Genomic DNA, 55,644 nt, shown 5'->3' with positions numbered 1-55,644 from the left:
CGGAGTAACTGGGTTTTAAACAGAAAAAGAGCGGCCTTCGGGCCGCTTTTTTGTTTTTCCGTCGGTTATTGTTTGACATTGGCAAGTTTCGGCACATGATTTTTTTGCCGGAGTCGCGCTATTCCGGTTTAAAACTCAGATGGGGTGACGATTATGGAAGCTCTACTACCTCTCATTCTTCAGCTGGTCGCTGGCGCGGTTGGCGGCAACATCGCAGGCGCAGTCAAGAATATCAGTCTGGGAACCACGGGTAACACGGTGGCGGGCGGCATCGGTGGTGTCATCCTCGGTCAGCTGCTTCCGATGCTATCCGGCGGCGGTCTCGATTCCGTTCTCAACGGCGTTGTCGGTCAGCTGGCTGGCGGCGGTGTCGGCGGTATCGTACTCACGGCCATTGTCGGCCTGATCAAGAACGCGATGGCCGCCAAGGCCTGATGCACCGCAGAACGTAAGGTTGTGGGGACAACCGGCAAGACGAACTGTCGGGGCGCGTCCCGAAAACCGTGAAGCGGCTTTCGGGGAAGCGTCCCGGTCAAATCCTGGAGAGGGAAAACGGGCGGCGACCAGCCGCCCGTATCTGTTTGGAGCGGTTCCGGTCGAGACGTTCTGTTTGAAGCACAATCTTATCGATCCCCGGGGCGAATTATGTTCTATAGCTTCACCGGACAGGCGGGGCTCTAAGTATTTGTTTTGTCGCATTATCCTACGCATCGAAGGGGGTTAAGAAATCAGTCCAGTGAACTGATTTCCCCGCGTAGACGCTTCGCACTTTTGCTGGAAATGTTCTAGTGTGGGACAGAAAGCGTTTTCCAGACCGTCATTTATGCGGGACGCGCCATAAAGTGGAGTAAGACCAATGGGGCAATTGCAGGCCATCATCGTTCCCGTCACGCCGTTCCAGCAGAACTGCACCATACTGTTCGACAGCGAGACCAAGAAGGGTGTGGTGATCGATCCGGGTGGCGACCTAGACCGCATCCTGGATGCGATTGGATCCCAGGGGGTCGAGGTCGAGGCCATCTGGATCACGCATGGCCATATCGATCACGCCGGGGCTGCGCTCGATCTCAAGGAAGCGCTGGATGTGGACATTATCGGCCCGCACAAGGATGACAAATTCCTGCTCGACAATCTGGCGACGACCGGCCTGAAATACGGCCTTACCGAAGGCGTGCGCAACGTGACGCCGGACCGCTGGCTGAACGAGGGCGACAAGGTTTCCGTTGCCGGACACGAGTTCGAGGTCTTCCACACGCCGGGCCACGCACCGGGGCATGTCGTGTTCTTCAACCCGGAGGCGCGATTCGCCATTGTGGGCGACGTGCTTTTCAACGGCTCGGTCGGGCGCACCGATTTGCCGGGCGGCGATCATGGGGCGCTGATTCGCTCCATCAAGGAAAAGCTGCTGCCGCTTGGCGACGATATCGGCTTCATCTGCGGGCATGGTCCGGGCGGGCGGTTCGGCGAGGAGCGGCGCTCCAATCCGTTCCTGAACGACATCGGCTACGCATAACAGAAAAACCGCAAACAAGAACGGCTACCCTGAGATCAGGGTAGCCGTTCTTCTTATTTTTAGTGGCATTATCTGCGCATCGAAGCGGGACAGGAGACCAGTCCGGTGGACTGGCCAGCTTCAATTCGCGGAGCAGAAGTGATCGCGCCCGTCGTAACCGCGATAGGTGCCGGTGTTCGGATTGAACGACCGGTAACGGTCGGAGCAATACTGATACCAGCCGCGGCTCCATGGCTCATAGCCCGCGCGGTAATAGGTTACCTGGCGCGCCGGGGCTGCCGGATAATAGGCAGGCGGCGGCGGAGGCGGCGCATAGACCGGGGCCGGCTGCACATAGGTCGGCTGCGGCTGGCTCAGCGCGCTGCCGATGAGGGCGCCGGCTGCAAGGCCGATCACGCCTGCGGCAACCGCGTCGCCATGGCCGCGATGCCGGTCGCGGTAGTAGGGACGATCCCAGCCACCACGATTCCAACCATGGTGACCCCAGGAATCTGCCGATGCCGTTGCAAGCGGCGCGGCAACTGCCGCGAGGGATGCCGCTGCCAGAATGGCTGTTTTCGCAAATCGGTTCATTGTTCGCTCCTTCAGAAGCTCGACTGCAATGTCTGCGATACGTTGGCCGAAGGGGCACGTATCGTTTGTGAATAAGTGATTAACTCTTTCGACATGAATGGAGGCTGAACAATGGTGAAGGGCTGCGGAAAACGCCCGTTTTCCGGTAAATTACGCGCAGTATCTGTAATATTTCGCGCTTGAACGAATACCTCTAAGAAACCAGACGGGGCGCCGCGCAGGCAATAAAAAACCCCGGCAGAAGCCGGGGCAAGTGGTAGGTTCTTTAATGAACGATCAACCGGTAACGGTGATGTTCACGGCCTTCGGGCCCTTGCCGCGACGATCCGGTTCCGTCTCGTAGGAAACCTTCTGATTGTCTGCGAGGCCTGTGAGGCCAGAAGCCTGTACCGCGGAGATGTGTACGAAGATATCTGCGCCACCGTCGTCCGGCTTGATGAAACCGAAACCTTTTTCGGTATTGAAGAATTTGACCTGTCCGGTCTGTGCCATGGGATCCGTTCCTTTTCCTTGGCGCCACCGCTCCTGTGGAGACGGTGGTATTACTATTTCTGCCAAGCGCACCACACACCCGGCAGAGGGTTATGCAGGCAGTTCTCGACATTGGGAAGGAACCGATCATTGCCGAAGGGGAGCCTTCGACCCGGAACTTATAGCGGCCCCGGCACGCCGTTCTTCCAGTCTTCCATTTGTTCGCTAAATGCCCGAACAGATGGAGACTGATCTATGAAGCGGTATTTGGCAAGCAAATTCTTTGGGGTCGACATGATTGGTTATCTTCGAACCGGTATCGTTTGATTTTTTTACGATTGTTTCAAGAAAATCCTCGGTTGAATCCCAAAACAGAACAGGGTTTCCCTAATATATCGCTGATTTAGCAGGTACTGACCGTGTTTTTCTCATCGGTTGCGTAAAACTATGCATGCGCCGCCGGCGGCGCGAAGTTTTGTGCAAATGCCATCGGCTTCCCCGCGGCTGTCGGCGCCGATGCGCACTGCATAGATGCCGCGACGTCCCATTGGCGTGCGTATGCGGCTGACGACCGGCTCGTGGCCTGAAAGCACGGCGCTGAACTGCCTGCGCAGGCGGGTCCATTGATTGACGGCGGCGCTGCGGCGGAAATTGCCCGCAACCTGTATGCCCCAGGGTTTTGGCTTGACGCGCGACATCGGAATGGTGGCGCTGCGGACGATCGGCAGGCGCTTGCAGGCGTCGTGAAAGGCGAGCTTGGGATCGAGCGGCCGGTTCATGATCTCCTTGCCGGCGGCGAAGTCGTCGGCAGGGGCGCCGGTAATGTCCAGCACGTAATTTTCGGTCTCGAGCGGCAGAAAGCCGCCGGACCGCATCCAGCTGGAAACGCGCCCCGCGCCTGCATTATAGGCGGCGGCTGCAAGGCCCCAATTGCCGAACGCGCCTTTCAGGTCGCGCAGGAAGCTCGCCGAGGCGGGAATGGCCTGCTCGATATCGAATGGATCGGCGAGCCCCCGCTCCCTGGCGGTATAGGGCATGAATTGCGCAATGCCTTCGGCGCCGACCGGGCTCACCGCTTTGTGGTCGAACCGGCTTTCCTTCCAGATCAGCCGCGCGAAGAAGTCACGCGGGATTCCGTGGGCGTCTGCATTGGCGCCGATGAGCTGGCAGATGCGGCCCACGGTCGGCGTCTTCTTCTCCGGGGGCAGGGGCGGCGCATAGACCGGCGGGGTCGGCTCACTGGCTGCATGGGAGGAAATGACGCCGAGAGGCAGGCTGAAAAGCTGCGAAACGAGGATAACCGCTATGCTGTGCCTGTAACGATTCATGCTGCCTGTTCCGCCCCTCAACTTCGGCCAAGGTAACCTATATGGGCGGGTTGTCGATATGGTCCGCAAGGTTTTGCACTTTCGCGAAAGGACTTGCCCTTATTGAAGGCTGCGCCATCTTAGGGGGCGGGACAAAGGGAGAGGAAAATGCAATTTCATCGTTTCAGAAAACTGTCCGTGCTCGCGGGCCTGCTGCTTCTTGCCGGTTGCGTTGCGGAAGGCGGGGTGGATCATCGTCCGCCGCTGCGCCCCGGACCGTCACAGCCGCCGCGAATCTGCCCGATGAACTATGCGCCGGTCTGCGCGCAGCGCGGATCGTCGCGTCAAACCTTCAGCAATTCGTGCCAGGCGCGTGCAGAGGGCTATCGCGTCATTTCGAACGGTCGCTGCTCATCGAGGCCGGGGCCGGGCTGGGGCGGCGCAGGCGGAATGCATCCGCCGCACCAGGGCAACAGGCCGGGCAGGCCGGGAGCAGGCGCATGCACGCGGGAGTTCATGCCGGTTTGCGCGCAACGCGGCAATGACAGGCGAACCTTCCCGAACCGTTGCGAAGCCGACCGCGCAGGCTATCGCATCATGAGCAGCGGGCAGTGTAGGTAACGACTGGCTCAATGGAAGGGGCGGCAGGTGCCGCCCTTTTTACGCCGCTTCCTGAACAGAGGACGCTGATTCCTTCACCGGCTTGCCAAACCGGTCGATATTGGCGTCGCCCCATTTCTTCAATGCGAGCAGGATCGGCTCGATGCTGCGGCCGAGCGGAGAAAGGCTGTATTCCACCTTCGGCGGCACCTGCGCATAGACCTTGCGCTCGATAAGCCCGTCTTCTTCCAGTTCGCGCAGCTGGTTGGTCAACATGCGCTGGGTGACGCTCGGTATCTGTCGCCTCAACTCGTTGAACCGAAGCGTGCCGCCCATGAGATGAAAGAGCACGACGCTCTTCCATTTTCCGTCGATCAGGCTGATGGCGGCTTCCACCGCACAGCCGGGACTGCAGTCGAAGCGGGAATGCCGGGCTTTGGCCATTCCGGTATCCTTTTTATACCAAGTGTAAATATCGACACTATAGGCGATATTTGTGCGTATTTCTAAATTGGGAACGTAGTCTAATATTTGGTCCATAGCAAATGGAGCAAAGACGATGAAAGCTGTTGCCTATCAGAACGCCGGTGAACTGGATCGCACCGATTCGCTTGTCGACGTGACATTGGACAAGCCGGTTGCCGCCGGGCGCGATCTGCTGGTTCAGGTGGAGGCGATTTCCGTGAACCCGGTCGATTACAAGATCCGTAGCGGCGTTTCACCGGACGCCGGCCAATGGAAGGTGCTTGGCTGGGATGCTGTCGGCACCGTCGTCGAAACCGGCGATCAGGTTCGGGATTTCAAGCCCGGCGACAGGGTATGGTATGCAGGCTCCCTGACCCGTCCGGGGGCCAATAGCGAATTCCATCTGGTCGATGAACGCATCGCCGGGCGCAAACCGGCATCGCTGTCCAACGGCGAAGCCGCCGCCCTGCCGCTGACCTCCATTACCGCATGGGAAATGCTGTTCGACAGGCTGGACGTGCGCAGGCCGGTCGCCGGTGCGGCGAATGCAATCCTCATCATCGGCGGCGCGGGCGGCGTGGGCTCGATCGCGATCCAGCTGGCGCGCGCACTGACTGACCTGACGGTGATAGCGACCGCATCGCGGCCCGAAACGCAAGACTGGGTCAGGCAGCTTGGCGCGCATCACGTCATCGACCACCGCAAGCCGCTGGCCGAACAGGTTGAAGCTCTGGGGATTGGCGCACCGGCCTTCGTCTTTTCGACGACGCAGACGCTGGATCATCTTTCCGAAATCGTCAGGCTCATAGCTCCGCAGGGCCGTTTCGGGCTGATCGACGATCCGGACAAGCTCGACATCATGCCCTTCAAGCGCAAGTCCGTGTCGGTGCACTGGGAACTGATGTTCACGCGCCCGATCTATCAGACCGCAGATATGGCGGAGCAGGGCAGACTGCTGAACGAAGTCGCGAAACTGGTCGATGAAGGCAAGATCAGGACAACGCTGACGGAAGTCCTTTCCCCGATCAGTGCCGCCAATCTCAAGGCGGCGCATGGGGTGCTGGAAAGCGGCAAGGCAAAGGGCAAGATCGTGCTGGAAGGCTGGTGAGCCTTCCGGCACATTATCGATCCTCGTTCACTCGGGTCGGATTATGCTCTAACGCCCCGGTCGGCCTGTCTTGCCGGGGCGGCGCTTCTTGCGCGCTGTTTCTGCCGGGTCTTCGTAAGACCCGATGCCCGCGCGCTCACGGCGGATCGCCGCATCGTTGCCGCCAGATGGCACTTCCGTCCGCTTCACGGTCATCTCGTCGAGCGTGTTCTTGCGGAATAGCGGTTTTGCCATGTCCGTGCCCGGTCCCATATCGTCAAGCGACGGCTTCTGGAACAGGGACGGCTTGCCAAGCGGGCGCGTCGTATCGGCGCCCATTTCATCGAGCGTCGGCTTGCGGAAGCGCGAATTGCCGGTGGGCTTGCCCTTGTTGCGGCTCGCCCCCGCGTCGCCCGCCTCGAACTCGCGTGCCAGCGGATCGTCGGCGATGGCCAGTTCCGTCTCGCGCAGGCGCTTGATCTCGTCGCGCAGGCGCGCGGCCTTTTCGAAGTCGAGATCGGCGGCGGCGTCGCGCATCTGCTTTTCCAGATGCTCCAGATGGGCGGCAAGGTTGTTGCCCATCATCGCGCCTTCTTCCGCAAAGCCCGAAATATCCGCGCGGACATGATCGCGCTCGTAAACCGAGCCGAGGATATCCGAGATATTCTTCTTCACCGAAGCAGGCGTGATGCCGTGCTCTTCATTATAGGCGACCTGCTTTTCGCGGCGGCGGCTGGTTTCATCCATCGCGCGCTGCATGGAGCCGGTAATATTGTCGGCATAGAGAATGACCTTGCCGTCAACGTTACGCGCCGCACGGCCGATGGTCTGGATGAGCGAGGTTTCCGAACGCAGGAAACCTTCCTTGTCGGCGTCGAGGATGGCGACGAAGCCGCATTCGGGAATGTCGAGACCTTCGCGCAGCAGGTTGATGCCGACCAGCACGTCGAAGGCGCCAAGCCGCAGGTCGCGGATGATCTCGATGCGCTCCAGCGTGTCGATGTCGGAGTGCATGTAGCGCACGCGCACGCCCTGTTCATGCAGATATTCGGTCAGGTCTTCCGCCATGCGCTTGGTCAGCACGGTGACCAGCGTGCGATAGCCCTTCTGCGCGGTTTCGCGGATTTCGCCCAGCACGTCGTCGACCTGCGTCTTGGCAGGACGGATTTCGACCGGCGGATCGATCAGCCCGGTCGGGCGGATGACCTGTTCTGCGAACACGCCGCCCGCTTCTTCCATTTCCCAGTTGCCCGGCGTTGCCGAAACGGCAATGGTCTGCGGGCGCATGGCGTCCCACTCCTCGAAGCGGAGCGGGCGGTTGTCCATGCAGGAGGGCAGGCGAAAGCCATATTCGGCAAGCGTCGCCTTGCGGCGGAAGTCGCCGCGATACATGCCGCCGATTTGCGGAACCGTGACGTGGCTTTCATCGATGAAAACCAGCGCATTGTCGGGAATATATTCAAACAGCGTCGGCGGCGGCTCGCCGGGATTACGGCCCGTGAGATAGCGCGAATAGTTTTCGATGCCCGCGCAGGAGCCGGTCGCTTCCAGCATTTCGAGGTCGAATGTCGTGCGCTGGTCGAGGCGCTGCGCTTCCAGCAGGCGACCGGCGCGGGTCAGTTCGTCAAGGCGGTGCTTCAGCTCCTCCTTGATCGACTTGATCGCCTGATTGAGCGTCGGGCGCGGCGTCACATAGTGCGAGTTCGCGTAGATCTTCACCGATTTCAGGTCGCCGGTCTTCTGGCCGGTCAGCGGGTCGAACTCGGTGATGGACTCGATCTCGTCGCCGAAAAGGGAAATGCGCCAGGCGCGATCTTCCAGGTGGGCCGGGAATAGTTCGATCGTGTCGCCGCGCACGCGGAACGAGCCGCGCACGAAATTGATGTCCTGCCGCTTGTATTGCTGGGCCACGAGATCGGCGAGCAGCTGGCGCTGGTCGAGCCGGTCACCGATCTTCATCTCGAAGGTCATGGCCGTATAGGTTTCGACCGAACCGATACCGTAGATGCACGACACGGAGGCGACGATGATCACGTCGTCACGCTCAAGCAGCGCACGGGTGGCCGAGTGGCGCATCCGGTCGATCTGCTCGTTGATGGAGGATTCCTTCTCGATATAGGTATCCGAGCGCGGCACATAGGCTTCCGGCTGGTAATAATCGTAGTAGGAAACGAAATATTCGACGGCGTTGTTCGGGAAGAAGCTCTTGAACTCGCCGTAAAGCTGCGCGGCCAGGGTCTTGTTGGGCGCGAGGATCAGGGCAGGGCGCTGTGTCCGCTGGATGACCTGCGCCATGGTGAAGGTCTTGCCCGAGCCGGTGACGCCGAGCAGAACCTGCGTGCGGTCGTTGTTTTCCAGCCCTTCCACCAGATCGCGGATTGCAGTCGGCTGGTCGCCGGACGGCTCGAAGCTGGTTTCCATCTCGATGGCGATGCCGCCTTCGGATTTTTCCGGGCGGGCGGGGCGGTGCGGGGTCCACAGCTCGCCATTCTTGAACAGCGGATTGCCGGAGGCGATCAGGTCCGACAGGGCCTGAACCGTGGCGGTCGCGCCGGATGGGTTCAGACCGGCTGCGTCTTCAAGGCTGATGTCGAGACCGGCAACAGGGTTGAGGCCCGCCGCCGCGCGTTCCTTCGCCGAAGCCGCGCCGCCCATCGACGTGCCGCGGCCTGTGCGCGACGCTTCCTTGCTGCGCTCGGGAATCTTCTTGGGTTGTTTTGGATTTTTTGCGCGCGGCTTGGCCGCCTCGTCGCCGATCTCCTTCGCCCAATCAGCAATTGAACCGGATAGGGGCGCGTCGGAAAACCCGGCCTGTGGCGCTTCACCGAAGCCGCCAGCCTTGTCTTGCGAATCCTGGGAATGTTTGTCTTTTGAGGAAGCCATGACCCTATATTGTTACCGCATGTCTTAAGCGGAAAACCGGTTTCCACTTTTCTGCGACATGCTTCCAATATGGAATTTCAGCGTCCAAATGAAAAGGGCGCCGAGGCGAAATCCTCGGCGCCCTCAACATATCCGGCCAAGGCTCCTGACAGAAGGCTGTCAGGAGGCGACCATTTTGCGGATGGCTTTACAGCCTGCCGCCCATGCGTATGCGCGGGCCGGGACCGAAGCCGCGACCGAAACCGGGATGATAGCCCGGATGGTCGTTCCAGCCCGGACGATCCGTCCAGTGCGGACGCGGCGGACCCCAGTTCGACTGGCAATTGCGACCGATGCAGCCATTATAGATGTTGCCGCCGCCGCCCCAGCCGCGATAGGGGCCAGGACCCCAATAGCGGTCGTTGTTGGCCGACAGTGCCGACCCGATGGCGATGCCTGCGATGAGCGGTATGCCCACGGCTGCGGCGGTCGATCCGAAATTGTCGTTGGTCGTGTAGCCGTTGCCCGTCTGGATGGCGATATAGCTTGATGCCGCCCAGCCGGTCATGCCGCCGTAACTCACCTGACACCAGCCATAGCCGCTGGTGCAGCCCCCGACGGTAACTCCAACGCCGTTCGGGATCGTCCCGATGGTTCCATACTGGGTGCCGGGACCGGTGCGCAGATTAACTGTCGAGGTGACGATGGCCGATGATGCATAAGCATTTGCTGAAACAAGGAATGCTAGTGTAAATATGGAAGCTTTCACCGATAGGTTCATTTATCGTTCCTCTAATATACTTTCCATCATTACTTATAGCATGACCGATACTATTCCGGATCATCACGGATAATCAATTTCAATTCATGATTAATTATTGCCAACCTTTTAGGTTCATCCTGATTCTAACGGTTTAGAGCGTATTGCGCGGTACTTTTCTTCCGGGCGGCCTTGTCTCATATTAGCGGCCGACTCTCTCAAGCACTCAAGGAACGACATTGATGAATACTGACAATGAGCCGAACGGCACGCTGACCATCCGCGTTTCCGCCATGCCGAAGGACGCCAATTCGGCCTATGATATTTTCGGCGGCTGGGTGATGGCGCAGATGGACATGGCTGCGGGCATCCGTTCCGCCGAGCGCGCCAAGGGCCGCACGGTCACTGCGGCGGTGCGCGAAATGGCGTTCGCCCGGCCGGTAAAGATCGGCGACACGCTCTGTGTATATACGGATATAACGCGGGTAGGCCGCACGTCCATCACGCTCAGGGTCGAGGCGTGGGCGAAGCGCTATCTCAGCGACAGGCGCGATCTCGTCACCCATGCCGAGTTCGTGATGGTTTCGCTGGACGAGAACGGCAAGCCGACGCCAGTTCCGCCGGAAGAATGAACCGATGATGAAAGGAAGCCCGGCGCAGGCCATGCCTGTAAGGCCGGGCTTTTTCTATTTGCAGGCGCGATAGCCGCTGCGGCGCTGCATCAGGTCGAAATGGAAGTGATCGGCATGTTCCGGGTTGTAGCCGGGGCCGAGAACCGTCGTGAAATAGCCGCAGGCATCGGAGCGGACGCTGTTGAGCAGGCCTTTTTCGCGGAAGGCGAAGAAGCCGGGCTTGCGCACCATGATGTTCTTGCCGTTGTTCAGCACGATCTTGGTGACGTCGATAGCGTTGCCGCGTGAATGTTCCGACATTTTCGCGCCGCGACGATGGTTCATCGTGCGGCAGGAATAGCCTCCGGCATTGTAGATCGTGCTCACGCCTGACAGGTATCGCAGGCGCGAGGCGGGTTGCAGGTCGCCCTTGATCCAGCGGGCGAAGGCCTCCGTCACCTGGCAGTTCAGCGTCGCCGCCGGCTTGAACGCGATGGAGCCGCTGTTGAAACCCGATACTTCGATGGGGTTTTCGATATGGCAGGAGCTGCTGCGATAGATGGTAGGCTTTTCCCTGAAGACGACGCCCAGCCTTTTCAGGCGTGTGCGGCAGGCGGCTTCCGCATTGGACATCGTATAGATGTTTTCGGCAGCCGTGACCGGGTTTTGAACGGGGGCCGTGAAGCCGTAGTCGCCGGAATATTGCGGCCGGTTCTGCGGCGCGGATTGCGCGACGTGGTTTTCCTCCTCTTCGGCAAGCCCGACGACGCGCTCTTCCTGCGGTTGCTGCATGACAGGCGCAGCCATGACCGGGGCGGCACTCGCCACCGGGGCTTCGGGCACCATTACGTCGGAATTGCCGACGCTGGCCTGCGGACGCGGCGCGCTTTCGCCGGAGCAGCCTGCGACAAGGGCCAGCAGCATGATCGATAAAGAGGGGGCCAGACCTCGCAACCGGGAGCGCTGGCGGCTGACTGGAGCGGTGGCGGACAACGCAGAACTCATGTCCATACCTTTTCTTCAGGAGACCAGACCGATGGCGTTCCCTGAATATTAGCCTGCAAGCGTAAAGGAAGAGTCAGCGCCCGCGTTAAGGGCTGTGGCGTAAACGGGGCAGGCGCAAACGGCAGGATTGGCAAAATGCCGCCGTTGTTTTATCACCGTGCGGCGGTTTCGGGCCATGCCGCAGACAACATCCTCCCGGTCCCTGAAGTCATTTCCATGTCAGCACTGATTTCGCCAAGCGTCCTGCCGATCCTGCTTCTCATCGGCTCCAACGTTTTCATGACATTCGCCTGGTACGGGCATCTGAAATTCACCAGCACGCCGCTCATCACCGTCATCTTCATCAGCTGGGGTATCGCGCTGATCGAATATTGCATGGCGGTCCCGGCCAACCGCATCGGGCATGAGGTCTATTCGGCGGCACAGCTCAAGACCATACAGGAGGTCATCACGCTGGTGATCTTCAGCCTGTTCTCGGTGTTCTACCTCAAGGAAGCCTTTACCTGGCACCATCTGCTGGGCTTTGCGCTCATCGCAGGCGGGGCGGCTCTGATTTTCAAGGCCTGATGGAAATCACTCGGCGGCAGCAAGCGCGGGCTTGCGCTTCCAGAACATGGGAATGAGTTCGACGGCCATCATGGCGGAGAAGATCAGTCCGCAGCCGATAAGGCCGATGAAGGTCACTCGTTCGCCGAGGAAGAGGGCGCCGAACAGGGCCGCGAAGAGCGCTTCCGAGGCGAGGAAGATCGCTGCCTGCGCCGAGGTGGTATAGCGCTGCCCGATGGCCTGCAAGGTGAAGGCGACGCCGGACGAGAAAACGCCGGTGAAGAGGATTTCCTTCCAGGTGAGCGCGATGGCGGTCCAGTTGAGGTCTTCAACCATGGAAGCGATGGCAAGCCCTGCAACGGCGCTGGTTGCGAACTGGACGCAGCTCAGCGTTATCGGCCGCGCGGCGCGGTTTGCCTTGCCGATTAAAACCACCTGCAATGCCCAGAACACGGCGCCGCCGATGACCAGCAGGTCACCCTGCTTGAGCGCCGTCAGCGTGCCGCCGGAAAGCAGGAAGATGCCTGCAAGGCAGGCCGCCGCACTGGGCCAGACGACGGGATGCGGCCATGTGCGAAACAGGATGACGCCAAGTACCGGCACCATCACGACATAAAGCCCGGTCAGAAAACCGGCATTGGTGACGGATGTGGTGATGAGCCCGATCTGCTGGAGGACGAGCCCGATGAACAGGCTCAGGCCGATGACCATGAAGAAGAGATAATCCGACCGGCGGAGGGCGATCTTCGCGCGGCGTCCTTCCGCCACGGCCCAGGGCAGGACGGTGAGCGAGGCGATTGCCGAGCGGATGCCGATGAACAGAAACGGTCCGATGCTGGCCATTGCCGTCGATTGCGCGACGAAACCCATGCCCCAGATGGCGCCCGCCAGAAGCAGCAGCATGTTGGCCTGTACGCGCGTCATTCTTACCTCGGTTCGATCTTTTTCAGCCGACATGCTATAGGCAATATTGTGGGCAGGCGGCAAGGGAACTTCCGATTCTGCGACATTCATGCATGATCTGATTCTGCTCAGTGCGCTTTCCATCGGCGGAGGTCTTATGCTTTCCTTCTATCGTGAATCCTCTGTTGGTACCGCTGTCGTGGCGTCGGCTGCCGCAACGATGCTGTTTGTGGCAGGCGGGGAATCGCAGGCGGCTTTCAAGACGGTTCGGGACACGCAGGTTCTGTGTGATTTCGCGCAGAACTGCACATTGAGCCTGACGCCGGTCGCAAGCGAGGGAGCGCCGGGGCTTGGCATCTTTCGCAGCAGCCAGCCGGGGTCGAAACCGGTCTTGCGGCTTTCCTATGTCGATCCGTCCCGGAAAGCCGGCAAGCTGGAGATTTCCGTCGACGGCCAGCCGCTGCTCGGCGTCGATGTCTCGGCCCTGAAGGCAGAGGACGAACAGCTTGATTATGCGGGCGATATTGCCAAAGCGCTTGAAGGAATGAAGAACGGCCAGAAGTTGCAGCTGAAACTGGCCGGAAAGACGTTCACCTATTCGCTTTCCGGGCTTGTCGGCGGGCTGATCTATGTGGATGAGCAGCAATCGCGCGATGGCACGGTAGAGGCATTGCAGGTCAAGGGCAGCAAGCCCGCGCCCGTGCCGCCGGTGCTCAAGCTGATTGAAACGGTTGGCCAGATACCGGCTGAAATCCGCAAGGATTTTTCCGATGAAGCCGCGGTTTGCGGTGGCGCAAGCCCGGAGACGTTCCGCAGCGCGGGCGGTTTCGAGACGAAGATTGCCGATGGGCTCGATCTGATCGGCCTGCCATGCGGATCGTCGGGCGCCTATAATCAGCCCTACGCCTTCTACAGCCGCCATGAAAACAGGATCGTGCCGATTTCCCTGCCAACCATTTCCGACGACGGCCCGACAGTGACCGATACGGCATGGAACATCGACTGGAACCAGAAATCATTGACGCTGACGGCTTTCTTCAAAGGCCGGGGACTTGGTGATTGCGGCATTTACGATGTCTGGAAAGCCACCGACAGCGGCGAGGGCCGGGTGCGTTTCGTGCTGGTGCAGGAGCGCTCAAAAGGCGATTGCGATGGTAATTATGCGGGAGGCCCGGAGAAATGGCCGGCGAGCTGGCCAGTCAAGCCGAAATAGCGCACGCGAGAAAGCGTCGCTTTTGCAGAGAGTTGACAGGGACATATTTTTCCGCGTGAAATGATTGATGGAAATGCTATAGTTCTGTGAATGGTTATTCGAACGGTTCCGAGGCGGATGTTTCGGTGACCGTTTTCTTTTTGTGTCTCGGAGGTTGGAAGCCTCCGAAAAGCGCCTCGCACTATCCAAGCATTGCGCGAGGTGAGGCGGGCAAATCAAACTGCCGGTGCGTGCAGGGCCTCGGGGAGAGGCGAAGCGCCGGATGAAGGAAAGGACTGGGTATGGAAAAGTTCCCTATGACCCCTGGCGGTTTCGAAAAGCTCAAGGAAGAGCTGCGCTGGCGCCAGCAATCGGAGCGCCCTCGGATTATTGAGGCAATTGCCGAAGCGCGTGCGCATGGCGACCTGTCCGAAAACGCCGAATATCATGCTGCGAAAGAAGCCCAGAGCCTGAATGAAGGCCGTATCAACGAGCTGGAAGATCTGGTTGCGCGCGCGGAAGTCATCGACGTTTCCAAGCTGTCGGGCGACCGCATCAAGTTCGGCGCGACCGTCACCATGATCGACGAAGATACGGAAGAAGAGAAAATCTACCAGATCGTCGGCGATCAGGAAGCCGATGTGAAGGAAGGTCGCATTTCCATTTCATCGCCGATTGCGCGCGCGCTGATCGGCAAGGGCGAAGGCGATACCATCGAAGTCAACGCACCCGGCGGTTCGCGCTCCTACGAAATCGTCGGCCTGAAGTTCGTCTGATTTTCATGAAAGTCCCGGTTCAGGATGTCGAGGTGGTGGCGCCCAATTTCAAGCGCCGCCTATCCGGGGTCACATCGACGATCGTTCAGCTCATCCCCTTGCAGCGTGCAAAGGGCCTGAACATCGCGACGATGGGGCCGGGCCTGCCCGACACGCTCCCGCATCTTGGCTGGGGCGCGTTGTTATCCTTCTGGTCGAAGCCGCGAACGAAGCCGTTTCGCATCTGGCACGCGCGGCGCAATATCGAAATGCTCGCCGGGATTTTCATGCGCGATGTGCTGCGCATGAAACTGCGGCTGATCTTCACCTCGGCCGCACAGCGGGACCACAAGCCTTTCACCAAATGGCTCATCCGCCGCATGAATGCGGTGATTGCAACGAGTGGCCGCTCGGGAAGCTTTCTCCAGGTGCCGCACGATGTCATCATGCACGGCGTGGATTTGCAGCGGTTTCATCCGCCGGTTGGCGATGACGATAGTTTCGCGGCGTCCGGCCTGCCCGGAAAATATGCCGTCGGCTGCTTCGGTCGCGTGCGTTCCTCCAAGGGAACAGACCTTTTTGTCGATGCGATGGTTGCGCTCCTGCCGAAATATCCGGACTGGACGGCGATCATTACCGGGCGAACGACCGCTGAGCACCAGTCTTTCGAAGACGCACTGAAGGCGAAGATCGCGGCTGCGGGTTTGCAGGACCGTATCCTCATCCTGGGCGAAGTGCCCGACATTCGGGTCTGGTATCGCCGGTTGACGCTTTATGTTGCGCCTTCGCGCAATGAGGGTTTCGGGCTGACGCCGCTCGAAGCCATGGCCTCGCAAACGGCAGTCGTTGCCAGCGATGCAGGAGCCTATGCGGAAATGATCGTGGAAGGCACTGGAACATCGGTTGCAGCCGGCGACGGGGAAGCCCTGCGCAAGGCTATCGAGCCGTATCTGGCCGATCCGGCATTGGCCGAACGCGACGGCGAAAATGCTCTCAGGCATGTTCGCGCCACGTTTCCGCTCGAAAAGGAAGCCGCTGCAATCAGCGGTGTTTACGAGCGCGTATTCGCCGGGAAATAATCTCGAGCCTGTTCCAGAAGTCGTCCTGTGTGGCTGCAAATGGCGCTTTTCTGCGTTCCGGTGCTTATGTACGTTCAGTACATTGCGCTCCGGTACTCGAAAATCACCATTTTCGCACACACATGCCGCTTTTTGTTTCAGGCTCTTAGAGAATCATCAGCGGTTCGTCCTTGACCGGACGAATGGTCAGCGCGGTACGCACGGAATCCACGTTGGGAGCCGCGGTCAGTTCCTCGATCACGAAGGTCTGGAACGTGTTGAGATCACGCGCGACGCAATGGAGCAGAAAGTCAGATTCGCCCGAAACCATCCAGGCGCGGCGTACCAGCGGCCATTGCTTGGTTTTTTCGGCAAATGCCTTGAGGTCGGCATCGGCCTGGCGATGAAGGCCGACCGAGCAGAACGCAACGAGGTCCTGTCCTAGCGAATTGCCGTTGAGAATGGCGCGATAACCCCGGATGACGCCGCTTTCTTCAAGCTTGCGCACGCGGCGAAGGCAGGGCGGGGCCGAAATGCCGACGCGTTCGGCCAGCTCGACATTGGTGATGCGCCCGTTGTTCTGGAGCTCCCGAAGGATTTTCCAATCGATTTCATCCAGATCGGCCTTGATCGGCATGCGTAACTCCGCGCGCAAGGAAATTTCATTCCGGGGTAATTATAGAACATTCGTCGCCATCGTGGCGCAATCTAATCCTGCTCATATCAAATGAAACAGGCGGATGTAAACCGCTTAACGCTCGGTCAACGCACCCAGAAAGCGCGTGTGAACAGGATATACACCGTCACCAGCTCCAGACGTCCGACCAGCATCAGGAATGAAAGCACCCACAGCGCCGGATCGTGAATGGTGGAAAAGTTGCCGACGGGACCGATCGTGTCGCCGAAACCGGGTCCGACATTGGAAAGCGCCGTCAGCGCCCCGGTGAAGGCCGAGACGAAATCGAGGCCCAACGAGGCGAGCAGCACCGCGCCGATGACGAGCGACGCACAATAGAGGAACAGGTAGAGCAGCACGTTCTGCGCGATATCGCCGGAAATCTCCGAGGTGCCGTAGCGGATCTTGATGACCGCATGCGGCATGATGAGCCGGGCGAGATTGGCCTGTGTCAGGCTCCACAGGATGATGAGGCGGTTCATCTTGATGCCGCCGGAGGTGGAACCGGCACAACCGCCGAGGAACGAAGCGAGAAAGAAAATTCCGATCGCAGGCGGTCCCCAGAGCGAATAATCTTCGGTGGCATAGCCTGTCGTGGTCATGACCGACACGAAGTGGAACGAAGCGGAAATCAGCGCATCGCCGAACGGCACATCGGAGCCGAGCCGCAGCACCACCGCAAGCGCAAAGCTGAAACCGATGGCGATTGCGAAGAACAGTTTTACCTGCGGATCGGCGAGCGATTCCATGCGGCGCGGCATGAAGGCCTTGATGTAAAGCACGAAGGGGAGGGCCGAGAGCGCCATGAAGATGGTGGAGACGACCAGCAGCAGCCGGTTTCCCTCATAGAAACCGATCGAGCTGTCATGCGTGGAAAAACCTGCTGTCGCCACGGTCGTCAGGCCATGATTGATGGCGTCGAAAACGGTCATGCCGACTGCGAAATAGGCGATGATGCAGGCCGCAGTCAGGCTGAGATAGGCGAGTATGATGCCGAGCGCTATCTGGTTCATGCGGGGGAGAATTTTTTCCGACTTGTCGGAATTCTCCATATGAAAGAGCGCAAGTCCGCCCGCCCGCAGCGAGGGCAGCAACAGAAGGGCGAGGCCGATAAAGCCGACGCCTCCGATCCAGCAGAGGATCGAGCGCCACAGGAGAATGCCGCGCTGCATGTTGTCGAGGCCGGTGAGCGCCGTCGCGCCCGTGGACGTGACGCCCGACATGGCCTCGAAGAAGGCGGTGGCGTAGCTGATCGGCAGGTGCGAAAAATAAAGGGGGATCGAGCCGAGGAAGCTTGCGGTGAGCCAGAGGCAGGCCGTCAGCAGAAAACCGAGGCGCGGCGTGAAGCGCATGGTCTGGTTCTGGGTGGCCAGCAGAAACAGCGCAGACAATGCGCCTGTAGCCGCAGCCGAGCGGACGAAGATCAGCCAGTCGTCGCTTCCGTCGCGCAGGTCGATCGCCGCAGGCAGAAGCATGGCCGCCGCCATGATGAGGCCGAAACGCGCGCAGATATTGGCGACTGTCTTGTAAATGGCGGCCGGCTCCGGGTTTGGGCGAATTATTCCTATATCAAGCTTGTTTAGCGTGAGATCGATCCACCCGCAACGTGCTGGCGTGAAAGGGTTTGCTCAAAAGGTCACAAGCTGTGGCTAAAGCTCGGCAAATCCCTGTGGAAGCTTGCAAACATCCGGGGGCAGACCTACCTTGGCCATAATATCGGGGCATTGGCCGGACAGGATTGCGGAAGCGATTCTGGTGGGCCGGAAACCCACCGCTTTAAATCGATTTTAAAGTGCGCCCAAAAATGTGGAACAGTTTGGGTGCGCGTGAAAACCAACATGAGGAGCGCCGGTCCCGCTTGAAGGCCGCAGCGCTCCGGGACCGGAGAGAACTTCATGTCACAGCGTCATGCGCCAGTCATTGTCATCGGCTCGGGTCCTGCTGGTTATACTGCGGCGATTTATGCCGCCCGCGCCATGCTGAAGCCAATCGTGATTGCCGGGCTGCAGCAGGGCGGTCAGCTGATGATCACCACCGACGTGGAAAACTATCCGGGCTATGCCGATCCGGTGCAGGGACCATGGATGATGGACCAGATGGCGACGCAGGCGCAGAATGTCGGCGCGGAGATCGTCCACGACATCATCACCGAGGTCGAAACGACGGTGCGTCCTTTCCGCCTGAAAGGTGATTCCGGCACGGTCTATACCTGCGACGCCCTGATTATTGCGACGGGCGCACAGGCCAAGTGGCTTGGCCTCGACAGCGAGCAGACCTTCATGGGCGGCGGTGTTTCGGCCTGCGCGACCTGCGACGGTTTCTTCTATCGCGGCAAGGATGTGGTCGTCGTCGGCGGCGGCAATACCGCGGTCGAGGAAGCGCTTTACCTTTCGCATATCGCCAAGAGCGTGACGGTCGTGCATCGCCGCGACGGGTTCCGGGCGGAGAAGATCATGCAGGACCGGCTGCTTTCGCGCCAGAACGTCTCGGTCGTCTGGAACAGCGTGATCGACGAAATCCTCGGCACGGAGGCAAAGCCGCCCATGGGCGCGACCGTGACCGGCGTGCGCCTCAAGAATGTCGTGACCGGCGAAACGCAGGAACTCGATACGCATGGCGTTTTTGTCGCCATCGGCCACGCACCGGCGGTTTCTTTGTTCGAGGGCAAACTCAAGCAGAAGCCGAACGGCTATCTATGGACCGCGCCCGATTCGACGGCTACCGACGTTCCGGGCATTTTCGCTGCGGGCGACGTCACCGACGATATCTATCGTCAGGCCGTGACAGCCGCCGGCATGGGTTGCATGGCAGCTCTTGAAGCCGAGCGCTGGCTCGCCGCACAGGAACCGCTGCACGAAGCGGCGGAATAGGGCTTTCCACGCCAAAAGCGGGAGGCGGTCTTGCCTAAGCTGAATGCGGTCAAAACAATGAGAGGGGATAATCGTGGTCGCTCCGCTCGACTGGGATAAACTGCGCATTTTTCATGCTGCGGCTGAAGCGGGGTCGTTCACCCACGCAGCCCAGACATTGCATCTGTCGCAATCGGCTATTTCGCGTCAGGTCAGCGCGCTTGAGCAGGATGTCGGCGTCCCGCTGTTTCATCGTCATGCGCGCGGTCTGATCCTGACCGAGCAGGGCGAAACGCTCTATCGCACGGCGCATGACGTGCTGATGAAGCTCGAAAACGTTCGCTCGAAGCTTGCCGAGAGCAAGGAAAAGCCGACAGGCCGCCTGCGCGTCACGACGACCGTTGGTCTTGGTTCCGGCTGGCTGATCGAGCGCATTCAGGAATTCGTCGAGCTTTACCCCGATATCCAGCTCCAGCTGATCCTCGACAATGAGGAACTGGACCTGACGATGCGTCATGCGGATTGCGCCATCCGGTTGCGGCAGCCGCAGCAGCCCGACCTGATCCAGCGTCGGCTGTTCACGGTGCATATGCATGTCTATGCGTCGGCGGGCTATGTCTCGAAATATGGCAAGCTCAACTCCATAGACGAGATCGACCAGCACCGCGTCGTGACCTTCGGTGAACCGGCGCCGAGCTATCTGACGGGCCTCAACTGGCTGGAGATCGCCGGACGCACTGACGGCAGCTCCCGCATCCCGGCATTGCAGGTCAACAATCTGCTGTCGATTCGCCGCGCCGTGCAGCGGGGCGTCGGCATCGCTGTCCTGCCCGACTATATGGCGGACAAGGAATCCGGCCTGGTGCAGCTTCTGCCCGAACTGGAAGAAATACCGTCCTTCGATACGTTCTTCTGCTATCCGGAAGCCTTGAAGAACTCCGCGAAACTGCACGCCTTCCGCGACTTCCTGTTCTCGAAGGCCCGCAACTGGACCTATTGATTGCAGCTTGTGATTCAAAAAAGGCCGCGCTGGCAATCAGCGCGGCCTTTTGTTTTTTGGTGATGGCCGATTACTTGCGCGGCAGCAGGCGCTGGACTTCCTTTGAGGCGTCGGCAAGGGCGTCTTCCGGGGGGGCGGACTGTTCGACGACGCGAGAAAGATTGTCCACGATGGTCTGCGTCACCTTCACGCCGTTGGAACCGGGGAATGCATACCACGGGATCATCAGCGACATCTGGCTCAGACCAGCCTTGAAGAGCGGATTTTCCTCATAGAACTTGCCGAGATATTCGTCGGACTTCGCGGCCAGCTCGTTGTTCGGCACGTAGCCGGTGCCGGGAACGACGACGGACGCGCCATAGGGCCCGGCGGCAAACTTGGCGAATTTCCACGCCGCATCCTGCTTGCCCTGATCTTCGGTCAGGATGACGACCGCATTGCCGCCGGTTGGCAGGCGACCCTTTTCGGCGTTGATGAGCGGGATCTTCGCCGTGCGAAGATCGAACTTGTCGCCGACATTCTTGATCGTGTTGCGCAGCGCGCCGGTGGTCTGGAACGAGAAGCCGACCTTGCCAGCCGCGAAAGCCTGCTCGCCCGCCGCCTTTGTCAGAACCGGCATGCCGCCTTCCTTCACCATGCGGTCGATGAGCTTGAAGGCTTCGAGCCCCTCCGGTCCGTTGAAGGCGACCTTCTTCTCGTCTTCGGTCAGCATGGTGCCGCCCGCGCCGAACAGCAGCGCGGAGAACATCCAGTCGTCGCCCTGCCAGCGGAAATCGATGCCCTCATTACCGTTGCCGAGCGCCTTGATCTTGCCGCCCAGTTCAATCACTTCGTCCCAGGTGGTGGGGGGATTGTCGGGATTGCCGCCTGCCGCCTTCAGAAGATCGGCATTGTAATACATGATCGGATTGGAGGTTGCGAAAGCAAGACCGACCTGACGGTCGCCGACGCGGGCGAGGCTCAGCAGGTGATCTGTGAAGCCCTGCGCTTCCATATCAGTTTCTTTTTCGACCAGCGGCTTCATGTCTACGCCGATATTGCGCTCCGCCAGCACGCGCAGGCGGTTCAGACCGGTGAAGGTGATATCCGGCATTTCCGACGTTCCGGCCTGACGCATGATCGTCTGGATGCCTTCTTCGTAGGTTGCCGACGGGCTGACGAAGTTGATCTTGATGTCCGGATTTTCTTCCATGAACTTCTTGGAGATGTCGGCCATGACATCCTTGAAGAAACCCGGCATCGGGTAGTGTACGTTCAGCGTCGTGTCGGCAAGGGCGGGCGAGCCGAAGGCCGTTGCCATGGCCAGAGCGGCGAGGGCGCCGGAAAAGCGTTTCATGTTTGAACTCCTGTGGAGGATTGTGGGAAGAATTCAGCCCTTGAGGCCGGTTAGGGTGATGCCTTCGATGAAGCGGCGCTGGGCGGCGAGAAATGCCAGCAGCAGCGGCAGGGTGATGATGAGGGTTGCCGCCATCAGCGCCCCGTAATCGTCGCCCGCTTCCGCAGCGCGGAAATAAAGGAGGCCGAGCGGCGGCGTGGCGCGTTCCATGCCGTTGACGACGATCAGCGGCCAGAACAGGTCGTTCCAGTGGGCGACAACGGAGAAGATCGAGAAGGCCGTAATCGCAGGCCATGCATTGGGCACGATCACCCGCATGACGATGCCGGCTTCCGACATGCCGTCGAGACGAGCGGCGCTGATGAGATCGTCCGGCATGGCGCGGAAGAACTGCAGAAACAGGAATATGCCGAAGACCGAGATGAAGAACGGTGCGCTGAGGGCAAAGTAGCTGTTGAGCACGCCGAGCTGATTGAAGCCGACATAGAAGGGCAGTGCCGTGGCATGGATCGGCACCAGCAGGCCGAGCATGACCATCATCATCATGATGCGCTGGCCGCGGAAGTTGAGCTTTGCCATGGCGTAGGCGCAGGGGATGGCGACCACGACCTGGATGACCAGCACGAGCGCGCAGACAACCACGCCGTTGAACAGCAGAAGCCCCATCGGCACGCGGCTCATCGCCTTGGCGAGATTGTCCCAGAGCGCCCAGTTGTGCGGTATCAGCGACAGCGAGGACGAGAATATGTCCTGCTGCGATTTTGCTGCCGTGGACAGCATGAAGATATAGGGCGCGAGGAAAAGCAGTGCACCCAGCGACAGAAGTCCAAGACGGAAAGAACGAGCCAATGTCATCCGGGTATCCTCAATAATGGGTGCGGCGGTCCAGCACGCGGAATTGCAGCATCATCAGGATCACGAGGACCGCGAGAAAGATCACCGTCATGGCGGAGGCATAGCCGACGCGCAGATAGACGAAACCTTCCTGATAGATGGTCCAGAGCAGGACTTCCGAAGCCTTGTTCGGGCCGCCTTCGGTCAGCGTCTTGACCGTCTCGAAGACCTTCACGGCGTTGATGATGCTGATCGTCGTGACGAAAAGCGTGGTGGGGCCGAGCAGGGGCCATGTGACCAGCCGGAAGCGCTCCCAGCCGTTTTTCACGCCGTCCACTTCGGCCGCCGAATAGAGTTCTCGCGGGATGGCGGTGAGACCGGCCAGAAACAGCACCATGTTGAAGCCGACGCTTTGCCAGATGCCGATAAGCGCGAGGCTGAACAGAACCGTATCGCTGGAACCGAGCCAGTTGGGACCGGCAATGCCGATCATGCCCAGCATGGCGTTGACGGGGCCGAGCGTCGGGTGCAGCAGATACTGCCAGACGGTTGCCATGGCGACGAGCAGCGAGGCGACCGGCAGGAAATAGACGGTGCGGAAGAAGGATTTGCCGCGAACTTCGCCTTCGATGAGGAGCGCCACGCCGAGGCCGAGGAAAACGGAAGCGGGTGCCACGATGGCGGTATAGATGGCAGTGTTCTTCAGCGAGATCAGAAATGTCCGGTCGCTGAACAGTTCGGCGTAGTTTTCCAGCCCGATGAATTCGAAACCGTCATAACCAAGCTCGAAATTGGTAAGGCTCCAGAAGATGACGGCGGCAGTCGGCAGGAGAATGAGCAGCACCGTCAAGATGATCGCCGGAGCCGCAAGTTTCCAGGCAAGCCGTTCTTCACGGCGGCGGGCTTCCTCAGCCGCCGTCCGTGCGCTGGTGGCCGCGGGAGCGGAGATCGCGACATCAGACATGGGCCGCAGCCTTTTCCGGCGATGCCGTCTTGACGATATTTCCGGCGGGTTGGCGCAGGCGCAGGCCATCTTCCCCGAAGAGATAGGCGTGGCTGGCATCGAAATGCAGGCCGACCGGGAGGCCAACGACGATATCGCGGGCTTCTTCGGGCGCAAGCTTCACGGTGAGGTCCTGCGGGGAGCCGGGAGCCTTGAGGTAGACGAGCACTTCCGAGCCGAGAAACTCGATCCGCGAGACCGTGCCGGCAATGCCCGTCTTGTCGTGCGGCTTGAGCTGGAAATGTTCGGGACGAATGCCGATGCGGATAGTGGTGCCGGAATGGGCGGCGACATCCTGCAGGATGGCGCGACCGGCAAAATGCACCATGCCGTTATCGCTGACCAAGGCTTCCAGAATATTGATGCGCGGCGTGCCGATGAATTGCGCGACCTCGATATGGCGGGGATCGTTATAGATCGCGGTCGGCGTGTCGATCTGCAGCAGCTTGCCGCCCATCATCACCGCAACGCGGTCGGCCATGCTGAGCGCTTCGGCCTGATCGTGGGTCACATAGATGGTGGGAACACCGGCGCGGCGATGCAGTTCGACGATTTCGGCCCGGGTGTGGACGCGCAGATTGGCGTCGAGGTTCGACAGCGGCTCATCCATCAGGAATGCGCCCGGCTGGCGCACGAGCGCCCGGGCAAGGGCGACGCGCTGGCGCTGGCCGCCCGACATCTGGCCCGGCTTGCGGTCGAGCAGATGGTCGATCCTGAGGCTGGTCGCGGTTGCCTTGACCTGTTTCTGGATGGCGGCGCGTTTGCGCCGCTGGCCGGGCAGGAAGCTGCCTACCATCGGCAGGCGTTCCACGGCGGTCAGGTCACGCATGGCAAGCGGCACCGCAATGTTCTGTGCCGCCGTCAGATGGGGATAGAGCGCATAGGACTGGAAAACCATGGCGATGTTCCGGTCGGCGGGATGCGCGCCGGTTATGTTGCGTCCCGCAAGCTCGACGCTTCCCTCATCCGCATGGTCGAGACCGGCGAGAATGCGCAAAAGCGTGCTCTTGCCGCAACCCGAAGGGCCGACAAGGGCGATGAATTCGCCTTCTGCCGCTTCGATGGAAATACCATCGAGAATGCGATTGCCTCCGTAGGATTTGCCGATGTCGCGAAGGACGAGCGTGCTCACTGGCTTGCCTCCTCGGTGACCTTCTCGCCGTCGCCCGTGTGGTGCGGATAGACTTCGTGCACCACATCGTCGATGACATAGGGGGTCAGCTCGTCGATGCGGACAATGCTGCTCGTGGCGACTTCATCGAGGTCGTGAATTGCAGCGCCGAGTATGCGCTCGCCGGGCAGGTCGCGCTCCATCGGGCCGACGATGAAGGCGGCGGCAGGCGCCCAGACATAGTTCGTGCCGAAGGCGTCGCCCGACCAGGCGCGGTGCAGGTGGCCGCTGGCGTGAAGCTGCACATTGTACTGCGCGAAGAGATCATAGAGGCGCTGGCGCGGGGCAGGGCGGATGCCCCAATAACCGCTGTCGCCCTCATCCGGATCGTCTACAAAGAGCGGCTTGTGGGCGAAGACGGCGACCGGCTTGCCGTCGCTGTTCTTCAATTCGTCCTCGAGCCACTGGAACTGTTCGGCTTCTTCGGCTTCACCGGAACCGATGACGAGGCTGTTGAGGCCGATAATGCGCCAGTTTCCGAAATTTTCCGCCCAGCGGTCCGGGCCGATATGTCGGCGCCAGCGCATCAGGCGCTGCGCATTGACGGGCTGGTGGCTTTCGGGAAGATGACCGATGTCGTGATTGCCCGGAAGGGTGAGGACACGCGCGGGAAGTTCGTTGAGGCAGGCGCGGCAGAACAGAAGGTCGGCCTCCACGTCAGCACCATCGACCGTCAGGTCGCCGGTGTGGATGATGAGATCGGGCTTCTGCTGGTCGATCCAGGCAACGAGCGGTTCCCAGTTGCGGTTGAAGTGCGGCTTGATGGGGCTGAGGTGAGTGTCTGTAATCTGAACGATCCGCACGGGTACGCTCCTTCTGGGGTCTGTCTGTGGGGACAGCGCTTTTTCACGCGCCGCACATGCGCCAGGCGCGTCATGCGCGGCGTCTTGCCGGGGCTTTTAGGCTCGTTATGTGACAGGCCCGCTGCATTGCAGTGACAGTTGCGTGACATCTGCTTCGGGCGACTCAAAAAGGGTGATTTGCCAAATTTGCGGGCATTGCCATGTCGCCGATGCCCATGCTTTAGGCGGTTGATTTGCCCATTATAATATTACGAAGTAATTCTGTTCGGATTAACCAGATGATTTCAAAGGATTTTCTTGCCTGGTCAAGACATGCGTAAAACGCATAGCTGCATTGCGCTAAAGTCTCATTGCAAAAACAATGGGCAACAGGCATATAAAGGTCATCTCAGCGCTGCGTTTCCTCCTCCCATTTGCGCGGGCTGAGTGTTCCCCTCTGGAGGTTTGCCTCGAAGGCACCTTCAAAACTCAAAGCCAGACATTTGTCTGGCTTTTTTTTTGGCTTTTCGCCGGGCCGGGTGACGCATTGCAACGATAGCCAGATGTTTTTCGCGCTCAACTGTCGCTTTTGACAGGTCCGGGAAGCCGGGCGCGCCCGCCACGGCATGTCTCAAATTGCGGATATGAAAAAGGGGCCTTTCGGCCCCTTGGTATGCTTTGCTCTGACTGTTTGTTCTGTCGCATTATCCTACGCAAAACCGCTACGCACTTTTGCTGGAAATGCTCTAGCGCAGGCTGGCGCAGAAGCGCTGGATGCGGGTGCAGGCTTCTTCAAGCAGCGCATCCGACGTCGCATAGGAAATGCGGAAGTTCGGTCCGAGGCCGAATGCCGAACCGTGCACGACGGCGACGCCTTCGGCTTCCAGCAATTCGGTGACGAAATCTTCGTCGGTCTCGATGACCTTGCCAGCTTCCGTCTTCTTGCCGATCAGGTCAGCGCAGGACGGATAGACGTAGAACGCACCTTCAGGTGTAGGGCACTTGATGCCCTTGGCCTGGTTGAGCATCGAGACGACCAGATCGCGGCGGGCCTGGAAGATCTTCTTGTTTTCCGGGATGAAGTCCTGGGTGCCGTTGAGGGCCTCGACTGCGGCCCACTGTGCGATAGAGCAGGCGCCGGAGGTCTGCTGGCCCTGAACCATGTCCATGGCCTTGATGAGCTGCAGCGGTCCGGCTGCGTAGCCGATGCGCCAGCCGGTCATGGCATAGGCCTTCGACACGCCGTTCATGGTGAGCGTGCGGTCGTAGAGCGAAGGCTCGACCTGAGCAGGCGTGGTGAAGACGAAATCGCCATAGACCAGATGCTCATACATGTCGTCGGTCAGAATCCAGACATGCGGATGACGAACCAGAACCTCGGTCAGGGACTTCAGTTCTGCTTCCGTATAAGCCGCGCCGGTCGGGTTCGACGGCGAGTTGAAGATGAGCCACTTGGTCTTCGGCGTGATCGCCTTTTCCAGATCGGCTGCGGTCAGCTTGAAATTGTCTTCGATCTTCGTGTTGATGAAAACCGGGTTGCCGCCGTTGATCGCCACCATTTCAGGATAGCTGACCCAGTAGGGGGCAGGGATGATGACTTCATCGCCGGGGTTCAGCGTCGCCATGAAGGCGTTGAACAGGATCTGCTTGCCACCGGTGCCGACGATCGTCTGTTCCGGCTTGTAGTCGAGGCCGTTTTCGCGCTTGAACTTGGCAACGATGGCCTGACGCAGCTCGGGGATACCGGCTACAGGCGTGTACTTTGTTTCGCCGCGATTGATGGCGTCGATAGCCGCCTGCTTGATATTTTCCGGCGTGTCGAAGTCGGGCTCGCCCGCACCGAGACCAATCACGTCCTTGCCCTTGGCTTTCAGTTCACGTGCTTTCTGGCTGACCGCGATGGTCGCAGAAGGCTTAACACGGGAAAGGGCGTCGGCGAGAAATGCCATGATAGATCTCCATAAATGGCAGGCTCTGTTAACCGGCACCGGGCGCGGTCCGGTTTTGCGGATTTTCTATGTCCCATCGGCGCGGGAAGCGCAACAGATGGATTGAGAATTCGTCCGCAATTGCCGGATTTCGCGCAAATGTGTTGCCGAAACGAACAGATCCATCAGCAATGCTGACATATTAGCGCAAAGAAACTGATTGGACAGGAAGCTGGCGGGCAGGAATATTGCGGCAAAACAGGAGACGACCATGCTGACGCTTTATGAACACGCCGATTCCGGCAATTGCTACAAGCCTCGCCTGCTTCTGGCGAAGATCGGCAAGCCCTTTCGGCACGTCGCGGTTTCCTCGCTTGATGGATCGACGCGGACGCCGGAATATCTGGCCAGGAACCCGAACGGCAAGGTTCCGCTGCTGGAACTGGAAGACGGTCGTTTCCTCGCGGAATCGAACGCCATTCTCCTGCATCTGGCGGAGGGGACGCCCCTGTTGCCGCAAGACCCCTATGAGCGCGCTCTGGTCTATCAATGGCTGTTCTTCGAGCAATACAGCCATTAGCCTTATATCGCGGTGCGCCGTGCCTTGATGGTCTATCCGCAGCGGTCACGTGATGCGACGCCGGAGCGTCTCGCTTCCACGCTGGCTGGCGGCGAAAAGGCGCTGACCGTGATGGAAACCCAGTTGGAGAAAACGCCGTTCATCGCCGGTCACACTTATACGGTGGCCGATATCGCGCTCTATGCCTATACGCACGAAGCGCATCGGGGCGGTTTCGACATGCAGCGATATCCCGCCGTGCGCGCATGGTTGGAGCGTGTCGCCAGCGACAAGGGCCATGTGCCGCTCGAGTGGCTGCCTTAAGATCCTATCCTGCCATCAGGTCGCGCAGGCTGCGCGTGGCCATCAACTTGTAAGCCGCTATCAGCGCATCGCATTCGCTTTCCGAAACCTCGACGGCGATGCGCATGGTGGATTCGCCGAAATGCATCAGCAGGAACGCGGTTTCGTCCAGTTGAGGCGGCAGCTTGCCGGGGGCGATCCGGCGGATCGTATCGGCCAGCAGCTGGCCGTTCTGCCTGCTCTCAGCAATTTCCAGCTTTGACAGGGACTTGTCTGTCTGCGTGGCCGACCAGATGTCGCGCATTGCCGGTTCCAGCCGCATCAGGCCCAGATATTCATCGATCAATCCATTGAAGGCGACGATCAGCTCTTCTGCCGAATTGGCGGTCGCGAGCCCTTCGGCGATACACTGGCGCGATTGCGCATTGGAGCTTTCAAACAGGTAGCGGATCAGGGCGCTCTTGTCGGGGAAATACTGATAGAGCGCGCCAATGGAAATACCGGCCTGCTGAGCGATCTCACTCATCCTCAGACTGTCGCTGCCTTTGGCGGCGATCAGCGCCGTGGCGCATTCTGCGATGCGACGGATCTTTTCCTGCGCGCGGCTCTGGCTGGGCGTGCGGCGGAGGACAGGGGCGCTGGTGGCCTCTGCTTGCCCGGCGGAATTCTGCTTCATGACCGACTCACATATTTCGCTCTTGACAGAATATGAGGATTACTCACATATTGCAAATATGAGGGTTACTCATATTCTGAGGGCTGGAAGGTGAACAGGTATCGTGCGGATAAAGCTGCCGCCGAAGACAGAGGGAGGACAGTCATGACGACGGGTTTTCAGTTGCTGGTTCTGCTGGCGGCATGGGGCAGCGCCATTACAGGCGGCATTTTCTATGCGTTCTCAAGTTTTGTGATGGCCGCGCTGGCGCGCATTCCGGCGAGCGCGGGCATGATGGCGATGCAGTCAATCAACATCACCGTGCTCAACGGCACGTTCTTCGCCGCCTTTTTCGGCACCGCATTGCTGTGCCTCGCGATTATCGTACTGGGATTGATGGGCTTCGGGGGCCTGTCGACGTGGGCGATGACCGGCGCTGCCGTCTATCTCGTCGGCACTATCGGCGTCACGATGGTTCTCAACGTGCCGCTGAACAACCAGCTTGCCGTGATGGACGTCAATGCCGCTGCGTCCGCCGACGCCTGGCTCGCTTATGTGCGCGACTGGACCTTGTGGAATCACGTCCGCACCATTGCCGCGCTGGTCGCAGCGCTCATTCTTGGCGCAAGCGCGATGGGGCGGGGCTGAACGGAACGGCGGACAAACAAAAAAGGCGGGCCCGAGGACCCGCCTTTTTCGTTATATTCTGACGATCAGGCTGCGACGAGGTTGTCTGCAGACGAACGGCCGGAACGGCGGTCCAGAACGATTTCGTAAGAAACCTTCTGACCTTCGTCGAGCGTGGCAAGGCCAGCGCGCTGAACGGCGGAGATGTGAACGAATACGTCCGTGCCGCCCTGGTCAGGCTGGATGAAGCCGAAGCCCTTGGTCGTGTTGAACCACTTAACTGTTCCCGTAGCCATGGGAATGTCCTTTGTAACATAGTAATTTTTAAGTCCGTATGCTTCGCACACGTGCCCGTGAATCGAATTTATGGACAGGAGATCGTCAGGAAGCACGGCGGGCCGCACGGGTCGCAAAGTCACTCGACCGAAAAATCGATGCGCTAACTATATGCGACAAATTTGACCAATACAAGATAGATAGAATGCGAGCTAGAAACTGATTTTACTGATGCTTTCAGCCATTCCGAGGCCCAGCCGGTTTTGCGCGCTCCTGCGGTCGAGCCAGAACAGCCGAAACAGGATCGGGGCGCCGCCGTCACACGGCGACATTTCGTAGTGATCCCAGGTTTCAGGCATCGGGGTGTTCAATTTCAGGTGGAAGCAATGGCGGCGGTGCAACCCCCTGGAGCCCCTTTCCGGATAGTCGTAATCGACGGTTTCGAGGCGGATCATGCCATCGCTGTGGAGAAGCCCCGTTTCTTCGGCGAATTCGCGATAGGCGGCGGCGAGAATATCTTCTCCCGCGTCGACCGTGCCGCCCGGCACCTGTAGCGGCGTTTCGGGAAAATCCGGTTCTTCAAATACCAGAAGGCGGTCGTTCCAGGTCGCATAAATGAGCACTTTGTCGATGGGCTTGATCGTGACAGCCATGGATTGCTTTCCGGCAGGGGTCGGGGTCCGGCCATCATTGCAGCGAAAGCCTGCCGGTAAAACCCGCATATTGTTGTGAGATGTATCCGCTCTCCTGCGCAAAAAAATTTGCCGATCTCCAATCTTTGACTTCCGCGTGAAGCCGGAATCGCCAGAACCGCTCTATGTATTTGTGGTGACGCATTTCCCAACGCAAAACCGGTTCCCACTTTTGCTGGAAATGCTCTAATGAGTATCTGCAAATTCGAGCGGGCCACGGGTAGCGAGGCAGGAAATGACGTCTGAACCAGACAAGGACAAGACGAAGCAGAGCGCACCCGGGAAGGAGCGCCGCCGCAAGAAGCCCAGACGCAGCGTCACGGAACGCCTGCGCAAAAGTTCCGCCAAGCTGATCGGCGGCACGCCGTCGCGCGATGGGACCGATCTTTTTTCACAGATTTCGATGATGGTCGGGGCTTTTCTGGTCTCGCCGGTGCGCAACACGCTGATTGCGCTCGGGGCCGGGATTTTCGCTCTTGTCGTGCTGATCGCCATCGGACAGGTGGCCATCAATCGCTGGAACGAACCGTTCTACGATGCCCTTGCCCGTCGGGATTTACAGGCTTTCTTCCATCAATTGATGGTGTTCTTCGGGATTGCAGGCGCTCTTCTGCTTCTCAACGTATCGCAGACCTGGCTCAACCAGATGTTCAAGCTCAAGATGCGCGAGGGGCTGGCGCGCGATCTGGTAGGGCAATGGCTGGCGCCGGGCAGGGCCTTCCGCCTCGCCAATGCGGGCGAGATCGGCATCAACCCGGATCAGCGCCTGCATGAAGATGCGCGGCACTTTGCGGAAATGTCGTGCGATCTGGGGATTAACCTGCTCCAGTCGACCGTCATTCTGGTGAGTTTCGTCGGCGTTCTGTGGTCGCTGTCGAGCGGTTTCGTGTTTCATGTCGCGGGCTACAGTTTCTCCATCCCCGGCTACATGGTCTGGGCCGTCATCCTTTATGCGGCTTCCGCCTCCTGGTTCACGTGGATCGTGGGACGCAGCCTGGTGAACATCAACGCCAACCGCTATGCGCGCGAGGCGGATTTCCGTGCATCGCTGATGCGGGTCAATGAACATCTGGACGCCATCACCCTGTCCCGCGGCGAGGGGGATGAGAGACGCCGCCTCGATCTGGACATCGATGCGGTTCTGGGCGCGATCCGCAAGATCGTCTATGCAACCACGCGGCTGACTTGGGTGACGGCAGGTTATGGCTGGCTGACGATCGTGGCGCCGATCCTCGTTGCAGCACCGGTCTATTTCGGTGGCGGGCTCACGTTCGGCGGGCTGATGATGGCGGTCGGCGCATTCACGCAGGTGCATAATGCGCTGCGCTGGTTCGTCGACAATTTCGGTGCGATTGCCGACTGGCGGGCGACGCTGCTTCGCGTCGCGAGTTTTCGTCAGGCGGTGCTGCACATGGATGCGCTTGGCCATCTGGACCGGCAGATCGACCTTGCAACGAATGACGATGACAGGCTGACGCTGGACAATGTTTCCATCGCCGCGCCCGACCAGTGCCTGAAGCTTTCCCGCAAGGCCTTTTCGGTCAAGCCCGGCGAGCGGGTGCTGGTGACTGGCGGGACCGAGACACAGAGAACGCTCCTCTTCCGCGCATTGGGCGGGCTTTGGCCATGGGGCGAGGGGAGGATCGGCATGCCGGCTGGCGACGGCGTGGCCTTCATGCCGCGCGCGCCCTACTTCCCGCCGGGCAATCTCAAAGGCGTCATCGTCTATCCGCTCGATATCAAGAAGTTTTCCGAACAGGATCTGGAGAACGTTCTGCGGCGGGCCGGGCTTGAGCGTCTGGCCACCAGTCTTGACCACGCTGCACGCTGGGATCGCGTCCTGACAGACGATGAGCGCCAGTGTATAGCTTTCGCCCGCCTGATCCTGCAGAAACCGCAGTGGATCGTCATCGATGGCGCGCTCGATGGCCTCGATGCCGAAGCCTACGACCGGATTCGCGACATGCTGAATACCGAGCTGAAAGATGCAGCCGTCATTCATCTTGGCAAGCCGCATCTGCATGACGGGCTTTTTACCCAGCAGATCAGTCTGGAAGACGACCCTTCGGGAAAGCCTCTCGAGGTGCGGGCCGTGAAAACGGCATGAAAAGCCGCCGGTCGCCCGGCGGCTTTTCAACTTTCATGAGTTAGAACGGTTCAGGTTAAAACGGAGTCGTTGAAACTGCTCTAACTATTTGTTTTGTCGCATTTGCCTCACGCAAAACCGCTTCGCACTTTTGCTGGAAATGCTCTATGCGGTCAGCGGAAGTAATCCTGAAGCGGACGAACTTCCAGCGAGCCTGCCTTGAGGGCTGCGATGGCTTCGGCAGCGGCTTCCGCTCCGGCCATCGTCGTATAGTAAGGCAGCTTCTGCATCAGCGTTGCGCGGCGGATCGACTTGGAGTCGGAAACGGCACTTGCGCTGTCCGTCGTGTTGAAGACCAGATGAATCTGGCGATTGCGGATCGCGTCTTCCACATGCGGACGGCCTTCGATGACCTTGTTGATCTTGGTCGATTCGACGCCGTTTGCTTCGAGGAACTTTTGCGTTCCGCCGGTCGCCATGACCTTGAAGCCGATGCTTGCCAGCAGGCGAACGGGGCCGAGCACGCGTTCCTTGTCCTCATCGCGGACCGATACGAAGACCGTGCCTTCACGCGGCAGTTCCACGCCGGCACCAAGCTGTGCCTTTGCGAAGGCCAGAGCATAGTCGTAGTCGAGACCCATGACTTCGCCGGTCGAGCGCATTTCAGGTCCGAGCAGCGTGTCGACGCCGGGGAAGCGAGCAAACGGGAACACGGCTTCCTTGACCGCGATATGCGGACGGGAAGGCGTCTTCGGCTTGCCGCCATAGGCGCCGAGTGCTGCCTCGAGGCTTTCACCAGCCATGATGCGGGCTGCGACCTTGGCAATCGGCGTGCCGACCGTCTTGGCGACGAAGGGAACCGTGCGCGATGCACGCGGATTGACTTCGAGAATGAAGATTTCGCCGTCCTTGATGGCGAACTGCACATTCATCAGCCCGCCCACATGAAGCGCCTTGGCAAGCGCTGCCGTCTGGCGTTCCAGTTCGGCGACGATTTCAGCCGAAAGCGTGTGCACCGGCAGCGAGCAGGCGCTGTCGCCCGAGTGGATGCCGGCTTCCTCGATATGCTCCATGATGCCGGCGACAAAGCTGTCCTTGCCGTCGCAGAGGCAATCGACGTCTACTTCGATGGCTTCGGTCAGATAGGTGTCGAACAGGAGCGGGTTCTTGCCGAGCAACGTGTTGATCTGGCCGGTCTTGTCGTTCGGGTACTTGGCCTTGATGTCTTCGGGCACCAGTTCCGGCACAGTATCGAGCAGATAGTTCTGCAACGAACGCTCATCATGGATGATCTGCATGGCGCGGCCACCCAGAACATAGGACGGGCGCACGACAAGCGGGAAGCCGAGATCGGCGGCGACGAGGCGGGCCTGTTCGACCGAATAGGCGATGCCGTTCTTCGGCTGATTGAGATCGAGCTTGATCAGCAGCTTCTGGAAGCGGTCGCGGTCTTCGGCAAGGTCGATGGCGTCCGGCGAGGTGCCGAGGATCGGAATGCCTGCCTTTTCAAGCGCATTGGCGAGTTTCAGCGGGGTCTGACCGCCAAACTGAACGATGACGCCGTGGAGCGTGCCCTTTTCCTGCTCGACGCGCAGGATTTCCAGCACGTCTTCCGCGGTCAGCGGTTCGAAATAGAGACGGTCCGAGGTGTCGTAGTCGGTCGAAACCGTTTCCGGGTTGCAGTTGACCATGATGGCTTCGTAATCGGCATCGCCGAGCGCGAAGGCTGCATGGCAGCAGCAATAATCGAACTCGATGCCCTGACCGATACGGTTCGGACCGCCGCCGAGAATGACGACCTTCTTGCGATCCGACACTTCGGCTTCGCAGCGCGGCTGGCCGACGAAAGGCGTTTCGTAGGTCGAGTACATATAGGCGGTCGGCGAGGCGAATTCGGCGGCGCAGGTGTCGATGCGCTTGTAGACCGGATGCACGTCGAGATCGGCGCGCAGCTTGGCCACGTCTTCGGCGTCCTTGCCGGTCAGGCTTGCAAGGCGCGCATCGGAGAAGCCCATGGCCTTCAGCATGCGCAGGTTTTCAGCGTCCTGCGGCAGGCCATGCTCGCGAATGCGCTCTTCGGTCTTTACGATGGCTTCGATCTGTTCGAGGAACCATGGATCGATCTTCGATGCGTCATGCACCTGTTCGGTGGTGAGGCCAAGGCGCATTGCCTGCGCCACCATGCGCAGACGATCCGGCGTCGGCGTGCCGATAGCGGCGCGGATGGCGTTCTTTTCGTCGCCTTCCTCGATATTGGGAATGGCGATTTCATCGAGACCCGTCAGGCCGGTTTCGAGGCCGCGCAGTGCCTTCTGCAAGCTTTCCTGGAAGGTACGGCCAATGGCCATCACTTCACCGACCGACTTCATGGCGGTGGTCAGGATCGGCGAGGAACCGGGGAATTTCTCGAAGGCGAAACGCGGGATCTTGGTAACGACATAGTCGATCGACGGCTCGAAGGAGGCTGGCGTTGCACCGCCGGTAATGTCGTTGTCGAGTTCATCGAGCGTGTAGCCGACGGCAAGCTTGGCTGCGACCTTGGCGATCGGGAAGCCGGTTGCCTTGGAAGCCAGCGCCGAAGAACGCGACACGCGCGGGTTCATTTCGATGACGATCATGCGGCCATTGGCCGGATTGATCGCGAACTGGACGTTGGAGCCGCCGGTTTCGACGCCGATCTCGCGCAGCACCGCAATCGAGGCGTTGCGCATGATCTGGTATTCCTTGTCGGTCAAGGTCAGCGCAGGCGCAACCGTGATCGAGTCGCCCGTGTGGACGCCCATCGGATCGAGGTTTTCAATCGAGCAGATGATGATGCAGTTATCCGCCTTGTCGCGGACGACTTCCATTTCATATTCTTTCCAGCCCAGAACCGACTCTTCGATCAGAACTTCGGTCGTCGGCGAGGCATCCAGGCCGCGTTCGATGATTTCAAAGAATTCCTGGCGGTTATAGGCAATGCCGCCGCCGGTGCCGCCGAGCGTGAAGCTCGGGCGGATGATGGCGGGAAGGCCGACCACGTCGAGTGCCTGCGCTGCCTTTGCAAGCGCATGGCTCATATAGCGCTGCTTGCGTTCCACTTCGCCGAGCTGCCATTCGGTTTCCAGCTTGTCGAGCGCCTTGTCGAGATCGTCGCCGGAGAACTGCGCCTTCACTTCGGCGCGCTTGGCTTCGTGGCGCTTGCGGTCCTCGTCCTTGATTTCGGTCGCGTTGGCGAGCATCGAGCCCGGCGTGTCGAGGCCGATCTTCTGCATCGCCTCGCGGAAGAGCGCGCGATCTTCCGCCTTGTCGATGGCTTCCGCATTGGCGCCGATCATCTCAACGTTATAACGTTCAAGAACACCCATGCGGCGCAGCGACAATGCGGTGTTGAGCGCGGTCTGGCCGCCCATGGTGGGCAGGATCGCGTCCGGGCGTTCCTTGGCGATGATCTTGGCCACGACTTCCGGCGTGATCGGCTCGATATAGGTCGCATCGGCCAGATCGGGATCGGTCATGATCGTGGCGGGGTTGGAGTTGACGAGGATGATGCGGTAGCCTTCCTCTTTCAACGCCTTGCAGGCCTGCGTGCCGGAATAGTCGAACTCGCAAGCCTGGCCGATGACAATGGGGCCCGCGCCGATAATCAGGATCGATTTGATATCTGTACGTTTCGGCATGAGCTCATCCTATCTTCTTCGCGCGCATGATCTTGTCCCGAAACCGGTTCCCACTTTCGAGAGACATGCTTCTTAGCCTGCCAGAAAAGCCCGCACGGTTTTCCGGCGGGTTGGCAGCTTATGAATTCTGTGGGCTAAGCGGGCCTTATAGGCAATCATTTCGATAAGCGGAACCCCACAAATCGTTTTATTTCAAAGAAAGTGGGGGCATTCACGAAAATTCTGCTTTCTCCGTGGATGTTATAACCGAACCAAAGCGTTCGCGCGCTGATTTCCCGCTCGCGCGGCTGACCGGCAGCAGCGTGCCGTCCTTCGTCAGCAGGCTGAGACCGCCATTGGCCTTGCGCAATTCTGCAACGTGCCGGTCGGCAACCCAGTGCGAGCGATGAATCTGAAGCCCGCTCGTATTGCCGACCTCATTCACGGCATCGGAAAAGCGGAGAAGGAGAAGTTCTTCTCCCCGGCTGGTGACGATCCTTGTGTAGTGATCTTCCGCGGAAAGACGCAGAATCGCGCCGCGATTGCCGGGTTTCAGCCGGGCGAGCAATGGCGGCGGCGTGTCGGCAATATTTCTCGGGACGGATTCCAGCTCACGGCGCAGCGTCATGTAGGCGAGAATGCAGAAAAGGGCGCTGAGGGGCAAGGCGACCGAGGCGTTGGCGAGAACCGCACTCGCCGTGGGCGTTCTGCCCGAAAAGCCCCAGTCGATAAACCCGATCCAGAGTCCGATCGGGAGGGCTGCCACGACAGCGCCGGCCATCATGCGGGCAAAGGCATGCTTGAAAAATGGTTCAAGAAAAGCATCTGCCAGAACAGAAAAGGCGATTGCGGTTGACCAACCGATAAACTGCACCGAGAGCCAGTAAAAGAAGCGAACCGCAACCGGCATGGACTGGTCCGTCCCGAAGGGGCCGGTAACGGTGAAGATCAGCACGACGACGAAGAAGGTGCCCCACAGGCGCGGCGCACGAATGATGGTCGACAATTCGCGAAGCGCGAATTGCAACAAGCCTCCGGTCACGTAGTTTTCCTGCATTTGACGCCGTTTCGATTGAGGTGAGCGCAGTCTTGTTGAAAGCGACAGGAAATTCAACAGGAACGCTGCGATGAACTTCGAACCGCTTCTTCATGCACCGCTTGCCATTCAGATCCATGTCGCGACTGTCGTGCCCGCCGCCATCATCGGCCTTGTCATCTTCATGCGCCGCAAGGGTACGAGACTGCACAAGGCGCTGGGGCGCCTTTGGGTGACGCTGATGGTCGCAACAGCGATCTCCAGCTTTTTCATTCACCAGATCAATCTCATAGGCGGCTTCAGCCCGATACATCTTCTTTCGATACTGGTGCTGTCGGGGTGCGCACGCGCCGTCATTGCTGCCCGGACAGGACAGATAGAGGCACATCGCAGGATCATGAGAAGCGTCTATCTCGGCGGAATTCCCGGAGCAGGGTTCTTTGCGTTCATGCCCGGACGCATCATGAACGAGGTTGCGTTTCCTTATGGATGGAGGTCGCCATTTCTTTTGGCCTGCCTTCTGCTGGCTCTCCTTGCGGCGGGTTTCGCCTATCGAAGCCGAACGGGTTTTCTTGTGAGCAAACTATTGCGAAAGAGTCTTCGTTTGTGATTGACGCTGCCATTTACTTTTTATGTTGCCGTGCCAACTCTTTATGCGACAATTACAGGTATAGTTTGGTGCCGCTTCGTTAAGGGCGGCACGGTGCACGGGAGTTGGTCAATGCGCTGGCAAGGCCGTAGGCAAAGCGACAATGTTGAAGATCTGCGCGGAGAGCAGGGCGGTGGTGCAGGCGGCGGCTTCGGTCGCGGCGGGGGCCTCGGCGGTCCGGGATTTCGAATCGTCCGTGGCGGCGGGATTTCAGGCATCCTCATTCTGGTGGTGATGTTCTTCGTGCTGCGCGCAGTGGGCATCGATCCGCTGCCAATCCTGTTCGGTGACGGCAGCATGGGGCCGAGCGTGACGCAGCAGGCCGACCAGTCGGGACGGACGGTTGCCGAAGGCGGCAATGTTGCCAATGACGAGACGACGCAGTTTGCCCGCACCATCCTTGCCGAGACGGAAGACGTGTGGAGCGGCATTTTCCAATCGCGCGGCCAGACCTATACCAAGCCGACGATGGTGCTGTTTTCGGGACAGGTTCGTTCGGCCTGCGGTTTTGCATCTGCGGCTTCAGGGCCGTTTTACTGCCCCGGCGACCGCAAGCTCTACATCGATCTGAGCTTCTATAACGAATTGGCCAACCGCTTCGGGGCTTCCGGCGATTTTGCGCGTGCCTATGTTCTGGCGCATGAGGTCGGGCACCATGTGCAGAACCTGCTCGGCATCCTGCCGAAGTTCAACCAGATGCGCCAGCAGATGAGCGAAGCACAGGCAAACCAGATGTCGGTTCGCGTCGAGCTTCAGGCCGATTGCTTCGCCGGTGTGTGGGGCTACTACACGGAGCAGAAGGGCATTCTGGAGTCGGGCGACCTGGAAAGTGCGCTCAATGCGGCCCACCAGATCGGCGACGATACGCTGCAACGCCGCAGTCAGGGTTATGTCGTGCCTGAAAGCTTCAACCACGGCACCTCGGCCCAGCGTGCCAAATGGTTCCAGCGCGGTTTCGACAGCGGAAAGCTGGAATCATGCGATACGTTCAGCGGTGACGTTTAAGATCGTTTCGATATTGCGGAAAAGGCGGTTTCGGCCGCCTTTTTCTTTATCCGGCCGAATTCCATTTTCTTTTTGTCGAAACCGGGGAATATTCGCCTTGTCGTGAAATAATTTTCCAGATAAATGCTTTTCGACCGGCGCGGCCCTTTTCCCGATTTGCAAGCGTGACGCTCAGTTTTGAGCGGCGATGGCGCGCGAGTTCTCCAATCAACACAATTTATGACTGTTCCACCTCGTGCGTCGTGGAGCATATTTCAGGTGTCCCATGCATGATCCCCAGTTTGTACGGCGGGGCTTGTTACTCGTCTTTATGACATTGTTTCTCGACATTATCGGCATTGCGATCATCATGCCGGTTCTGCCGACTTTTCTCGAAGAGCTGACCGGCGCGGATATCAGCACCGCTGCCGTCGATGGCGGCTGGCTCCTGCTGGTCTATGCCGGAATGCAATTCCTGTTCGCCCCGATGATCGGGAATCTGAGCGACCGTTTCGGGCGGCGCCCGGTGCTGCTCGCCTCGATCTTCACCTTCGCGCTCGACAATCTGATCTGCGCGCTCGCAACCACCTACTGGATGCTGTTTGTCGGCCGTATTCTGGCGGGTATCAGCGGAGCGAGCTTCGCGACGGCTTCGGCCTACATCGCCGATGTGAGCGATGACAGCAATCGCGCGCGCAATTTCGGCCTGATCGGCATTGCCTTCGGTGTCGGCTTTGCGCTCGGTCCGGTTCTGGGCGGCCTGCTGGGCGAGTTCGGCCCGCGCGTTCCGTTCTACGGTGCGGCGTTCCTGTCGTTCATCAACTTCATTCTGGCTTATTTCCTTTTGCCGGAAACGTTGAAGCGTGAAAACCGGCGCTCGTTCCAATTCGCCCGCGCCAATCCGCTGGGAGCACTCAAGCAGATGCGGAACTATCCGGGCATCGGCTGGGTCGTGCTGGTCTTCTTCCTGTTCTGGCTGGCCCATGCCGTCTATCCGTCCGTCTGGGCGTTTGTCGGTGCTTATCGCTATAACTGGAGCGAAGCGCAGATCGGCTTTTCGCTCGGGCTTTTCGGCATTGGCGCGGCATTCGTCATGGCGCTGGTTCTGCCACGGGTCCTGCCGATACTGGGTGAAAAGCGCACGGCGATGACCGGTGTGCTGTTCTCCTGTCTGGGGCTGATCGGCTACGCCATCGCATGGGAGGGATGGATGGTTTATGCCGTCATCTTCCTGACGGCGCTGGAAGGTCTGGCCGATCCGCCGCTGCGCAGCATCGCGGCAGGCAAGGTTCCGCCTTCGGCGCAAGGCGAATTGCAGGGCGCACTGACAAGCGTGTCGAGCATTACGACCATCATCGGCCCGCTCATCTTCACGCAGTTGTTCGCGATTTTCACCGGCAAGAATGCGCCGTTCGTTTTCGCGGGCATGCCCTATGCCGTGGGCGCCGGGCTGGTCTTTCTGGCGCTGGTCATCGTGGTGGCGCGGGTGCGGCCTACCGCACCGGCCAGACTGTCGGAGGTCTGATTGATACAAAAAGAAAGGCCGGAGTTTTGCTCCGGCCTTTTCGTTTGATGGTTCATGCGCAGCGTTCAAGCCGCCTGTTCGCGTTCCGGAAGCGGCGCCTGGCCCTTCTTTTCGCGGATCAGATTGATGAAACGGCGGAACAGATAGTGCGAATCCTGCGGGCCGGGCGATGCTTCCGGATGGTGCTGCACCGAGAAGACCGGCTTGCCGACAACGCGCAGGCCGCAATTGGTGCCGTCGAAGAGCGAGACGTGCGTCTCCTCGACATTTTCCGGCAGCGAGTCGGAATCGACCGCGAAACCGTGGTTCATCGAGACGATCTCGACCTTGCCGGTCGTGTAGTCCTTCACCGGATGGTTGGCGCCGTGATGGCCCTGATGCATCTTTTCGGTGCGTCCGCCAAGCGCGAGCGCCAGCATCTGGTGACCGAGGCAGATGCCGAAGACTGGAAGTTCGGTTTCGACAAGCTTCTTGATGGTCGGCACGGCATATTCGCCGGTCGCTGCCGGGTCGCCGGGGCCGTTGGAGAGAAAGACGCCATCCGGATTGTGGGCCAGAACGTCCTCAGCCGTCGCGGTCGCAGGCAGAACGGTGACTTTTGCGCCGAGGCCGGTGAGCAGGCGCAGGATGTTGCGCTTCACGCCGAAATCGAGCGCCACCACGTGATATTCCGGGGCTTCCTGTTCGCCGTAGCCATCTGCGAGCGTCCATGGCGTTTCCTTCCATGTGAGGCTCTGGCCAACCGTGACGTCCTTGGCGAGATCGAGGTTTTCGAGGCCGCTCCACGCGGCAGCGCGCGCCTTGAGTGCATCAAGGTCGAAATTGCCGCTCGGGTCATGCGCGATGACCGCGTTCTGGGCACCGCGCTCGCGAATGAGCGAAGTCAGCGCGCGGGTGTCGATGCCGGCGAGCGCGATGATGCCGCGATGCTTCAGCCAGGCGTCGAGATCTTCTTTTGCGCGGAAATTTGACGGCGAGGTGATGTCGGCCTTGAAGATTGCGCCGACCGCGCCGTGCCGGTTGGCGGGCGTCAGGTCTTCGACGTCTTCGGCATTGGTGCCGACATTGCCGATATGCGGGAAGGTGAAGGTGACGATCTGTCCGGCATAGGATGGATCGGTCAGGATTTCCTCGTAACCGGTCAGCGCCGTGTTGAACACGACTTCGGCTTCGACCGCGCCAACTGCGCCGAGGCCCTTGCCTTCGATCACGGTTCCGTCCGCAAGAACCAGGATGGCGGTTCGCTTCTCGACAGTCCAGGGTGCTGTTTTCGGTGTCGTTTCTGTCATGGTCTGCACTCCTGTTTGTTAGCCGCACGCCAGCGTGTGCTGTTATTTCGTTACCAGTTAGTGCACCGGACTGATGGAATCAAATCGAGGCTCTAACTGTTTGTTTGCATGCATGTCTTTGCCCCAAAACCGGTTCCCGCCTTTGGGCGACATGCATTAGCGGCACGCGTTCGCGTTTCACCCCGCCACCGGTAAGGTAGCTTGAAAGATGAAGCGTCAAGGGTCATATATGCGCCAAAAGGCAGCGGGGATTTCAAACCTCCCGCCGCGAGCACGTGCCGATGTCCTGCTAAGCCTTGAGCAATAGAGAAACTTGAAGGCCGGGTCAATCGTCCGAAGCGGGGCTTTCCCGAAATAATGACGATAATCGTCGCATTATTTCTCGGGATGCCGGTTCGGACAGCTCGGCGTTTCTGCTCGCTTGCTGTATAGATGCACGAAACGAACAACACAGAACAAACACCGTCAGGAGAGACGTTATGCTTCGCCAGGAGATTTCCCAGGCCCTCACGACCGCGCTGAAAGCACAGGAAAAGCGCCGCATGTCGACGCTGCGGCTGATCCTGGCTGCGGTAAAGGACCGAGACATCGCCAATCGCACCGCTGGCAAGGACCCTGTCGGGGACGAAGAATTGCTGGGCATCCTCGGCAAGATGGTCAAGCAGCGTGAAGAATCCGCCCGCATCTACGAGGAAGGCAGCCGTATCGAGCTGGCCGAAGCAGAGCGTGAGGAAATCGCGATCATTTCCGAGTTCCTGCCGCAGCAGATGTCGGACGACGAGATCAAGCAGGCCTGTGCGGATGTAATTGCTGAAATCGGCGCGCAGGGCCTGCGCGACATGGGCAAGTGCATGGCGGTCCTGAAGGAGCGTTATGCCGGCAAGATGGATTTCACCAAGGCCAGCGCCATCGTGAAATCGCTTTTGCAGTGAAAGCGTAAGGCCTGAAGGCTTTCGGCTTTTGATTCAGCCCTCGCTCTGGCGAGGGCTTTTCTTTGTGCTATGCATGGCGAAGGCCAACCAATCACCGGATGCTGACTGATGAAAACAGCTTTGCTTGTCATAGATGTTCAAAACGACATTGTGGCCGGGATGGGCACGCCGGAACGGCAGCCCGCTATCGACCGGGCCCTTGATGAGATCGTCATGCGGCTGCGCGGCTTGCAGGAGAAGGCGCGGCAGGCCGGAATTCCGGTCGTCATGGTTCAGCATGACGGCGGCCCGGGGGACGAGCTGGAAGAAGGCACGGCGGGATGGGAAATCCGCAAGGAGCTTTCCTTGCAACCGGGCGACGTTCTCGTCGAAAAGCGGAGTTGCGATTCTTTCCACGAAACGGACCTTCAAACCGTTCTGGAACAGCGGAATATCTCGCATCTCGTCGTCGGCGGCTGCCAGACGCAATATTGCGTCGACACCACCGTCCGGCGCGCCGTTTCTCTCGGTTACGACGTCACGTTGATCGGGGATGCGCACACGACCGGCGACACCGCCAGCCTGCAATTCGCGGATATCGTTGCGCATCACAATGAAACATTGAGCGGTTTCAGGGCGGGAAATGCTCGCGTGCGGGTGCGTACGGCTGCGGATATTTCCTTTTGAGGCTTGACGCCATGCGGCAGCAGGCATGACCTGCCGCCGCTGGACCGGTGGTCAGCTCTGCTTGGCGGTCTTGAGGCGCGTATCGCTGAGCAGCCCCTGTTCCTCAAGCACGGGGTAGGCCATCGACGCCAGAAGCGAGTTGATCTGCTTGAGGTCGCGGATCGTGTCGAGATGGATGGAGCTCGTCTCGATGCTGCGGGTCGCGCCTTCGCGCAGGCGCGTGAAGTGCCGCATGCTCGTCTGCTTTTCCAGTTCGCGCAACTGGTCCTTTTCCTGCACAAGCTGGCGGGCGGTGCGGCCATCGCGTGAAACGATGACGTTGAATGCCATATGAGCATTGGCCAGAACCATGGCGTGGAAATGGCTGAGTTCCTTCCAGCCTTCCTCGGTGAATTCCAGCTGGTGGTCCATCTTCTTCTGGACATGCGCCAGCATGTTGCGGACGATGATGTCGCCCACCTGTTCGAGCTTTACGCAGGCTCCCAGCAGTTCCTGCATCCGCAGGGACTCGAAATCCGACAGTTCATGGGTTGCGAGCCTGGTCAGGTAGAGCTTGATCGCGGCGTGCTTCTTGTCCACCCGGTCGTCCAGCGCCGCGAGTTCGTTGATCCGCGCCTGATCGGGCTTTTCGTAAAGCTCGATAATGCGGCGCAGCATGACCTCGATCGTGTCGCAGACACCCACCACCTCGCGGGTTGCATTGGCGAGCGCCTGTGAAGGCCGGTCGAGCACGGCGGCGTCGAGCGCGCTGTATTCCTCGGTCGCCAGCGGCTGAGCAGGCGCATTGCTGTCGGCGTTGAGGTGCACAAGCGCTTCGGTCGCCCGCAGCACGAGGCCGGAAAGCGGGATGCCTGCAATCATTACGATGACGTTGAACAGGATATGCGCATTGACCACCTGCGACACCGGATCGGCGCCGAGGAAGGCGACCGATGGCTTGAAGGTCTGGTAGAGCACCAGCATGACGAGCGATCCGGCACCGCGCATCAGGAGATTGCCGAGCGGTACGACGCGGGTTTCAGGCGGGGCATGACGGGTCAGGATCGGCGCGATGATCGACGAACCCAGATTGACGCCGAGAACCATCACCACGGCAAGTTCTGGCTGGATCAGCCCGCGTGACGCGAACGTGGTGAGGAGGATGACGGCGGCAACGCTTGAATGAAACAGCCATGTCATCAGCGCTGCAAGCAGATAGGCGGTGATCGGATCGCCGGATAGATAATCGACGATGACCGGCAGCAATTCGCTTTGCCGCAGCGGTTCCGTGGCCTGTCCGGTCATTTCCAGCGACATGATGAGAAGGCCGATGCCGACCAGAATACGTCCGATCTGCCGCCAGTCGCGGCGCTCGGTCGTCATGAAGATGCCGGTGCCGATGACGAGGCAGAGGGGCACTAGGAGCGTGAGGTCGTAGCTCAGAATCTTGACGACGAGGGCGGAACCAAGCTCTCCGCCGCGCACGGCCATGAGGCCCGCGATGCCGCTGACAAAACCTGACCCGACAAAAGAACCGACGAGAAGCGTAACCGCAGTCGAGCTTTGCAGCGCGACAGCAAGGGCCAGGCCAAAGGCAACGGAAAGCAGCGGATTCTGCATCTGGTTGCGCAGGCGTCTGCGCAGCCGGTCGCCATAGGCGCGTTCCACCCCGGTCCGCACCATGCGTGTCGCCCATAGCAGGAGGGCAACTGCACCGGCCAGATGCAAAAGGACTACAGAACCATTCACGGCAAAATCCCTTCGGGTTGGAGGTGAATATCTGTGATTAAGCTAACGCAACAAATGAAGAAAAAATATGTTCCGGCTAATCAAATTTCCAAGAGATATGGGCTTGTTCGCAATAAAAAGCAATCCATTCCCACAGCGTCATGACGAATATATGACAGTTTTGTGACAATGCGCCTGCCCGCTGGCGGCATGTGATTAGCGGGGAGGGACGCGCCTGCGCGATGGACTGTGGAAGCGGGCGGGCCTATATACTCTTTAGAATGCACCGGTTGCCCGAATGGCCTGCCTGTATGAACCGAAAGTGAAATCTGTAATGCGTTTTCCGCCCTCCTTTCTCGATGAGATCAGAGACCGCGTCCCGATCTCGACGCTGATAGGGACGCGCGCTTCGTTCGACCGCAAGAAAAGCAATCCGCCAAAGGGCGATTTCTGGGCCTGCTGTCCGTTCCATGGCGAGAAGACGCCGAGCTTTCACTGTGAAGACCGCAAGGGCCGCTATCATTGTTTCGGTTGCGGCGTGACCGGCGATCACTTCAAGTTTCTGACCGATCTCGAGGGGCTGAGTTTCCCCGAAGCTGTCGAACGCGTCGCCGATATGGCAGGCGTGCCGATGCCGGCGCGCGATCCGGAAATGGAAAAGCGCGAGGCGCAGCGCGCCACGCTCTATGATGTCATGGAACTGGCTGCGCAGTTTTTTGAAAGCCAGTTGCAAAATGCGGTTGGCGCCAAGGCGCGCGCCTATCTGCGCGACCGCGGCCTTTCGACCGCGACACAGCAAGCATTCCGTATCGGCTACGCGCCGGAATCGCGCAACGCGTTGAAGGAATTTCTGGCAGGCAAGGGCGTGTCGCGCGAGCAGATCGAGGCGTGCGGCCTTGTCGTGCACGGCGAGGGAATTGCGGTTTCCTATGACCGTTTTCGCGATCGCGTCATGTTCCCGATCGAGGATCTGCGCGGGCGCATCATCGCCTTCGGTGGCCGTGCGCTTTCTGCCGATGCCCCGGCAAAATATCTGAACTCGCCGGAAACCGAACTGTTTCACAAGGGGCGGGTGCTCTATAACGGATTGCGGGCGCGCAAGGCCTGCCAGCCGCAAGGCGGCGAGCCTGCCAAATCCATCATTGCCGTCGAAGGCTATATGGATGTGATCGCGCTGGCGCAGGCCGGTATCCATCAGGTGGTGGCTCCGCTTGGCACGGCGCTGACCGAAGAGCAGCTCGACCTGCTCTGGCGCATCAGCCCCGAACCCGTATTGTGTTTCGACGGCGACGGGGCGGGCCTTCGCGCCGCCTATCGCGCCGTCGATCTGGGGCTGCCTGCCTTGCAGCCCGGTAAGTCGCTGCGTTTCGCGCTTCTGCCGGAGGGGCAGGACCCGGACGATCTCGTCAAGGCGGAAGGGTCGGCTGCGTTCCATGCGGTCCTGCGCGATGCCAGGCCGCTGGTCGATATGGTGTGGACGCGGGAAACGGCAGGCGGTGTGTTCGATACGCCAGAGCGCCGGGCCGAGCTTGAAGCGCGGCTGCGGGAGATTACCAGCCGCATCGCCAATGAAGATATTCGCCGCCACTATAGCCAGGATATGCGCGACCGGGCGCAGGCTTTCTTTGGTCAGGGACGACAGGGGTATCAGGGTGGAGGGCAGCGCAATTCATCTTTCAACCGCAGGAACGAAGGCGGGCGCGGGCGCGGCGGACCGGCTGGCGGCAGCGGGCGACTTGCGATTTCCGACAGCCTGGTGCGTTCCACCCTGGTAAAGGGCGGCAGGCCGGGCGCTGGTTCGCACGCCCCCTTGCGTGAAACGGCAATCGTGCTGACGCTTCTCAACCATCCGCGTCTGATCGAAGAGGATTTCGAGACGCTGGCCGCGCTCGATCTGGGACATGAAGCCTTGAGGTCGCTACATCTGGCCATGCTGGACGTGCTGGCTGCCGGTCACATGGAAGATGGCCATGCGATGCGGCGGGCGCTGGTCAATGCCGGGCATGGCGAACAGATCGAAATGCTCGAACTTGTGGTGAAGGGCGCGAAGCTCTGGACCGCGACGGCGCTGGCCGCAGAAGACGATGCGCGGGAAGCGCTTCGGCAGGCGCTTCACTTGCATCAGCGGGCGCGCACACTACATAAGGAGCTGCGAGCCGTTGAGGCCGCGCTTGAAACAGATGAAACGGGCGAGCTGTTCGCACGTCTCAGAGATATACAAAATCAGATTTTGAAAGCTGATGCGACAGAAGCGCTGATCGATGGTTTCGGCCTGTCTTCGGGGCGTCCGCCCGGCGGCTTCTGATTCGGATTTCACGAATCAGGCTTGCTACTACAGCCGGAAATGCGGGGTTGCGATCCCGCAAACGCGCTCTATCTGGCCGACGGAGAGGCCGCGACAACAAAATGATTCGCTTTTTAAGCGCGAATCAGGTGAGTCGCTCTTGACGTATGGCGTAAATGACGGAATCACGACAGTTCGAACAAGGAAAAGAACAGAAACCGGTGATATCCGAGGCTGCAAGGCGGCAAGCTGGGTACGGGCCGGAAAAGTGGCCCGGAAAGTGGCGTTGTCCGGTTGACCGCCCATCTGCCCACAAGAAATCGGAGATGAAGAAGCCCGATACCGATGGCAAGGTTAATCCGCCATTAACAGGAAATCGGCTACTCGCAGAATCAACTGACGGATTGCGACCTCGCAAAACTGTCCGAGAACTCTATATATCTTAGAAGCGACCGGGGTCGCCTGGAGAAGAACATATGGCAACGAAGGTTAAGGAAAACGAAGAAGCCGAAGTCGAGCGCGAAGGTGCTGCCGACGGTCCGCTTCTCGACCTTTCTGACGATGCTGTCAAGAAGATGATCAAACTCGCGAAGAAGCGCGGCTACGTCACGATGGACGAGCTGAACGCCGTGCTGCCTTCCGAGGAAGTGACATCCGAACAGATCGAAGACACGATGTCGATGCTTTCAGACATGGGCATCAACGTCGTTGAAGACGACGAGCAGGACAACGACCGCGAAGACAACAGCGACGACGACTCGGAAGAGGGCGGCGATCTGGTCGAATCCGGCGGCACGGCTGTTGCCACCACCACGACCAAGAAAGAGCCGACCGACCGTACCGACGATCCGGTGCGCATGTATCTGCGCGAAATGGGATCGGTCGAGCTTCTGTCGCGTGAAGGCGAAATCGCCATTGCAAAGCGCATCGAGGCCGGTCGCGAAACCATGATCGCCGGGCTGTGCGAAAGCCCGCTGACCTTTCAGGCGATCATCATCTGGCGCGACCAGCTGAACGATTCCAACATCCTGCTGCGCGAAATCATCGACCTCGAAACCACCTATGCCGGTCCGGAAGCCAAGCAGGCCCCGGTGATCGAGCGGGTGGAAGAGGAAAAGCCGCGCGATGACAAGCCTCAGCGCCGCTCGCGTGACGACGACGACATCACCAATGTCGGCGGCGACATGCCGGTTGAAGAGGAAGAAGAAGACGAGGACGAAGCCAACCTGTCGCTGGCGGCCATGGAAGCCGAATTGCGCCCGCAGGTCATGGAAACGCTCGATCTCATCGCCGACACCTACAAGAAGCTGCGCAAGCTGCAGGACCAGCAGGTCGAGGGCCGTCTGGCCGCGACGGGCGAACTGTCGTCCAGCCAGGAGCGTCGCTACAAGGAACTCAAGGATCAGCTCATCAAGGCAGTGAAGTCGCTGTCGCTGAACCAGAACCGTATCGAACAGCTTGTCGAACAGCTTTACGACATCAACAAGCGTCTGGTGCAGAATGAAGGCAAGCTCCTGCGTCTGGCCGAATCCTTCGGCGTGCGCCGCGAGGAGTTCCTGAAGGAATATCAGGGCCACGAACTGGACCCTAAATGGGTCGAGCGCGTGAGCACGCTTTCGGCGCGCGGCTGGAAGGAATTCGCCGCCAAGGAAGAACGCACCATCGACCGGCTGCGTTCGGAAATCCAGATGCTGGCAACCGAAACCGCGATTTCGATCGGCGAATTCCGCCGTATCGTCAATCAGGTGCAGAAGGGTGAACGCGAGGCGACCATCGCCAAGAAGGAAATGGTGGAAGCCAACCTTCGTCTCGTTATCTCGATTGCCAAGAAGTACACGAACCGTGGCTTGCAGTTCCTCGATCTCATTCAGGAAGGCAATATCGGCCTGATGAAGGCGGTCGACAAGTTCGAGTATCGCCGCGGTTACAAGTTCTCGACCTATGCGACCTGGTGGATTCGTCAGGCGATCACCCGTTCGATTGCCGATCAGGCGCGCACCATCCGCATTCCGGTGCATATGATCGAAACGATCAACAAGATCGTTCGCACGTCGCGCCAGATGCTGCATGAAATCGGCCGTGAACCAACGCCGGAAGAACTGGCCGAAAAGCTCGCCATGCCGCTGGAAAAAGTGCGCAAGGTGCTGAAGATCGCCAAGGAACCGATCTCGCTCGAAACCCCGGTCGGTGACGAGGAAGATTCACACTTAGGCGATTTCATCGAGGACAAGAACGCGCTTCTGCCAATCGATGCAGCCATTCAGGCCAATCTGCGCGATACGACGACCCGTGTCCTTGCTTCGCTGACTCCGCGTGAAGAACGTGTTCTGCGCATGCGTTTCGGCATCGGCATGAACACCGATCACACGCTGGAAGAAGTCGGCCAGCAGTTCTCGGTTACCCGCGAACGTATCCGCCAGATCGAAGCGAAGGCGCTGCGCAAGCTGAAGCACCCGAGCCGGTCGCGCAAGCTGCGTTCGTTCCTGGACAGCTAAACCGGCCTGGATAGCCAAGCAGAACAAAACATACGGGAAGGGGAGGCGATATGTCTTTTTTGAAGCGTCTTTTCGGTGGAGGCTCTGCCTCCGAAACACCGGCAGAGCCGAAAGAGGCTGGTCGCCTTGAGCACAAGGACTTTCTGATCATTGCCACGCCCTATAGCGAGGGCGGGCAGTATCAGGTCTGCGGCGTCATTTCCAAGTCGATAGGCGGCGAAGTGAAGGAATATCGCTTCGTTCGCGCCGACCGTTGCCCCGGCATCGAAGATGCCGCCAGCATTGCGCTGAACAAGGGCCGGCAGATCGTGGATGAACAGGGCGAAGCCATTTTCCGCTGAACCATCCGCAAGAAGATTGGAAAAGCCGCGCATCAAGGTGCGCGGCTTTTATTTTTAAAGCTAATGTGGCTCGCACAGCATGGCGACCATTCTGCGCACGATGGGCAGAATGGCGAGGAGCACCGGAAACGCGACCACCCATGAAAGAGCCCAGGCGCCCATCCAGCTCGATGCGAGTTCGGGATGGGTAAAGCCAAGGCTCTTGGCGGTTGCAATTAGCGACACGATGAATGTCATCATGATCGATAGGATGAAAGGCATGACGATAGATGCATAGCGGGCGGGCAGTTTCCTGCGGCGTGCGCATTCAAACCGAGACATGTGTATTCCTGAATATTATGCGGGAAAGGCGCAACGAAAACATCAATGCGAATTGCCGTTCCCGGCGGATTGATGCGTTGCCTGACGTAAGACGCTTACGGTCATCGTGATGACGCCGCTTGATTAACCTGTCCGGGAACCGATTTCAACTGTTCTGAGTGGCGGCGATTTGTCCATGCCATTCCGGACACAATTCCAGTATACGCTGCATCATGAACGACAAACCTTTCTGGCGCACCAAGACCCTGAACCAGCTTACCCGCAGCGAGTGGGAGAGCCTGTGTGACGGTTGCGGCCAATGTTGCCTGCACAAGTTGCAGGACGAGGACACCGACGAAATCTATTGGACGAGTGTCGCCTGCACGCTGCTCAATGCCGAAACCTGCCAATGCCGCGATTATCCCAACCGCAAGAAGACGGTGCCGGACTGTGTGTTCCTGACGCCGGAAATCGTCGATGAAGTGGACTGGCTGCCGGTGACATGCGCCTATCGTCTGGTTGCGGAAGGTTCGGACCTGTACTGGTGGCACCCGCTTGTTTCCGGTTCGCCCGAAACCGTGCATGAAGCAGGCATTTCCGTTCGTGGCAAGGTGACGGCCTTTGATCACGATATGGAAGACGACGACGATTATCTGGACCATATGGTGATGCCGGGCGACCGGTGACCGCTGACCAGCGGTTTTCAAACATTGCGTAAATTTAATCTGTGGCCGGAACAGAACGGTACAGAGTTTCATTCATCATAAGCATTTGAATTTATTCTATTTATGGTGGTGTGGCGCAGATATGCCTTGCGCTTCACGGAAAGCTGAACGGTACATGAATGATGGTTTTTCATTCTGTTCATCTATTGCGGGCTACTTCTCGGATGTCTCAGGCAAGACCTGGAAACAAATCGAAAGAGGTTCAAAGATGTCTGCTATTTCGCTCAAGTCGTTCGTCGTAACCGCCGCTCTTGGTGTTGCCGCCATCTTCACGACGGCTGCCACGGCCAGCGCTGCATCGCCAGTTGCCGTTCCGGCTGTCAGCACGTCGGCAGGTTCTGCCATCGTGAACGTAGACTATCGCGGTCATCGCCATGGCCGCCCGGTTTATCGCGGTCCTGCATGCTCGGTCGAAGGCGCCAAGATGAAGGCCAACCGCATGGGCATTCGCAATGCGCGTGTGGTCTATCGCGGCAAGTCGGTTCAGGTTCGCGGCTTCCGCCACGGTCGCCCTGCCGGTGTCGTATTTGCGAATGTACGCGGCTGCCCGATCATTCGCTAAACCCGGATTGAATTTCAAAAGCCCCGGCCTGCGCAATCAGGCCGGGGCTTTTCGTTGTCGGCAGGCAAAGAAAAGGGGCGCTGGTGCGCCCCCTTCCTGTTTGGTCCTCAACTGGACGTTATTCCTTGATCTCGAAAACGACGTTGACCGAGACATTATAGCTGTTCTCGCCGGCTTCAACCGGAACGGAGCCCTGCGGTGCCGCGTCAGCCATGGTCTTGAACTGCGCGCGGGCGATTGGCATCGGCATGGGTGGACGGCTCTGCTCGTTGATCTCGACGAGGCGGCCAATACCGACACCGGCTGCGTCGGCAAGCGTCTTGGCCTTGGCGATAGCGTCGGCAACGGCGCGCTTGCGCGCTTCGTTGATCGTTGCGGCGGGATTGTCGTTCACGAAGTTCAGGTCGCCGCCCTGATTGATGCCGAGGGTGACCGATTCGTCGAGCACGTTTCCGACCTTGGCCAGATCGCGCACACGCACCGTCAGGCTGTTTGAAACCGTGTAACCGGTGATGCTCGGTTCCTTCAGGCCATTCTTGTCGTCAGGATAGACGTAGCGCGGCTGGATGCTGATGCCGCCGGTCTGAAGATCACGGTCTTCAATACCCGCCTTCTTCATGGCTTCGAGCACCTTTGCCATGGCTTCATTGTTGGCCGTCATGGCTTCGCGAGCGGTCTTCGCCTCGCGCAATACGGAGAGATTGAGGATAGCCATATCGGGCGAGGCGGTCATGGTGCCTTCGCCGGTGACGGCGATACGCGCAGGCTGCTTCGTCATCTGATTCTCCTGTGCCAGAGCCGGCAGCGTCAGCGCGCCTGCGAGCATGATTGCAGAAAAGGAGGTTGCAAGAAGAGTGGTAGCGCGGTTGTTCATAAAATCTCCTGTAGAGAAAGTTGAGGTAGCTTTGGCAGGGCAGGCCGTGCCGGAATGGCTGGCCGCCTTGTCTTTGAAATCATTTATTTCTTAAGTTCCCTCTCGTGCATGGAGCAGACGATATCAGATTCGAATTGCGCGCCAAATGCAACCTCCGGTTAAAATGAGAAGCGGGTGTTTCCAGTTTAAGCGGAGCCGCTGGAAGCGCTCTAAGTATTTGTTTCGTCGCATTATCCCACAAAACAGCTGCGCACTTCTGCGGGAAGTGCTCCCGGTTGCATGCTTCGCAACTGAATATGTGCGCATTAGGGCAACTGATGCATTTGACAGCTTGTGTCCCGGCTTTCTTTAGGGTAGGGCAAGGATGCGTGGGGCCTGTAGCTCAATTGGTTAGAGCTGGCGGCTCATAACCGCTTGGTTGGGGGTTCGAGTCCCTCCGGGCCCACCATTTTTCCTTCAGACAGTTTTGTTGCCATAGCAAAATTCGGGCCGGAACCTCCGCTTGTCCGTGGGACGCCCCGTTTCAAAAACTCGATCTCCGATAGGCTGGTTTCGACAGGATTGGCGCTGCCGATATCGCGTGTTGAAGCCGCCGCCTGCTTCAACAGGTCGGTGGGGCCAGCCATCATCACAAAGTTTCAACAAATTTTAGCGGTTCGTTAAGAAAATAGTAACGCAATGAAACAATTTTTTAAGTGACGTGAACTGGCAACAAATTGGAGGTTTTGGGCGATGAGAAAAAATGCAACCACCGTTGCGCTGGCACTGGCGGGGTTGGTGGTGAGTTCTCTCGCGGCTTCAGCGAAGACGAGTTATCTGGGTGAATTCAGGGATTGGGGTGTTTATCAGAACACCGAACTTGCAGGAAACAAGTGCTATGCTTTGACCGTTCCGGTTAATTTCCATCCAGCCGGTGTGCGGCACGGCGATAATTTCGTGATTATTTCCAAAGCGGACGGACAATACAGCCCGCAACTGGTGATGGGATATCAATTGAAGGCCGATAGTTCGGTCAATGTGATGGTGGACGGCGCACGGTTCCCGTTTTTCAGCGAGGGTAATCGCGCCTGGGCGGAAAATGTCGCCGATGAAGCCAAGCTGATACGCGCGATGCGCGCAGGCAAGACGCTCAATGTCCAGGCCACATCGGCCCGTGGCACACAGACCCGCTATACATTTTCCTTGATGGGGCTCTCAGCCTCGTTGCAGCGGGTGGATAGCTGCCGGTAGCATAAGAAAAAGCCCTGCCGGATGGCAGGGCTTCGACTTGAAATTTCCGGCCTCAGGAAAGCCAGGTCTGACGATTGTACCAATCGTCCAGTTCGGAACGCACACGGTCCTTCTCGATGCCGTAGCGCTCCTGAATCTTGCCTTCCAACTGTTCGCGCCGGCCATTGATCTGGTCAAGGTCGTCATCGGTGAGTTTGCCCCACTGTTCCTTGATCTTGCCCTTGGCCTGTTTCCAGTTTCCTTCAACGCGATTCCAGTCCATTGGTAGTCCTCCGTTCTGGGTTGGTTATGGTTAACTAACGCGACGGAACAGGATTGGTTCAGCAAAAAAATTCAGAATTTTTTGGAAAGCTTCACAGAGCCGCAGGTTAGCGGGCTCGGCGAAGAGTTCATGCCTCTGCGCGGCGGGGCGCGTTCCAGATTGCAGGGCTCGCAATCAGCGTTCTCCCATGTATCCGCGCCGTTTCCATTGCTGCAACGGCATGATGTCCGGCGCTCCTCCGCCCGCCTCGTACCAGGAATCGACGGCCCAACGCTGGCCCTGCCTGTCTTCGATAACCGCTGTCCAGTGCGGGTAGCGGCCGTCAAAGAAGGCCCCGCGGGAAGCGCGCCGCGCGACGGAGTGATGCTTCAACCAGCCTCGTGATTGCAGATAATGCAGGAAGGTGTCGGTATTGGTCGATTCATCGATGCAATCCATCTGGCCCCTGATGCGGGCCTTGCCGAACTGCATTTTCGGCTTGTCGCGGACGCCGATGGTCGCGGTGCTGCGCTGTTCGAAGATCGCAACTGCGGCCCGCAACGCCTTCCGTTCGCCATCCGCGCTTCGACCGCCCGCTTGCAGAAGGCCGCGGATACGCTGTTCTTCCTTCGAGGTCAGCGTAACCTTGGACCGGTAATAACATTCGTAACCGTGGCAGACACTGAAGGTCTGTGCCGAAGCCAGCCCGACCGGGAACACCAAACCCATGAGGACGCCTGTACCCAGCAGTTTTATCAAATGGCCGCTCCGCATTCGATTGAACGAATTTCCGTGCAATTTCAGTAAGATAAATAGACCGAATCTCCAGCTATTCTAGCGGTGCTTGTGGCTTGTGAAAAGCAGGGACGGCTCCAGACGCTCCAGCCCCTGATAGGGATTTGCGTGAATAGCCAGAATCCAGAGGCAGAACGAGGCTGTCAGGGAGTAGATGACGAGCGCTTTCACGCCAGCCCGGACGCGATCGGCGTGGGTAGCGGCGATGGTTATCGCGGTCAGGAATGTCAGGGAAAGCACGAGATACCATTTGTAATAGTCGATGGAGGTCGAACCGACGGCCAGGCGGGTATTGCGTGCGTCCTGCAATTCATCGAAGTCGTTGATGAGCTGCGAGATTACCGGCGAGGGGACGTCGGTGCGGGCCAGATTGATGATCTCGCGCCTTATGTTCTGTAGCGCGGTTTCGACGGAACCTGCCGGCTCGACATTGATCTTCTCGCGCCATTCATCATCGATGACGGCAAGGCGATAGCCGGTGAGGGCGGTTGAGAGCGCAGGCGCGGCCAATATCTCCGCATTGGAAGTTCCGATGAGGCGGGAAATCGCCGAGCGCTCTTCGCTGACGGCCTGATCGGCGCGGGAATTGACGCTCCATATATCCGCCGCGACGAAGCCGAGCGACAAAGCCCAGGCGGTTGCGATGGTGCCGATGAATGCGCCGATCGGAATCGAAAGAACATCGCTGGCTGCGTGTTTTGAAAGCATGTCCAGCGCAAAACGCCCGACCGCATAGAACACAATTCCGAGTATGATGAAGGCACCAAACGACAGATAGATCGGCAGCTCGAAGATAAAGGCCATTTATTCCCCCCTTGTAGCGCTTCCAGTCAATCGGAGCTGCTCCAGCGCATTGTTCTGGCGGATATATTTTCCGAGAGCCGCT

53 protein-coding genes, 1 tRNA gene and 2 pseudogenes (1 of these 56 only partly in view) are annotated in these 55,644 nt (G+C 59.3%); 28 read left to right on the top strand and 28 right to left on the bottom strand.

The features are described from left to right. From ABWW28_RS12460 to ABWW28_RS12450, 3 genes are all read left to right on the top strand, one after another. On the top strand, positions 1-8 hold the final stretch of the coding sequence (locus ABWW28_RS12460) for a branched-chain amino acid aminotransferase (protein ID WP_021586952.1). It extends 883 nt beyond the left edge of the window; only the last 8 of its 891 coding nucleotides appear in the window; the start codon falls outside the window, past its left edge; it ends in the stop codon at positions 6-8. Positions 9-153: 145 nt separating this feature from the next. Next, a complete protein-coding gene (locus tag ABWW28_RS12455) occupies positions 154-435 on the top strand; it encodes a hypothetical protein (RefSeq protein WP_006471911.1) in 282 nt (93 codons plus the stop codon). 421 nt (positions 436-856) lie between these two features. Further along, on the top strand, positions 857-1,513 hold the full coding sequence (locus ABWW28_RS12450; protein WP_025090524.1) for an MBL fold metallo-hydrolase: 657 nt from the start codon (positions 857-859) through the stop codon (positions 1,511-1,513). A gap of 120 nt (positions 1,514-1,633) precedes the next feature. Here ABWW28_RS12450 and ABWW28_RS12445 read toward each other — a convergent pair whose 3' ends face one another. The 3 genes from ABWW28_RS12445 to ABWW28_RS12435 form a co-directional block, all read right to left on the bottom strand. Next, positions 1,634-2,086, bottom strand: coding sequence for a BA14K family protein (locus ABWW28_RS12445; protein ID WP_353391087.1), 453 nt, complete (start codon positions 2,084-2,086; stop codon positions 1,634-1,636). Positions 2,087-2,362: 276 nt separating this feature from the next. Then, positions 2,363-2,578 (bottom strand): cold-shock protein, encoded by a 216-nt coding sequence (locus ABWW28_RS12440; protein WP_006471910.1) that lies wholly within the window; start codon positions 2,576-2,578, stop codon positions 2,363-2,365. Positions 2,579-2,985: 407 nt separating this feature from the next. Beyond that, positions 2,986-3,885 carry an SPOR domain-containing protein gene (locus ABWW28_RS12435; RefSeq protein WP_021586950.1) on the bottom strand — a complete coding sequence of 300 codons (900 nt, stop codon included), beginning with the start codon at positions 3,883-3,885 and terminating at the stop codon, positions 2,986-2,988. 147 nt (positions 3,886-4,032) lie between these two features. Between ABWW28_RS12435 and ABWW28_RS12430 the strand changes: the two genes are divergently transcribed. Beyond that, positions 4,033-4,485, top strand: coding sequence for a Kazal-type serine protease inhibitor family protein (locus ABWW28_RS12430; RefSeq protein ID WP_006467306.1), 453 nt, complete (start codon positions 4,033-4,035; stop codon positions 4,483-4,485). Positions 4,486-4,524: 39 nt separating this feature from the next. Here ABWW28_RS12430 and ABWW28_RS12425 read toward each other — a convergent pair whose 3' ends face one another. Beyond that, on the bottom strand, positions 4,525-4,908 hold the full coding sequence (locus ABWW28_RS12425; protein ID WP_006471908.1) for a winged helix-turn-helix transcriptional regulator: 384 nt from the start codon (positions 4,906-4,908) through the stop codon (positions 4,525-4,527). 115 nt (positions 4,909-5,023) lie between these two features. Between ABWW28_RS12425 and ABWW28_RS12420 the strand changes: the two genes are divergently transcribed. Next, positions 5,024-6,037, top strand: coding sequence for a zinc-binding alcohol dehydrogenase family protein (locus ABWW28_RS12420; RefSeq protein ID WP_112670361.1), 1,014 nt, complete (start codon positions 5,024-5,026; stop codon positions 6,035-6,037). A gap of 48 nt (positions 6,038-6,085) precedes the next feature. On the opposite strand, the gene uvrB is transcribed toward ABWW28_RS12420, so the two are convergent. Further along, positions 6,086-8,899, bottom strand: a complete 2,814-nt coding sequence (uvrB, locus tag ABWW28_RS12415; RefSeq protein ID WP_025090523.1) for an excinuclease ABC subunit UvrB — start codon at positions 8,897-8,899, stop codon at positions 6,086-6,088. Between the two features lie 187 nt (positions 8,900-9,086). After that, entirely contained in the window at positions 9,087-9,659 is a 573-nt protein-coding gene (locus ABWW28_RS12410) for an SH3 domain-containing protein (RefSeq protein ID WP_112670359.1), read from the bottom strand. A gap of 221 nt (positions 9,660-9,880) precedes the next feature. Between ABWW28_RS12410 and ABWW28_RS12405 the strand changes: the two genes are divergently transcribed. Beyond that, positions 9,881-10,270, top strand: a complete 390-nt coding sequence (locus ABWW28_RS12405) for an acyl-CoA thioesterase (protein WP_006471907.1) — start codon at positions 9,881-9,883, stop codon at positions 10,268-10,270. Positions 10,271-10,324: 54 nt separating this feature from the next. On the opposite strand, the gene ABWW28_RS12400 is transcribed toward ABWW28_RS12405, so the two are convergent. Then, a complete protein-coding gene (locus ABWW28_RS12400; protein WP_025090522.1) occupies positions 10,325-11,254 on the bottom strand; it encodes an extensin-like domain-containing protein in 930 nt (309 codons plus the stop codon). Between the two features lie 216 nt (positions 11,255-11,470). Between ABWW28_RS12400 and ABWW28_RS12395 the strand changes: the two genes are divergently transcribed. After that, positions 11,471-11,821, top strand: a complete 351-nt coding sequence (locus tag ABWW28_RS12395; protein WP_006471905.1) for a DMT family protein — start codon at positions 11,471-11,473, stop codon at positions 11,819-11,821. Between the two features lie 6 nt (positions 11,822-11,827). Here ABWW28_RS12395 and ABWW28_RS12390 read toward each other — a convergent pair whose 3' ends face one another. After that, positions 11,828-12,724 carry a DMT family transporter gene (locus tag ABWW28_RS12390; protein WP_025090521.1) on the bottom strand — a complete coding sequence of 299 codons (897 nt, stop codon included), beginning with the start codon at positions 12,722-12,724 and terminating at the stop codon, positions 11,828-11,830. Between the two features lie 136 nt (positions 12,725-12,860). Here ABWW28_RS12390 and ABWW28_RS12385 point away from each other — a divergent pair, with 136 nt between their 5' ends. The 4 genes and pseudogenes from ABWW28_RS12385 to ABWW28_RS12370 all read left to right on the top strand — a co-directional run. Beyond that, positions 12,861-13,916 carry a DUF1176 domain-containing protein gene (locus tag ABWW28_RS12385; RefSeq protein ID WP_176026556.1) on the top strand — a complete coding sequence of 352 codons (1,056 nt, stop codon included), beginning with the start codon at positions 12,861-12,863 and terminating at the stop codon, positions 13,914-13,916. Between the two features lie 281 nt (positions 13,917-14,197). Next, a complete protein-coding gene (gene greA / locus ABWW28_RS12380; protein WP_006467294.1) occupies positions 14,198-14,671 on the top strand; it encodes a transcription elongation factor GreA in 474 nt (157 codons plus the stop codon). 5 nt (positions 14,672-14,676) lie between these two features. Further along, positions 14,677-15,729 (top strand): glycosyltransferase family 4 protein, encoded by a 1,053-nt coding sequence (locus ABWW28_RS12375; RefSeq protein ID WP_021586940.1) that lies wholly within the window; start codon positions 14,677-14,679, stop codon positions 15,727-15,729. Positions 15,730-15,768: 39 nt separating this feature from the next. Next, positions 15,769-15,891, top strand: a pseudogene (locus ABWW28_RS12370) (flagellar basal body P-ring protein FlgI); the annotation flags it as partial. Here ABWW28_RS12370 and ABWW28_RS12365 read toward each other — a convergent pair. Together ABWW28_RS12365 and ABWW28_RS12360 are read right to left on the bottom strand one after the other, a co-directional pair. Next, on the bottom strand, positions 15,875-16,345 hold the full coding sequence (locus ABWW28_RS12365) for an Lrp/AsnC family transcriptional regulator (RefSeq protein ID WP_006471903.1): 471 nt from the start codon (positions 16,343-16,345) through the stop codon (positions 15,875-15,877). The pseudogene ABWW28_RS12370 and the gene ABWW28_RS12365 overlap by 17 nt on opposite strands. 125 nt (positions 16,346-16,470) lie before the next feature. Continuing rightward, the gene (locus tag ABWW28_RS12360) at positions 16,471-17,871 is read right to left on the bottom strand and encodes a TrkH family potassium uptake protein (protein ID WP_025090520.1); all 1,401 of its coding nucleotides are present in this window, start codon (positions 17,869-17,871) and stop codon (positions 16,471-16,473) included. A 408-nt stretch (positions 17,872-18,279) separates the two neighbouring features. Here ABWW28_RS12360 and trxB point away from each other — a divergent pair, with 408 nt between their 5' ends. Next, positions 18,280-19,254 (top strand): thioredoxin-disulfide reductase, encoded by a 975-nt coding sequence (gene trxB, locus ABWW28_RS12355; RefSeq protein WP_021586938.1) that lies wholly within the window; start codon positions 18,280-18,282, stop codon positions 19,252-19,254. A 73-nt stretch (positions 19,255-19,327) separates the two neighbouring features. Then, positions 19,328-20,233 (top strand): LysR family transcriptional regulator, encoded by a 906-nt coding sequence (locus tag ABWW28_RS12350; protein WP_006467289.1) that lies wholly within the window; start codon positions 19,328-19,330, stop codon positions 20,231-20,233. 70 nt (positions 20,234-20,303) lie between these two features. On the opposite strand, the gene ABWW28_RS12345 is transcribed toward ABWW28_RS12350, so the two are convergent. The 6 genes from ABWW28_RS12345 to ABWW28_RS12320 all read right to left on the bottom strand — a co-directional run bounded on the left by ABWW28_RS12345 (position 20,304) and on the right by ABWW28_RS12320 (position 27,308). Then, positions 20,304-21,569, bottom strand: a complete 1,266-nt coding sequence (locus tag ABWW28_RS12345) for an ABC transporter substrate-binding protein (RefSeq protein ID WP_021586937.1) — start codon at positions 21,567-21,569, stop codon at positions 20,304-20,306. A 33-nt stretch (positions 21,570-21,602) separates the two neighbouring features. Further along, positions 21,603-22,424: a carbohydrate ABC transporter permease gene (locus tag ABWW28_RS12340; RefSeq protein ID WP_021586936.1), complete on the bottom strand. Its 822-nt coding sequence runs from the start codon at positions 22,422-22,424 to the stop codon at positions 21,603-21,605. A 10-nt stretch (positions 22,425-22,434) separates the two neighbouring features. Then, positions 22,435-23,367 (bottom strand): carbohydrate ABC transporter permease, encoded by a 933-nt coding sequence (locus ABWW28_RS12335; RefSeq protein ID WP_021586935.1) that lies wholly within the window; start codon positions 23,365-23,367, stop codon positions 22,435-22,437. Continuing rightward, entirely contained in the window at positions 23,360-24,538 is a 1,179-nt protein-coding gene (locus ABWW28_RS12330) for an ABC transporter ATP-binding protein (protein WP_021586934.1), read from the bottom strand. The genes ABWW28_RS12335 and ABWW28_RS12330 overlap by 8 nt, the downstream gene beginning before the upstream one ends. Continuing rightward, positions 24,535-25,380 (bottom strand): metallophosphoesterase family protein, encoded by an 846-nt coding sequence (locus ABWW28_RS12325; RefSeq protein WP_006467284.1) that lies wholly within the window; start codon positions 25,378-25,380, stop codon positions 24,535-24,537. The genes ABWW28_RS12330 and ABWW28_RS12325 overlap by 4 nt, the downstream gene beginning before the upstream one ends. A gap of 725 nt (positions 25,381-26,105) precedes the next feature. Continuing rightward, positions 26,106-27,308 (bottom strand): pyridoxal phosphate-dependent aminotransferase, encoded by a 1,203-nt coding sequence (locus ABWW28_RS12320; protein ID WP_021586932.1) that lies wholly within the window; start codon positions 27,306-27,308, stop codon positions 26,106-26,108. A gap of 250 nt (positions 27,309-27,558) precedes the next feature. Between ABWW28_RS12320 and ABWW28_RS12315 the strand changes: the two are divergent. Next, positions 27,559-28,170 (top strand): annotated as a pseudogene (locus ABWW28_RS12315) (glutathione S-transferase family protein). Between the two features lie 4 nt (positions 28,171-28,174). Here ABWW28_RS12315 and ABWW28_RS12310 read toward each other — a convergent pair. Further along, positions 28,175-28,825, bottom strand: a complete 651-nt coding sequence (locus tag ABWW28_RS12310) for a TetR/AcrR family transcriptional regulator (protein WP_021586930.1) — start codon at positions 28,823-28,825, stop codon at positions 28,175-28,177. Positions 28,826-28,969: 144 nt separating this feature from the next. On the opposite strand from ABWW28_RS12310, the gene ABWW28_RS12305 reads away from it, so the two are divergent. Further along, positions 28,970-29,452 (top strand): anthrone oxygenase family protein, encoded by a 483-nt coding sequence (locus ABWW28_RS12305; RefSeq protein WP_021586929.1) that lies wholly within the window; start codon positions 28,970-28,972, stop codon positions 29,450-29,452. A gap of 65 nt (positions 29,453-29,517) precedes the next feature. Here ABWW28_RS12305 and ABWW28_RS12300 read toward each other — a convergent pair whose 3' ends face one another. Together ABWW28_RS12300 and ABWW28_RS12295 are read right to left on the bottom strand one after the other, a co-directional pair. After that, on the bottom strand, positions 29,518-29,727 hold the full coding sequence (locus ABWW28_RS12300) for a cold-shock protein (RefSeq protein ID WP_353391078.1): 210 nt from the start codon (positions 29,725-29,727) through the stop codon (positions 29,518-29,520). A 192-nt stretch (positions 29,728-29,919) separates the two neighbouring features. Continuing rightward, on the bottom strand, positions 29,920-30,360 hold the full coding sequence (locus ABWW28_RS12295; RefSeq protein ID WP_021586928.1) for an NUDIX hydrolase: 441 nt from the start codon (positions 30,358-30,360) through the stop codon (positions 29,920-29,922). 274 nt (positions 30,361-30,634) lie between these two features. Between ABWW28_RS12295 and ABWW28_RS12290 the strand changes: the two genes are divergently transcribed. Next, positions 30,635-32,506 (top strand): ABC transporter ATP-binding protein/permease, encoded by a 1,872-nt coding sequence (locus tag ABWW28_RS12290; RefSeq protein ID WP_176588185.1) that lies wholly within the window; start codon positions 30,635-30,637, stop codon positions 32,504-32,506. Positions 32,507-32,658: 152 nt separating this feature from the next. Here the strand turns inward: ABWW28_RS12290 and carB are convergent, their stop codons facing one another. After that, positions 32,659-36,144 (bottom strand): carbamoyl-phosphate synthase large subunit, encoded by a 3,486-nt coding sequence (gene carB, locus ABWW28_RS12285; protein ID WP_021586926.1) that lies wholly within the window; start codon positions 36,142-36,144, stop codon positions 32,659-32,661. A 211-nt stretch (positions 36,145-36,355) separates the two neighbouring features. Further along, positions 36,356-37,180: a LytTR family DNA-binding domain-containing protein gene (locus ABWW28_RS12280; protein WP_021586925.1), complete on the bottom strand. Its 825-nt coding sequence runs from the start codon at positions 37,178-37,180 to the stop codon at positions 36,356-36,358. Positions 37,181-37,250: 70 nt separating this feature from the next. On the opposite strand from ABWW28_RS12280, the gene ABWW28_RS12275 reads away from it, so the two are divergent. The 3 genes from ABWW28_RS12275 (at position 37,251) to ABWW28_RS12265 (ending at position 40,317) form a co-directional block, all read left to right on the top strand. Next, positions 37,251-37,769, top strand: a complete 519-nt coding sequence (locus tag ABWW28_RS12275; RefSeq protein WP_021586924.1) for a DUF2306 domain-containing protein — start codon at positions 37,251-37,253, stop codon at positions 37,767-37,769. 111 nt (positions 37,770-37,880) lie between these two features. Next, entirely contained in the window at positions 37,881-38,813 is a 933-nt protein-coding gene (gene ypfJ / locus ABWW28_RS12270) for a KPN_02809 family neutral zinc metallopeptidase (protein WP_006471647.1), read from the top strand. Between the two features lie 265 nt (positions 38,814-39,078). Continuing rightward, positions 39,079-40,317, top strand: coding sequence for a TCR/Tet family MFS transporter (locus ABWW28_RS12265; RefSeq protein WP_025090515.1), 1,239 nt, complete (start codon positions 39,079-39,081; stop codon positions 40,315-40,317). Between the two features lie 65 nt (positions 40,318-40,382). Here ABWW28_RS12265 and carA read toward each other — a convergent pair whose 3' ends face one another. Further along, on the bottom strand, positions 40,383-41,606 hold the full coding sequence (gene carA / locus ABWW28_RS12260) for a glutamine-hydrolyzing carbamoyl-phosphate synthase small subunit (RefSeq protein WP_021586922.1): 1,224 nt from the start codon (positions 41,604-41,606) through the stop codon (positions 40,383-40,385). A 479-nt stretch (positions 41,607-42,085) separates the two neighbouring features. On the opposite strand from carA, the gene ABWW28_RS12255 reads away from it, so the two are divergent. Continuing rightward, positions 42,086-42,538, top strand: a complete 453-nt coding sequence (locus ABWW28_RS12255; protein WP_021586921.1) for a GatB/YqeY domain-containing protein — start codon at positions 42,086-42,088, stop codon at positions 42,536-42,538. A 108-nt stretch (positions 42,539-42,646) separates the two neighbouring features. Continuing rightward, positions 42,647-43,204: a cysteine hydrolase family protein gene (locus ABWW28_RS12250; RefSeq protein ID WP_025090514.1), complete on the top strand. Its 558-nt coding sequence runs from the start codon at positions 42,647-42,649 to the stop codon at positions 43,202-43,204. A 51-nt stretch (positions 43,205-43,255) separates the two neighbouring features. Here the strand turns inward: ABWW28_RS12250 and ABWW28_RS12245 are convergent, their stop codons facing one another. Next, positions 43,256-44,932 (bottom strand): Na/Pi cotransporter family protein, encoded by a 1,677-nt coding sequence (locus tag ABWW28_RS12245; RefSeq protein ID WP_006467268.1) that lies wholly within the window; start codon positions 44,930-44,932, stop codon positions 43,256-43,258. 313 nt (positions 44,933-45,245) lie between these two features. On the opposite strand from ABWW28_RS12245, the gene dnaG reads away from it, so the two are divergent. The 3 genes from dnaG (at position 45,246) to ABWW28_RS12230 (ending at position 50,031) form a co-directional block, all read left to right on the top strand. Beyond that, a complete protein-coding gene (gene dnaG / locus ABWW28_RS12240; RefSeq protein WP_006471650.1) occupies positions 45,246-47,216 on the top strand; it encodes a DNA primase in 1,971 nt (656 codons plus the stop codon). A gap of 455 nt (positions 47,217-47,671) precedes the next feature. Next, a complete protein-coding gene (gene rpoD, locus ABWW28_RS12235) occupies positions 47,672-49,690 on the top strand; it encodes an RNA polymerase sigma factor RpoD (RefSeq protein WP_006467266.1) in 2,019 nt (672 codons plus the stop codon). A 50-nt stretch (positions 49,691-49,740) separates the two neighbouring features. Continuing rightward, the gene (locus ABWW28_RS12230) at positions 49,741-50,031 is read left to right on the top strand and encodes an HlyU family transcriptional regulator (protein ID WP_021586918.1); all 291 of its coding nucleotides are present in this window, start codon (positions 49,741-49,743) and stop codon (positions 50,029-50,031) included. Between the two features lie 60 nt (positions 50,032-50,091). Here the strand turns inward: ABWW28_RS12230 and ABWW28_RS12225 are convergent, their stop codons facing one another. Further along, positions 50,092-50,352, bottom strand: a complete 261-nt coding sequence (locus tag ABWW28_RS12225) for a DUF2798 domain-containing protein (RefSeq protein ID WP_006471652.1) — start codon at positions 50,350-50,352, stop codon at positions 50,092-50,094. 212 nt (positions 50,353-50,564) lie between these two features. On the opposite strand from ABWW28_RS12225, the gene ABWW28_RS12220 reads away from it, so the two are divergent. Both ABWW28_RS12220 and ABWW28_RS12215 read left to right on the top strand, forming a co-directional pair. After that, positions 50,565-51,017, top strand: a complete 453-nt coding sequence (locus ABWW28_RS12220; RefSeq protein ID WP_006471653.1) for a YcgN family cysteine cluster protein — start codon at positions 50,565-50,567, stop codon at positions 51,015-51,017. Between the two features lie 247 nt (positions 51,018-51,264). After that, entirely contained in the window at positions 51,265-51,618 is a 354-nt protein-coding gene (locus tag ABWW28_RS12215) for a hypothetical protein (protein ID WP_025090513.1), read from the top strand. A gap of 118 nt (positions 51,619-51,736) precedes the next feature. On the opposite strand, the gene ABWW28_RS12210 is transcribed toward ABWW28_RS12215, so the two are convergent. Next, positions 51,737-52,492 (bottom strand): SIMPL domain-containing protein, encoded by a 756-nt coding sequence (locus ABWW28_RS12210; RefSeq protein ID WP_021586916.1) that lies wholly within the window; start codon positions 52,490-52,492, stop codon positions 51,737-51,739. A 371-nt stretch (positions 52,493-52,863) separates the two neighbouring features. Here ABWW28_RS12210 and ABWW28_RS12205 point away from each other — a divergent pair. Beyond that, positions 52,864-52,940, top strand: a tRNA-Ile gene (locus ABWW28_RS12205). 284 nt (positions 52,941-53,224) lie between these two features. Next, entirely contained in the window at positions 53,225-53,722 is a 498-nt protein-coding gene (locus ABWW28_RS12200; protein WP_353391071.1) for an invasion associated locus B family protein, read from the top strand. A gap of 52 nt (positions 53,723-53,774) precedes the next feature. Here ABWW28_RS12200 and ABWW28_RS12195 read toward each other — a convergent pair whose 3' ends face one another. The 3 genes from ABWW28_RS12195 to ABWW28_RS12185 form a co-directional block, all read right to left on the bottom strand. Then, positions 53,775-53,984 (bottom strand): CsbD family protein, encoded by a 210-nt coding sequence (locus ABWW28_RS12195; protein ID WP_006467262.1) that lies wholly within the window; start codon positions 53,982-53,984, stop codon positions 53,775-53,777. Between the two features lie 174 nt (positions 53,985-54,158). After that, positions 54,159-54,719 carry a hypothetical protein gene (locus ABWW28_RS12190; RefSeq protein ID WP_353391153.1) on the bottom strand — a complete coding sequence of 187 codons (561 nt, stop codon included), beginning with the start codon at positions 54,717-54,719 and terminating at the stop codon, positions 54,159-54,161. A gap of 78 nt (positions 54,720-54,797) precedes the next feature. Further along, positions 54,798-55,562, bottom strand: coding sequence for a bestrophin-like domain (locus ABWW28_RS12185; RefSeq protein WP_021586913.1), 765 nt, complete (start codon positions 55,560-55,562; stop codon positions 54,798-54,800). Positions 55,563-55,644 lie beyond the last annotated feature (82 nt).

This window comes from Brucella sp. NBRC 14130, assembly GCF_040371715.1.
In the GTDB taxonomy this organism is placed as follows: Bacteria; Pseudomonadota; Alphaproteobacteria; order Rhizobiales; family Rhizobiaceae; genus Brucella; species Brucella intermedia.
This window is presented reverse-complemented; position numbering and strand designations above follow the sequence as displayed.

Coding starts and splice junctions, on each gene's coding strand:
- ABWW28_RS12395 (WP_006471905.1), top strand. CDS start 11,471: ATGTCAGCACTGATTTCGCCAAGCGTCCTGCCGATCCTGCTTCTCATC.
- greA (WP_006467294.1), top strand. CDS start 14,198: ATGGAAAAGTTCCCTATGACCCCTGGCGGTTTCGAAAAGCTCAAGGAA.
- ABWW28_RS12360 (WP_025090520.1), bottom strand. CDS start 17,871: ATGGCGGCGGCCATGCTTCTGCCTGCGGCGATCGACCTGCGCGACGGA.
- ABWW28_RS12455 (WP_006471911.1), top strand. CDS start 154: ATGGAAGCTCTACTACCTCTCATTCTTCAGCTGGTCGCTGGCGCGGTT.
- rpoD (WP_006467266.1), top strand. CDS start 47,672: ATGGCAACGAAGGTTAAGGAAAACGAAGAAGCCGAAGTCGAGCGCGAA.
- ABWW28_RS12400 (WP_025090522.1), bottom strand. CDS start 11,254: ATGAGTTCTGCGTTGTCCGCCACCGCTCCAGTCAGCCGCCAGCGCTCC.
- dnaG (WP_006471650.1), top strand. CDS start 45,246: ATGCGTTTTCCGCCCTCCTTTCTCGATGAGATCAGAGACCGCGTCCCG.
- ABWW28_RS12445 (WP_353391087.1), bottom strand. CDS start 2,086: ATGAACCGATTTGCGAAAACAGCCATTCTGGCAGCGGCATCCCTCGCG.
- ABWW28_RS12440 (WP_006471910.1), bottom strand. CDS start 2,578: ATGGCACAGACCGGACAGGTCAAATTCTTCAATACCGAAAAAGGTTTC.
- ABWW28_RS12195 (WP_006467262.1), bottom strand. CDS start 53,984: ATGGACTGGAATCGCGTTGAAGGAAACTGGAAACAGGCCAAGGGCAAG.
- ABWW28_RS12225 (WP_006471652.1), bottom strand. CDS start 50,352: ATGTCTCGGTTTGAATGCGCACGCCGCAGGAAACTGCCCGCCCGCTAT.
- ABWW28_RS12430 (WP_006467306.1), top strand. CDS start 4,033: ATGCAATTTCATCGTTTCAGAAAACTGTCCGTGCTCGCGGGCCTGCTG.
- ABWW28_RS12305 (WP_021586929.1), top strand. CDS start 28,970: ATGACGACGGGTTTTCAGTTGCTGGTTCTGCTGGCGGCATGGGGCAGC.
- ypfJ (WP_006471647.1), top strand. CDS start 37,881: ATGCGCTGGCAAGGCCGTAGGCAAAGCGACAATGTTGAAGATCTGCGC.
- ABWW28_RS12295 (WP_021586928.1), bottom strand. CDS start 30,360: ATGGCTGTCACGATCAAGCCCATCGACAAAGTGCTCATTTATGCGACC.
- ABWW28_RS12435 (WP_021586950.1), bottom strand. CDS start 3,885: ATGAATCGTTACAGGCACAGCATAGCGGTTATCCTCGTTTCGCAGCTT.
- ABWW28_RS12390 (WP_025090521.1), bottom strand. CDS start 12,724: ATGACGCGCGTACAGGCCAACATGCTGCTGCTTCTGGCGGGCGCCATC.
- ABWW28_RS12365 (WP_006471903.1), bottom strand. CDS start 16,345: ATGCCGATCAAGGCCGATCTGGATGAAATCGATTGGAAAATCCTTCGG.
- ABWW28_RS12450 (WP_025090524.1), top strand. CDS start 857: ATGGGGCAATTGCAGGCCATCATCGTTCCCGTCACGCCGTTCCAGCAG.
- carA (WP_021586922.1), bottom strand. CDS start 41,606: ATGACAGAAACGACACCGAAAACAGCACCCTGGACTGTCGAGAAGCGA.
- ABWW28_RS12290 (WP_176588185.1), top strand. CDS start 30,635: ATGACGTCTGAACCAGACAAGGACAAGACGAAGCAGAGCGCACCCGGG.
- ABWW28_RS12300 (WP_353391078.1), bottom strand. CDS start 29,727: ATGGCTACGGGAACAGTTAAGTGGTTCAACACGACCAAGGGCTTCGGC.
- carB (WP_021586926.1), bottom strand. CDS start 36,144: ATGCCGAAACGTACAGATATCAAATCGATCCTGATTATCGGCGCGGGC.
- ABWW28_RS12215 (WP_025090513.1), top strand. CDS start 51,265: ATGTCTGCTATTTCGCTCAAGTCGTTCGTCGTAACCGCCGCTCTTGGT.
- ABWW28_RS12425 (WP_006471908.1), bottom strand. CDS start 4,908: ATGGCCAAAGCCCGGCATTCCCGCTTCGACTGCAGTCCCGGCTGTGCG.
- ABWW28_RS12410 (WP_112670359.1), bottom strand. CDS start 9,659: ATGAACCTATCGGTGAAAGCTTCCATATTTACACTAGCATTCCTTGTT.
- ABWW28_RS12200 (WP_353391071.1), top strand. CDS start 53,225: ATGAGAAAAAATGCAACCACCGTTGCGCTGGCACTGGCGGGGTTGGTG.
- ABWW28_RS12275 (WP_021586924.1), top strand. CDS start 37,251: ATGAACTTCGAACCGCTTCTTCATGCACCGCTTGCCATTCAGATCCAT.
- ABWW28_RS12405 (WP_006471907.1), top strand. CDS start 9,881: ATGAATACTGACAATGAGCCGAACGGCACGCTGACCATCCGCGTTTCC.
- ABWW28_RS12265 (WP_025090515.1), top strand. CDS start 39,079: ATGCATGATCCCCAGTTTGTACGGCGGGGCTTGTTACTCGTCTTTATG.
- ABWW28_RS12320 (WP_021586932.1), bottom strand. CDS start 27,308: ATGGCATTTCTCGCCGACGCCCTTTCCCGTGTTAAGCCTTCTGCGACC.
- ABWW28_RS12210 (WP_021586916.1), bottom strand. CDS start 52,492: ATGAACAACCGCGCTACCACTCTTCTTGCAACCTCCTTTTCTGCAATC.
- ABWW28_RS12310 (WP_021586930.1), bottom strand. CDS start 28,825: ATGAAGCAGAATTCCGCCGGGCAAGCAGAGGCCACCAGCGCCCCTGTC.
- ABWW28_RS12375 (WP_021586940.1), top strand. CDS start 14,677: ATGAAAGTCCCGGTTCAGGATGTCGAGGTGGTGGCGCCCAATTTCAAG.
- ABWW28_RS12220 (WP_006471653.1), top strand. CDS start 50,565: ATGAACGACAAACCTTTCTGGCGCACCAAGACCCTGAACCAGCTTACC.
- ABWW28_RS12385 (WP_176026556.1), top strand. CDS start 12,861: ATGCTTTCCTTCTATCGTGAATCCTCTGTTGGTACCGCTGTCGTGGCG.
- ABWW28_RS12230 (WP_021586918.1), top strand. CDS start 49,741: ATGTCTTTTTTGAAGCGTCTTTTCGGTGGAGGCTCTGCCTCCGAAACA.
- ABWW28_RS12345 (WP_021586937.1), bottom strand. CDS start 21,569: ATGAAACGCTTTTCCGGCGCCCTCGCCGCTCTGGCCATGGCAACGGCC.
- ABWW28_RS12185 (WP_021586913.1), bottom strand. CDS start 55,562: ATGGCCTTTATCTTCGAGCTGCCGATCTATCTGTCGTTTGGTGCCTTC.
- ABWW28_RS12280 (WP_021586925.1), bottom strand. CDS start 37,180: ATGCAGGAAAACTACGTGACCGGAGGCTTGTTGCAATTCGCGCTTCGC.
- ABWW28_RS12420 (WP_112670361.1), top strand. CDS start 5,024: ATGAAAGCTGTTGCCTATCAGAACGCCGGTGAACTGGATCGCACCGAT.
- ABWW28_RS12255 (WP_021586921.1), top strand. CDS start 42,086: ATGCTTCGCCAGGAGATTTCCCAGGCCCTCACGACCGCGCTGAAAGCA.
- ABWW28_RS12340 (WP_021586936.1), bottom strand. CDS start 22,424: ATGACATTGGCTCGTTCTTTCCGTCTTGGACTTCTGTCGCTGGGTGCA.
- uvrB (WP_025090523.1), bottom strand. CDS start 8,899: ATGGCTTCCTCAAAAGACAAACATTCCCAGGATTCGCAAGACAAGGCT.
- trxB (WP_021586938.1), top strand. CDS start 18,280: ATGTCACAGCGTCATGCGCCAGTCATTGTCATCGGCTCGGGTCCTGCT.
- ABWW28_RS12250 (WP_025090514.1), top strand. CDS start 42,647: ATGAAAACAGCTTTGCTTGTCATAGATGTTCAAAACGACATTGTGGCC.
- ABWW28_RS12335 (WP_021586935.1), bottom strand. CDS start 23,367: ATGTCTGATGTCGCGATCTCCGCTCCCGCGGCCACCAGCGCACGGACG.